This is a genomic window from Pacificibacter marinus, from assembly GCF_018860505.1.
Taxonomy (GTDB): domain Bacteria; phylum Pseudomonadota; class Alphaproteobacteria; order Rhodobacterales; family Rhodobacteraceae; genus Celeribacter; species Celeribacter marinus_B.
Window position 1 is genome coordinate 1 of record NZ_JAHKPU010000007.1, and the last position, 41,916, is coordinate 41,916.

39 protein-coding genes are annotated in these 41,916 nt (G+C 52.7%); 17 read left to right on the forward strand and 22 right to left on the reverse strand.

Annotated features, from left to right (window positions below; genetic code table 11):
- The 3 genes from KO503_RS00880 to argE all read left to right on the forward strand — a co-directional run.
- The coding region (locus KO503_RS00880; protein ID WP_215989712.1) for a DUF1028 domain-containing protein at positions 1-587 on the forward strand (587 nt) is incomplete at its 5' end.
- Between the two features lie 78 nt (positions 588-665).
- The gene (locus tag KO503_RS00885; protein WP_252730887.1) at positions 666-1,574 is read left to right on the forward strand and encodes a LysR family transcriptional regulator; all 909 of its coding nucleotides are present in this window, start codon (positions 666-668) and stop codon (positions 1,572-1,574) included.
- 12 nt (positions 1,575-1,586) lie between these two features.
- Positions 1,587-2,768 carry an acetylornithine deacetylase gene (gene argE / locus KO503_RS00890; protein WP_215989714.1) on the forward strand — a complete coding sequence of 394 codons (1,182 nt, stop codon included), beginning with the start codon at positions 1,587-1,589 and terminating at the stop codon, positions 2,766-2,768.
- Positions 2,769-2,877: 109 nt separating this feature from the next.
- Here argE and KO503_RS00895 read toward each other — a convergent pair whose 3' ends face one another.
- Positions 2,878-4,008: an NAD(P)/FAD-dependent oxidoreductase gene (locus tag KO503_RS00895; protein WP_215989715.1), complete on the reverse strand. Its 1,131-nt coding sequence runs from the start codon at positions 4,006-4,008 to the stop codon at positions 2,878-2,880.
- 77 nt (positions 4,009-4,085) lie between these two features.
- Here KO503_RS00895 and KO503_RS00900 point away from each other — a divergent pair, with 77 nt between their 5' ends.
- Positions 4,086-4,865, forward strand: coding sequence for an integrase core domain-containing protein (locus tag KO503_RS00900; protein WP_215989716.1), 780 nt, complete (start codon positions 4,086-4,088; stop codon positions 4,863-4,865).
- A gap of 228 nt (positions 4,866-5,093) precedes the next feature.
- Here the strand turns inward: KO503_RS00900 and KO503_RS00905 are convergent, their stop codons facing one another.
- The 8 genes from KO503_RS00905 to KO503_RS00940 form a co-directional block, all read right to left on the reverse strand.
- On the reverse strand, positions 5,094-7,607 hold the full coding sequence (locus KO503_RS00905) for a cation:proton antiporter (protein ID WP_215989717.1): 2,514 nt from the start codon (positions 7,605-7,607) through the stop codon (positions 5,094-5,096).
- Between the two features lie 396 nt (positions 7,608-8,003).
- Positions 8,004-9,623, reverse strand: coding sequence for a dihydroxyacetone kinase subunit DhaK (locus KO503_RS00910; protein ID WP_215989718.1), 1,620 nt, complete (start codon positions 9,621-9,623; stop codon positions 8,004-8,006).
- Between the two features lie 9 nt (positions 9,624-9,632).
- Positions 9,633-10,628, reverse strand: a complete 996-nt coding sequence (locus KO503_RS00915) for an ABC transporter ATP-binding protein (RefSeq protein ID WP_215989719.1) — start codon at positions 10,626-10,628, stop codon at positions 9,633-9,635.
- Positions 10,621-11,718, reverse strand: coding sequence for an ABC transporter ATP-binding protein (locus KO503_RS00920; protein ID WP_215989720.1), 1,098 nt, complete (start codon positions 11,716-11,718; stop codon positions 10,621-10,623). The genes KO503_RS00915 and KO503_RS00920 overlap by 8 nt, the downstream gene beginning before the upstream one ends.
- A gap of 2 nt (positions 11,719-11,720) precedes the next feature.
- Positions 11,721-11,909: a hypothetical protein gene (locus KO503_RS00925; RefSeq protein ID WP_215989721.1), complete on the reverse strand. Its 189-nt coding sequence runs from the start codon at positions 11,907-11,909 to the stop codon at positions 11,721-11,723.
- Positions 11,906-12,844 carry a carbohydrate ABC transporter permease gene (locus KO503_RS00930; protein ID WP_215989722.1) on the reverse strand — a complete coding sequence of 313 codons (939 nt, stop codon included), beginning with the start codon at positions 12,842-12,844 and terminating at the stop codon, positions 11,906-11,908. Before KO503_RS00930 ends, KO503_RS00925 begins: the two co-directional genes overlap by 4 nt.
- Positions 12,841-13,788 carry a carbohydrate ABC transporter permease gene (locus KO503_RS00935; protein WP_215989723.1) on the reverse strand — a complete coding sequence of 316 codons (948 nt, stop codon included), beginning with the start codon at positions 13,786-13,788 and terminating at the stop codon, positions 12,841-12,843. Before KO503_RS00935 ends, KO503_RS00930 begins: the two co-directional genes overlap by 4 nt.
- 126 nt (positions 13,789-13,914) lie before the next feature.
- Positions 13,915-15,249 carry an ABC transporter substrate-binding protein gene (locus KO503_RS00940; protein ID WP_215989724.1) on the reverse strand — a complete coding sequence of 445 codons (1,335 nt, stop codon included), beginning with the start codon at positions 15,247-15,249 and terminating at the stop codon, positions 13,915-13,917.
- 231 nt (positions 15,250-15,480) lie between these two features.
- On the opposite strand from KO503_RS00940, the gene KO503_RS00945 reads away from it, so the two are divergent.
- Together KO503_RS00945 and KO503_RS00950 are read left to right on the forward strand one after the other, a co-directional pair.
- Entirely contained in the window at positions 15,481-16,503 is a 1,023-nt protein-coding gene (locus KO503_RS00945) for a LacI family DNA-binding transcriptional regulator (RefSeq protein ID WP_252730888.1), read from the forward strand.
- Positions 16,504-16,590: 87 nt separating this feature from the next.
- Positions 16,591-16,881 carry a hypothetical protein gene (locus KO503_RS00950; RefSeq protein WP_215989726.1) on the forward strand — a complete coding sequence of 97 codons (291 nt, stop codon included), beginning with the start codon at positions 16,591-16,593 and terminating at the stop codon, positions 16,879-16,881.
- Between the two features lie 85 nt (positions 16,882-16,966).
- Here KO503_RS00950 and KO503_RS00955 read toward each other — a convergent pair whose 3' ends face one another.
- Entirely contained in the window at positions 16,967-17,608 is a 642-nt protein-coding gene (locus tag KO503_RS00955) for a L,D-transpeptidase (protein ID WP_215989727.1), read from the reverse strand.
- A 336-nt stretch (positions 17,609-17,944) separates the two neighbouring features.
- On the opposite strand from KO503_RS00955, the gene KO503_RS00960 reads away from it, so the two are divergent.
- A complete protein-coding gene (locus tag KO503_RS00960; protein WP_215989728.1) occupies positions 17,945-18,124 on the forward strand; it encodes a hypothetical protein in 180 nt (59 codons plus the stop codon).
- A gap of 161 nt (positions 18,125-18,285) precedes the next feature.
- Positions 18,286-18,666, forward strand: coding sequence for a hypothetical protein (locus KO503_RS00965; protein WP_215989729.1), 381 nt, complete (start codon positions 18,286-18,288; stop codon positions 18,664-18,666).
- 336 nt (positions 18,667-19,002) lie between these two features.
- Here KO503_RS00965 and KO503_RS00970 read toward each other — a convergent pair whose 3' ends face one another.
- Complete coding sequence (locus tag KO503_RS00970; RefSeq protein ID WP_215989730.1) at positions 19,003-19,680, reverse strand: hypothetical protein; 678 nt, start codon at positions 19,678-19,680, stop codon at positions 19,003-19,005.
- 697 nt (positions 19,681-20,377) lie between these two features.
- Here KO503_RS00970 and KO503_RS00975 point away from each other — a divergent pair.
- From KO503_RS00975 to KO503_RS00990, 4 genes are read left to right on the forward strand one after another with little or no spacing between them, the layout of a single operon-like run.
- Entirely contained in the window at positions 20,378-21,064 is a 687-nt protein-coding gene (locus KO503_RS00975) for a CDP-alcohol phosphatidyltransferase family protein (RefSeq protein ID WP_215989731.1), read from the forward strand.
- Positions 21,061-22,245: an ABC transporter substrate-binding protein gene (locus KO503_RS00980; RefSeq protein WP_215989732.1), complete on the forward strand. Its 1,185-nt coding sequence runs from the start codon at positions 21,061-21,063 to the stop codon at positions 22,243-22,245. Before KO503_RS00975 ends, KO503_RS00980 begins: the two co-directional genes overlap by 4 nt.
- Complete coding sequence (locus KO503_RS00985; protein WP_215989733.1) at positions 22,242-23,948, forward strand: ABC transporter permease; 1,707 nt, start codon at positions 22,242-22,244, stop codon at positions 23,946-23,948. The genes KO503_RS00980 and KO503_RS00985 overlap by 4 nt, the downstream gene beginning before the upstream one ends.
- Positions 23,945-24,595, forward strand: coding sequence for an ATP-binding cassette domain-containing protein (locus tag KO503_RS00990; protein WP_215989734.1), 651 nt, complete (start codon positions 23,945-23,947; stop codon positions 24,593-24,595). Before KO503_RS00985 ends, KO503_RS00990 begins: the two co-directional genes overlap by 4 nt.
- A gap of 186 nt (positions 24,596-24,781) precedes the next feature.
- Here KO503_RS00990 and KO503_RS00995 read toward each other — a convergent pair whose 3' ends face one another.
- The 11 genes from KO503_RS00995 to KO503_RS01045 all read right to left on the reverse strand — a co-directional run bounded on the left by KO503_RS00995 (position 24,782) and on the right by KO503_RS01045 (position 36,990).
- Entirely contained in the window at positions 24,782-25,690 is a 909-nt protein-coding gene (locus KO503_RS00995) for an FAD:protein FMN transferase (protein WP_215989735.1), read from the reverse strand.
- Between the two features lie 4 nt (positions 25,691-25,694).
- Positions 25,695-26,261 (reverse strand): nitrous oxide reductase accessory protein NosL, encoded by a 567-nt coding sequence (locus KO503_RS01000; protein ID WP_215989736.1) that lies wholly within the window; start codon positions 26,259-26,261, stop codon positions 25,695-25,697.
- Positions 26,258-27,082, reverse strand: coding sequence for an ABC transporter permease (locus tag KO503_RS01005; protein WP_215989737.1), 825 nt, complete (start codon positions 27,080-27,082; stop codon positions 26,258-26,260). Before KO503_RS01005 ends, KO503_RS01000 begins: the two co-directional genes overlap by 4 nt.
- Entirely contained in the window at positions 27,079-27,975 is an 897-nt protein-coding gene (locus KO503_RS01010) for an ABC transporter ATP-binding protein (protein ID WP_215989738.1), read from the reverse strand. The genes KO503_RS01005 and KO503_RS01010 overlap by 4 nt, the downstream gene beginning before the upstream one ends.
- On the reverse strand, positions 27,941-29,269 hold the full coding sequence (locus KO503_RS01015) for a nitrous oxide reductase family maturation protein NosD (protein ID WP_215989739.1): 1,329 nt from the start codon (positions 29,267-29,269) through the stop codon (positions 27,941-27,943). Before KO503_RS01015 ends, KO503_RS01010 begins: the two co-directional genes overlap by 35 nt.
- Positions 29,270-29,330: 61 nt before the next feature.
- On the reverse strand, positions 29,331-31,268 hold the full coding sequence (nosZ, locus tag KO503_RS01020) for a TAT-dependent nitrous-oxide reductase (RefSeq protein WP_215989740.1): 1,938 nt from the start codon (positions 31,266-31,268) through the stop codon (positions 29,331-29,333).
- A gap of 11 nt (positions 31,269-31,279) precedes the next feature.
- Positions 31,280-33,481, reverse strand: coding sequence for a NosR/NirI family protein (locus KO503_RS01025; protein WP_215989741.1), 2,202 nt, complete (start codon positions 33,479-33,481; stop codon positions 31,280-31,282).
- A complete protein-coding gene (locus KO503_RS01030; RefSeq protein WP_215989742.1) occupies positions 33,478-33,876 on the reverse strand; it encodes a hypothetical protein in 399 nt (132 codons plus the stop codon). Before KO503_RS01030 ends, KO503_RS01025 begins: the two co-directional genes overlap by 4 nt.
- Before the next feature lie 177 nt (positions 33,877-34,053).
- Positions 34,054-34,446, reverse strand: a complete 393-nt coding sequence (locus KO503_RS01035) for a pseudoazurin (protein WP_252730889.1) — start codon at positions 34,444-34,446, stop codon at positions 34,054-34,056.
- A 243-nt stretch (positions 34,447-34,689) separates the two neighbouring features.
- Entirely contained in the window at positions 34,690-35,901 is a 1,212-nt protein-coding gene (locus tag KO503_RS01040) for an NnrS family protein (protein WP_215989744.1), read from the reverse strand.
- Positions 35,902-36,270: 369 nt separating this feature from the next.
- Positions 36,271-36,990 (reverse strand): Crp/Fnr family transcriptional regulator, encoded by a 720-nt coding sequence (locus tag KO503_RS01045; protein WP_215989745.1) that lies wholly within the window; start codon positions 36,988-36,990, stop codon positions 36,271-36,273.
- 416 nt (positions 36,991-37,406) lie between these two features.
- Here KO503_RS01045 and KO503_RS01050 point away from each other — a divergent pair, with 416 nt between their 5' ends.
- The 5 genes from KO503_RS01050 to KO503_RS01070 all read left to right on the forward strand — a co-directional run.
- A complete protein-coding gene (locus KO503_RS01050; RefSeq protein WP_215989746.1) occupies positions 37,407-38,363 on the forward strand; it encodes a dihydrodipicolinate synthase family protein in 957 nt (318 codons plus the stop codon).
- Positions 38,354-39,310 carry a proline racemase family protein gene (locus KO503_RS01055; protein WP_215989747.1) on the forward strand — a complete coding sequence of 319 codons (957 nt, stop codon included), beginning with the start codon at positions 38,354-38,356 and terminating at the stop codon, positions 39,308-39,310. The genes KO503_RS01050 and KO503_RS01055 overlap by 10 nt, the downstream gene beginning before the upstream one ends.
- A gap of 68 nt (positions 39,311-39,378) precedes the next feature.
- Positions 39,379-40,443 carry a TRAP transporter substrate-binding protein DctP gene (gene dctP, locus KO503_RS01060; RefSeq protein WP_215989748.1) on the forward strand — a complete coding sequence of 355 codons (1,065 nt, stop codon included), beginning with the start codon at positions 39,379-39,381 and terminating at the stop codon, positions 40,441-40,443.
- A 56-nt stretch (positions 40,444-40,499) separates the two neighbouring features.
- Positions 40,500-41,033 carry a TRAP transporter small permease subunit gene (locus KO503_RS01065; protein ID WP_215989749.1) on the forward strand — a complete coding sequence of 178 codons (534 nt, stop codon included), beginning with the start codon at positions 40,500-40,502 and terminating at the stop codon, positions 41,031-41,033.
- A 3-nt stretch (positions 41,034-41,036) separates the two neighbouring features.
- On the forward strand, positions 41,037-41,916 hold an 880-nt coding region (locus KO503_RS01070), incomplete at its 3' end, for a TRAP transporter large permease subunit (protein ID WP_215989750.1).

Sequence of the window (41,916 nt, forward strand, 5' to 3'; positions counted from 1 at the left end):
GTTCCTTTGCGCGCGCAAAGGTTGGTGCCGTTGCAACACAAAACATTACAGATCCGCGATTGGGACCACACGCTCTTGATCTCATGGAACGCGGTGCAAGCCCTTCAGAAGCTCTTTCAATCCTTGAACGTAGCGGGCCACATATGGGCTACCGACAAGTTCTAGCCGTCAATCAATCAGGCCAGAGTGCCATCGTATCGGGCACTCACGTTTTAGGTCTATGGTCTGAGGCCACAGGACGCGACACGGCTGCTGCGGGCAATCTTTTGGCGGATGCAGGTGTGCCGGAAGTCATGGTGCAATCCTTTATCAACAGCACGGGGCACTTAGGCCAACGACTGTTGGAGGCTTTGCGCGCAGGCTTAACGGCTGGTGGCGAAGCTGGTCCAGTCCATTCTGCGGGCTTGCTGTTGGTGGATCAAGAAAGTTGGCCTTTGGCAGAACTGCGTTGTGACTGGACGGAAGACTGCCCCATTACAGCCTTGGAAGCCTCGTGGGCCGTTTTCCAACCTCAGATGGAGACATATGTCACCCGTGCGCTCGACCCGCGTGACGCCCCCTCTTATGGTGTTCCGGGCGACGAGTAACTACAGTTTACGGGCGTAAATCCAAAGCACGCGTACTTCCAAGAAAGGTCCAGTCACATCATGCCGTTACGATTTACTTTGAGACAACTTGAATATTTCATTGCGGTTGGCGAAGCTGGAAGCATCGCTCTGGCTTCTGAAATGGTGAATGTCACAGCCCCCTCAATGTCATCAGCCATTGCGCAGCTTGAGGCAGGGTTTGGCGTTCAACTGTTCACCCGTCGTCATGCGCAAGGATCAGTCCTGACACCTGCAGGCGTGCGTTTCACAGAACAAGCCCGCGAAGTTTTGGCCAATGCTGCGCAGCTCAACGATATGGCGAATATCTACACCGGCAGCGTCCGTGGCCCGCTCAGAGTTGGCTGCCTAAAGACATTCGTTCAAGTCATGGTTCCGCAGTTGCGTCGCGGCTTTGAGGACAAGCATGCCAACGTCGATTTCAACCAAATCGAACTTGATCAAGCACAAATTTTCGATGCCTTAGGCTCTGCCAGAATAGATATCGCATTAACCTACGATCTTTCATTGCACAGTGATATCGACTTTCAACCACTGCAACCCTTGCCACCTTATGTTATGGTTGCAGTCGATCATCCATTGGCCGGTTTCAGCGAATTGACAGCCGCCGACTTGATTGATCATGAAATGGTGCTGCTCGACATGCCGCATAGCTCTGATTACTTTTTGTCGTTTTTTCGCAGTTTAAGCCGCCGCCCCAGCATTGCAGAACGGACGTCCGAGATCACAATTCAGCGGTGTTTGGTCGCGAATGGCTTTGGCTTTGGTATTTCGAATATGCGCACGGTTTCAAAGACCTCTATGGACGGGATGCCCCTTAAATTTATCCCGTTGAAAACCGATGTGCCGCCACTTCAGCTGGGCATCGCACTTCCCAAAGCGAGCCATGTGTCGCGTACGATTCAAGCTTTTATTGATCACTGCCACGAAGCCGCCGACGCCAACAAGCTTCCCGGCCTCGTGATATAACAGGAAAACGAGATGCGCTCCGAGATTTTAAACATTCTGACAAAACTGATTTCATTTCAGACTGTGTCACGCCACTCCAATCTGGCTTTATTGGACTACGTGGAAGGCTTGCTTGGCCCGCTTGGCGTGCGGCTTGAGCGGTTCACCAGCAGCGACGGCACACGCGCAAATCTTTGGGCCAGTCTCGGGCCACAAGGGTCTGGCGGCGTGGTCATGTCTGGGCATTGCGACGTGGTGCCTGTGGCAGGACAAAATTGGAGCAGCGATCCCTACACACTGCGCCGCGAAGACGGCAATCTATATGGGCGCGGCACGGCAGACATGAAAGGCTTTTTGGCCGTGGCAATCCACACGATGATGCAAGCAGCCCAATCCCCCTTAAAGCTGCCTTTACACCTCGCGATTTCATATGACGAAGAGATCGGTTGCCTCGGTGTGCGTGGGATGCTGGACTCTCTTGCCCAGCGGCCAGAACGCCCCGCGCTTTGTATTATCGGCGAACCAACTGGCATGCGCATCGCAACGGGCCATAAAGGTAAGCGCGCATTACACGCCCGTTGCCACGGGCAAGAGGCGCATTCTGCATTGGCACCGGATGCCTTGAATGCCTTACACCTTGGCGCGGCCTTAATTGCACGTATTCAAGATCAACAGGCTAAGCTTGAACAGCATGGTGCCCGAGATATGGCCTACGACATTCCTTATTCCACACTTCATGTTGGCACGATGCAAGGCGGCACAGCACTTAATATTGTGCCCAATTTATGTGAAATCGAATTTGAAATACGTAACATTGCGGCGGATGATCCTGATGCACTTATTGACAGCATCACTGAGGACGCCACTGAAATCGTTGCACCACATAAAAAGCGCTTTCCAAATGCACATATCGAGATCGAAGAAGTCTCCGGCTACCCAGGGCTGGAGACGCCCGTAGAGACCCCCAGCGTTACGTTTCTTAACACTCTAATGGATGTCGAAAGTACTCCTGTTAAAGTCGCATTCGGCACGGAAGGCGGCCTGTTCCAAGAACGTCTTTCAATACCGGCCGTGATTTGCGGACCGGGGCATATGGCCCAAGGGCATAAGCCAGATGAATTTGTCAGCGAAGCACAACTTGCCGAGTGTGATCAATTCCTCTCAGCGCTCACCACGGCCCTGCAAGACGGCAGCGAACCGGCCCTCAAAGCATGAACACACCTCTACAGGCCTAGTCTTCCCTGAAACCGACACAAATTTGGAGGTATTTTAAGGGCTCAGGTCAGAGTGGAATATGCAACTGCGCCCCTAAATTTCTAAATATTTATGTCGCAAACCTTTCAGGTCGGAAACTCTCAAGCATTGTGTGGCGCAGTCCCAATGCCATTTCTTCTGCAAGCAGTTCCCCCATGATCAACCCCAGTGTGGCACCGCTATGCGAGAAAGCCACGAAACATCCTGGCAACTCTTTCAACTGACCAAACACGGGGTCGCCATCACCCGGAATAGGTTTAGGACCAAAATGAACATTGGTTATTTTAAGATCAAGTCGGGGATCAAGAACTTTTTGAGCTTCATCAAGCAGCCCTTGTGTGACCCAATCTGGCACCTCATAACTGCCATCTGCGCGTTGGGTCACTTCGTCTTCAGGCCAACCAGAGTCAAGAAAGAATGCCCCCGTTTGGGTTGGACGCACAGCAACCCGTGGAGTATTTAGCACAGCGCGCAGTGGGTGATCGACGGGCTGGGTTTCGACCAAAACGGCAGTCGGAGTACCATCTGCAATAGAAATACCTCCGGCCGCGGCCATGGCGGGAACAGCAGGCCCTGTGGCCATCAAAATAACATCAGCCTTGTAAGTTTCACCACTTGCTGTACGCGCCCCGACTGCGCGACCTTCGTGCACCAGCGGCGTTGCTTTTCCGGCGTCAGTGATCATGATGCCCCCCGCCGCGCGGAATTCATCGGCCAAAAGTCCGATCAACACTGGCAGTTCCACCCAACCTTCGTTCGGGTTTAATATAGCACCACTGTCCCCGACGGATGCACCATTGACGCCAAGCACTGTGGTCGACACGTCTGCGCCAGACAGCAAGTGGGCTTCATATCCCAGATTGCGCTCATACCGATAAACCTCAGCGATTTCGTTTTTATCACCTTCTGCATCCCAAGTGAGCCCGCCGCCAAAGCATAACCAATCGGCATCCGGATATTTGTCCGACAAAACGCGGTAGCGTTCCATCCCCGCTTGACGCAGCCGATGATACGGCAAGGACCGTTTTCGCGCGGTGTTGAGCCACGCAAGCGAACGCCCCGACGCGCCATTTGCCAAAGGACCGTCATTGATGAGCGTAACACAAACACCCATGCGAGTGAGTTGCACAGCTGTGGACATTCCGAATATTCCACCGCCAATAATGACAGCATTTTCGATAAGAGGGGCTGGACGCGGCATAATATACTGCTGTAGATATGTAGGGCCTCTCGGGACACTTCCTGTAAATTACCCAATTTTGGGTGGAGGAAGTTTTTATGACGAACGAAGAACGTGACATTCAACGCAAGCTGAGAGTGCTCCAGCATGCTGAGAAGATCGGCAATGTACGCAAAGCATGCCGGTATTTTGGGATTGGAAGATCCAGCTTTTATAGATGGCGGGATGCCTATCAAAAGCATGGGGAGGCTGGCTTGAAGAATGCCAAATCAATTCCGAAGAACCCGGCCAATCAAACACCTGCTGAAATCGTCGAAAAGGTTCTGTATCTGCGCCGCAAGTATCACTTGGGTCCTATAAGGATCGTCTGGTATTTGGCACGTTACCACGGCATCAAAATCTCAGATGCTGGGGTCTACCGCATTCTCAAACGTAACGGCCTTAACCGGCTGCCCAGAGGCACTCGAATGCGCAAGCTGCATACCAAGCGATATCACAAGCAGGTTCCAGGTCACCACATCCAAGTAGACGTCAAGTTCTTGACCTTAAAAGGAAAATGCGGCGAAAAGGTCCCGTTTCTCATTCGCGAAGTGCGCACGGATAATGGCCACGAGTTTCAGGCCAAGTTCCATTGGCATGTCGAAGATCTCGGATTCAGGCACGCCTACATCAAACGCGGCACACCGCAATTGAACGGCAAAGTCGAGCGATCCCACCGTTCCGATCAACAGGAGTTCTATCAACTTCTCAGCTACAAAGGTGACGTCGATTTAGAGGCCAAACTCGACGAATGGGAACGGTTCTACAACTTCGCCAGGCCGCACGGTGCCCACAACGGACAAACCCCTTACGAGGCGCTCAGAGACAAGCTACAGTAACCCCACAAGTGCCCCACGGGTCCGTCTAGGTTACACCTGTCTGACGTCAGCACCCGTGGGACACCTTGGTGTAAGTCAATACTTCTTGGGCTTTGAACTTTTTAGATCTGCCAAAAATAGGCCATGTTCAGTCGCTCCGACCAAAAGCACTGATCGAGTTACTGGGAGGCCATGGCGAGCTTGGATCGCCCACGTTCTGGATCGACAAATAAGAGAGAACGTCCGCGTCTAATGTCCCGTTGAGAAGTCTTCCAAAAGTGCATCCGGATCAATGCCGCGTTTTTCAGCGCTGGCGCGCACAGCACTGCGCAGAGCTGGTATTTTATCCAGTAGAATTTGAAACTGTGCCACGTCGAGAACAAGCAACGTCGTTGGAGCAATGGCGCGGACTTCGGAACGGGGCGCGTTTTTCATCAAGATGGCAACTTGTCCAAACATATCAGCCCGCCCCAAACGCGATGTCTGACCTGCAATTTCCAGTTCGACAGCCCCTGATGCGATAAAAAATACGTGCTTCAATGCGCCGTCTTTACGTAGGATAATACTTCCTGCGTTGACATAACGGGTCTTTAAAGCGCGACCAAGTCGTCGTACGGATTTGGCGTCCAGATCTGCGAATGGCGGAAACTGTTTGATGAGTTCGAAGCGCTTTACTGCAAAATCAAGCGGAGGACGGTCTTCCGCTGTGGCCCGCCGCCGCGTCAGGTCATGCATCAAGGTTGTATAAACTTCCGCGCCGATCAACCCGTCTTCGCGCATGGCCTCGTATTCCCGCTCCTCAAACCGCAAAGTCGTACGCTTTATAAAGCGGCGCTCCAATTCTTCGGCATATCCAGGGTATTGCAACCGCAGTCCGTCCAAAGCGGTTTCCACCAGCTCGATCCGCCGCGAAAGCATGTTTGATAAAAGACCAGCAACCCGTCGTCCGTGAATGCGGCGAATACGCCCTTCGATGAATGACCCAAGATCACGCAGAGTAAGTCGTTGTGACAACAAAAGCTCAAAGCGATCTGCCGTCAGACGCACCAAAGGCGCAGATAGTCGCAACTTGCTATGCAGCAACCCCGCCGCTCGGAAGGCACGCCCATAAGCGATCGAACGACGCGCAGCCCGTTGATATCCCGCTCGCCCATCCGAACGCGCGCCTTCAATCAGCCTGTCGGCATCTAGTAGAGTCTTCTCAGCCATGCGCGCTGAAATCGTGCGTTCATGGACTCGATTCAGAATTGTATCACGCTCAAACCCTGCCAAAGCGATCAGCCCCAAAGTGATCCGGTCACGATCAAGTATGTCCTCGCTGTCTTCCGCCGTCTTTACAGCGGTCTCTAGACGGTCGCCAAACACCTTCGCCTCTGAGCGTACGACATCATGAGTGAGGGCGTAGTCCTCAGTCGTGCGCGCCACATCTTCGCGCACGGTTTGCAGTGCAACCGCGACGACCTGCCGTGACATCGCTTCGTCGATCGGGGATAGGCGATCAAGTCCCAGCCAACCGATCACGGACCTCAGAGTCGTCCCCTGTACAAGCAAGGTGAACAGGGTGAAACCGGTGGCAAGAATGCCAACCAGACGTTTGACTTCCACTGGCACCCGCAGGCTTTCGGTTACGGCAAGCGCCAGTGCAAGTGTCACAGCGCCCCGCAAGCCTCCCCAAAGAATGGCAGTCCGGTAAGGCTGTTCAACAGCCGGTGACACCCTGAGCAGGGTCAGGAACGGCAGCAGCCCGAAGAGTATAACCACGCGCGCAGCAAACGCGGCGAGTATCACCACGCCGATGAGGGCAAAGTCTTCGATCCTGACATCTGCCAGCAACCGAGGTATCAGCAGTGCGGCAAGGATAAAGATCAAAGCGCCAGCCCAGTGGGCTAGTAAATCCCAGACCTCGCGTAAATTGATCCATGCGTGAGGTGGCAACCGCCCCGGACCGGTCAAGTTAAGTGTCAGCCCTGCCGCGACAACAGCGATCACGCCAGATGCCCCAATGATTTGTTCAGACCCGATATAGGCAAGGTAGGGCAATGCGACAGAGACAGAGGCCAATGCCAGCTCATGTGCGCTAAACAACGACATGATCCAGATCGCAATGCGCGCAGCAAGCCAGCCCGTCAGCGCACCGCCCATGATCAAGACCGGAAATTGCGCAATGGCATCGCCCAGTTTGGGGTCGGGCGTCCCCAGCATAACAAACCCCATGAACAATCCGAACAGCGCGATAGCGGCGGCATCGTTCAGCAGGCTTTCGCCTTCGATGATCCGTGAAAGTCGCCTTGGCGCCGAGATTGACCGAAAGATCGAAACAACTGCGGAAGGGTCAGTCGTCGAGACGATTGCCCCGATCAACAGACACGCCGCCAAGGGTAGCGTGCTTGCCCAAGAAAGCGCATACCCCACGCTGAAAGTCGCTAAGATGACCGCTAAAATGGCCAGAACCATAATAGGAACCCAATCGTCCAGCATCCGACGCAAGTTCATCCCCAATGTTGCTTGAAACAACAGTGTCGGCAGAAAAACATACAAGAAGACGTTCGACCGAATTGGAAACTTTAAAATCGCCTCCGCGACCGGATTAAGCGCGTCAGTCAGATCCGTGCGTAAAAAGAAAATCGCGCCCGAGCCGATGAGGATGCCCAGAACCGCGAGGATAACGCTATATGGCAAGCGCAACCGAGCAGCGAGCGGCTCCGCCGTGCCGATGACAACAAAAAGCGATGCGATGACCGCAGTGATCAGAACAATATCCATGATTTCAATTAACAGCTTTTAGAGCTTTTGGAAGAGGCAGAGTTACGGTTGGGCGGAAGTTATTTTTAAAAAACAATCATCTGCCCGACCAAAGCCAAGGACCATTTGGTCCCTCCAGCAGACCTTGGGGGGTAAGCGCGGATTACTGACTGTATTGCGATTGGCTGAACCGAGTTCGGCGGGAGTAGGTATTTTCAATATTCAGCCTGAAACTCTCATAATTTTCACTAGGCTGGACCAAAGTGAAGCGAACGACCTGCATGAACGAGCGACAAAGTTCGTAGCTATAATAATGCTACCACCCTTCCAAGGTGCTGTCCTGATCAGGGACATCGGACAACTGCACACTGCCCGCATAACGGGCAGTGTGATCGTTAAATATTATGATGGAACATATCAGCTTGCCAAATGCTCAAACAGCCGTGCAACAGCTTCTGCACCTGGGTCGATATGCCCATCGAGTTGCTCGGCGTTGATGTAACTCGCGCGCCCAGCCTTTGCAGACGTCAGGGTCGCGGTAAATTGCGCTCCTTTGCGTGCAGCAGCTGCCGCGGAAGCTAGCCCTTCAGGCAAGGCGTTCAGCGCAGGCAACAAAGCATCGACCATGGTCCGATCACCAGGGTTAGCACCACCAATCTGACGCATGCGATCAAGCCCCGCGATCAAGGCGTCGCGCATTGCCAAGCCTGACGATGACGCGTCCCCCGCAGCAGCAAAGAAAATCGCAAGCAGTACGCCAGAGGAGCCCCCCATTGTCTGGCTCAACTCCAGCCCAATCGCACGATAAAGCTGTGTTTGATCTGCCAGTGGCAACGTATCCATGGCCCCGATCAATGCACGAGCTGCCCCAGCTAATGTGGAGCCTGTATCACCGTCACCGGATTTCGCATCAAGCAGATTCAGGTCTGCCTCGGCTGCGATCAAGACTTCACAGCATGCAATCAAAAACGCTTTGGTAGGTGCGTGCACAGATGCTGGCGCGCGGATCGGCGTCAAACCGTCGGGCAACGGTAGCACCTTGCACGTTTGTACCGCCCGACATCCGGGCCATGACAAAACGCCAACGGGTTGGGTCAGAAACCCCTCGTCTCCGTCTGCCAGTTCGCAAACGGAAATCGAAAATCCATGCATATCCAAAGCTGTCATCATCACACTTGGGCCGACGACCAATTTGATATGTTGGCCAAAATCAGACTTCAAAAGGCTGTCAGTCAATATCGCCATTTCCAAACAAGACGCGCCACCGAGGTTGTTGATTAAAACGACATGGGGCGTCTTTGGCATGCCAGCACTGAGCTTTTCAGTCATCTTTTTAATCGCGTCGGTTGCCCCCGCAGCAGCAACTTGTTCAACACCTGCTTCACCGTGAATGCCCAAACCCAGCTCGGCCATTCCTGTTGGGATGCGGTCTTCTTTTAGTGACCCCGGAACAGAGCAGGTATCAAGCGACAACCCAATGCTGCGTGTTGTTTTGATGATGCGCTCGGCAGCGATTGTGCAGGCCTCAAGATTGGCCCCGCTCGCCGCCATTGCACCCGCGATTTTATGCACGAACAAGGTTCCTGCAAGGCCACGTGCTTGCGGTAGATCTGGCAGTGCGATGTCATCGTCAACGATCACAACCCGAACCTTATGGCCAAAGGCGCGTGCGCGTTCGGCTGCAAGGCCAAAATTCAAACGGTCACCGGTGTAATTTTTAACGATCAGCAAGCATCCTGCGGGCCCCGTAACAGCCAAGATTGCGGCCAAAACCGCATCGACAGATGGGGATGCAAATACCTCGCCGCAGACTGCAGCCGTAAGCATACCCTCGCCTACAAAACCGGCATGTGCAGGTTCATGGCCAGAACCGCCACCAGACACCAATGCGACCTGTGATTTATCCCAATCCGCGCGCACCACAACACGAATATGCGGGTAACCATCAAGCCGAGTGAGTTTTCCACCTGATGCAGCAATCGTTCCGTCAATCGCTTCAGTGACCATGTCTTGTTTTGCATTGATAAACTGTTTCATGATTTTTTCCTACGATACACGGGCGCCAGAGGCGTCAAAATAGAACGGGTTTTCAGGGCGAATCTGAATAATTTCGCCCTCTTTAAGGGTGGTATGAGCGTCGGTCACAGTAATCAGATCATGCGATTTGAATGACAAATGCAGGCGTGTCTGATCCCCCAGATGTTCGACGCGCCGCACGAAACTATCCTCGCCTTCGCCTTGGAAAATCTGCTCGGGGCGCAGGCCAATATGTGTCGCTTTGTTTGGCGCTCCCCCAAAGACGTCTGATGGCAAAACATTGATGCGCGGCTGACCAAGACGGCTGGCGGCATAAATACTTACCGGATTTTCATAAATCTCACGCGGGCTCCCAAATTGCACCAGCTTGCCTTCGTCAAGCACGCCCACATGGGTCGCCATAGTCATTGCTTCGGTCTGATCATGTGTCACATATAACATCGTGGCCCCTGAATCCGCTTGAATGCTCTTGAGTTCGATCCGCAAATCAGATCGCAATTTTGCATCCAGTGAACTGAGCGGCTCATCCATCAAATATAAAGATGGATCGCGCACTAACGCTCGCCCTATCGACACCCGCTGCATTTCACCACCCGACAAGGCTGTCGCTTTGTTATCAAGTTTATGGCTGATCTGCAGCACCTCAGCGACAGCGTTCACCTTGCGCTCAATCTCGGCTTGCGGAGTTTGCAAGATTGGAGATTTAAGCGGAAACTCAAGATTTTGGCGCACCGTGAAATGCGGATAAAGCGAGTATTGCTGAAACACCATCGCCACGTCACGTTGAGCGGGTGTATAGGATGCCACATCACGGCCACCAATTGTAACGGTCCCTGTATCTGGCCTATCCAGCCCTGACACCATACGCAGCGTTGTGGTTTTTCCCGCACCGGTTGGGCCAAGCAAGACCACAAATGCGCCGTCAGGAATGGTCATCGTTACGTCATCAAGAGCCACCTGATCGCCGTATGACTTTGATATCCCGCTTAATGTCACTTCAGCCATAATTCAGCACTCCTTCGTTGGCTTGGCTGCGCAGCGCGACACCAGTATCAGCGTCGAACAATGTGATCGTACGTGGATCAAATGACAGGCCAGTTTGATCACCGACACGCACTTTGTCCGCGCTTCCGACACGGGCTTTAATATCGCCATTGGCTGTTTCCAGCGTCACGATCTGGGTTGTGCCGAGGTACTCTGTCGCCTTGACCCGTCCTCGATATTTGGCAGTGTCGTCCAGTCGCACATGCTCTGGGCGCACGCCAAGCGACATCGCGCCGTTTGTCCCTTCAATACTTGTCGGAACCGACAACGGAATATCATTCAAGCGCACCTCATTGCCCCCCGATCCGATCATGCCGTTGAAATCGAGAAAGTTCATCGCCGGCGAGCCCAAGAACTGAGCAACGAACTTGGTGGCAGGCCAATCATAGATATCTTGCGGCACACCGAATTGCTCAACAACACCGTGGTTCATGACCACGATTTTGTCGCCCATTTGCATGGCCTCAAGCTGATCGTGGGTCACATACACCGTGGTCGCATTCATACGGTCATGCAGGGCGCGCAGCTCCTCGGACATATGTTCACGGAATTCCGCGTCGAGCGCCCCCAGCGGCTCATCCATGAAAAACGCCTTGGGATCACGTACAATCGCGCGGCCAAGCGCCACACGTTGACGGTCGCCGCCAGACAAGCCCCCCACAGGCGTGTTCAAGATATCGGTGATACCAAGAATTTCAGCAATCTCGCCCACCTTCTTCGTGACTTCGGCCTTGGACAATCCCTGACAGCGCAGCGGATAGCTTATGTTTTTGCCCACATTCATATGCGGGTAAAGCGCAAACATTTGGAACACAAAGGCGATATCGCGCTGTGACGCGGGCTTTTGCCCCACTTCTTCGCCGTCGATATAAATCTCGCCTGATGTAGGCAATTCAAGCCCTGCCATCATCCGCAGCGTTGTGGTCTTGCCGCAGCCCGATGGGCCAAGCAGCATAAAGAATTCGCCGTCTTCAATCGTGAACGTAGAAGATTTCACCGCGTTGAACGACCCAAAATCCTTGCGCACATTTTCAATACGTATTTGTGCCATGATTACTCCGAAAAATGGCTAACGATGATGAACATCACCGTGCCAACAAGGGTGACAATAAAGGAATAGCTGTAAAGCCCGATGGCAAAGGGCTGCATCAACATGAACACCCCCACCGCAATCAGGATGGTCGCTAGCATTTCCCATGGACCACGGCGAAACCGTAGCAGTCCTTTGATGATATTGATCATTTCCGTACCGCTCCGAATGTGATCCCGCGCAACAAGTGTTTGCGTAACAAGATGGTGAAAACCATGACTGGCACGAGGAAGATCGTTGCACCTGCTGCAACAGCAGGCCAATCTTTGCCGCTGACACCGATGATTGTTGGGATGAAAGGCGGGGCCGTTTGTGCCGTGCCAGACGTCAGCAGAACGGCAAAGGCGTATTCGTTCCACGCAAAGATCAAACAAAAAATGGCCGTTGACGCGATGCCCGTGGCAGCTTGTGGCAACACAACTTTATAGAAGGCTTGGAACCGTGTGTAGCCGTCGATCAATGCAGCCTCTTCGTACTCAATCGGGATTTCATCGATGAAGCCCTTGAGCAACCAGACAGACAGCGACAGGTTCACCGCCGTGTATAGTAAGATCATACCAAGGTGCGTGTCATTTAGCCCCAAGTTACGGAACATCAAAAAGATCGGGATCGCCACGGCAATCGGCGGCATCATCCGTGTCGATAGAATAAAGAACAATAGATCGTCCTTAAGCGGCACTTTAAATCGGCTAAAGGCATAAGCGGCCATCGTGCCCAAGATCATACACAAAAGCGTTGATCCAAATCCGATGATAACCGAGTTAAGGAACCGCTCGCCGTAGCGTGAGGGGCCAGAAATGATCGTGCCACGTTCGCGCACAATTTCATCGTACCAAGTATCAGCCGGACCTGCGGCCTCAAGCATTTCTGGGGTGGCTCTAGTGCGTTCGGTGAACAGGTTCACATAACCTTCGACGCTTGGTTCGAACAATACGACGGGTGGATAGGCAATGGAATCCGCAGGGGATTTAAACCCTGTCGCGATGATCCAAAGCAGCGGAACCAACGTAATGCAAGCATAGCTGATCACCAAAAATCCGGCGATCCATTTGGTGCCCTTTGCGGGCTCTGTGACGGAAAAACTCATCTCTCTTTTACCTTGTTCAGGGCCTTGACGTAAATCGAAGCAAGGCCAAAGACGGTCACGAAAAGGATCACTGCGTAAGCGGATGAATATCCGGTGCGCCACTTTTCAAAGGCCTCTCGTTTCAGATCAATCGAGGTCAGGGTTGTCGTGTTCCCCGGCCCTCCGCCTGTGAGTTGGACAACCAGATCGAACATCTTGAAGTTCTCGATGCCACGGAACAACACAGCCAACATCAAAAACGGTAGTGCCATAGGAATGGTCAGCGTCCAGAACTGGCGCCATTTGCTGGCGCGATCACATTCAGCCGCCTCGTAAATGCTATCGGGAATAGACCTAAGGCCCGCCAGACAGATCAGCATCACAAATGGTGTCCACATCCATGTGTCCGCAATCACAATCGCCCAAGGGGCCAAATGCACATCGCCAATCATTGAAAAACTGGCTGGGTCAGCACCAGTGAAAAACGCGACAACATAGTTAAACAGACCAATTTGCGGCTGATACAGAAACGTCCAAAAGTTGCCGACAACCGCAGGTGACAACATCATTGGAAAGACGATGATCGTCGTCCACATGTCATTGCCACGGAATTTTTTGTTGATCAAAAAGGCGAGCGCGAAACCGATCAGGACCTGTAAAGCGATCGTCCAGATCAAAAAATGTGCCGTTGCCTGCATTGTGTTCCAAACGTCAGGATCACTTAGGATGCGTTTATAATTGGACAAACCAACCCAATCCACATCCTTGTTCGGGCGGTTCACACGAAAATTGGTAAAGCTCAACCGAATGGTCCAGATCAACGGAAAGATATTGACTGCAAGCAATAAGAAAATCGTAGGGGCCACGAAAATCCACGCGATTGTTCGGTCTGACAATCCGCGAATGCGTTTGGCCATTCCGACAGGCGTCTTCGCGGCCGCTGTATCCATAGGGGAAAGGGGCATTGTTTATGTGTCCTTGCCGGCGACTTAAGTCGCACACTTCGATAATGGGTGCCCCAGCCAATCCGTGGATCAGCTGGTGCGATTACCTGACACCTCCTCTGGAAAGGTATCCGACTGGGATGGGTGTTAGAGCTTGCCTTCGTCCTCGAACACTTCGGTCCAATCGCGGACCAAACCATCGAGGGCTTCTTTGGCAGTGCCTTCGCCCGCAATGACGTAGTTGTGCATACGCTCTTGAGTGGCGATCAACAGATCGGCATAAGCCGGTTCAGCCCAGAAATCTTTGACGATTGCCATACTATCAAGGAAAGCTTGTGCGTATGGTTGGCTTGCCGCGAAATCATCCGCCTCAACAACCGCACGAAGTGCTGGCGCTCCGCCAAGGTTCCACCATTGCTGTTGCACTTCAGGCTGCGCAAACCACTTGATGTACTCCAAAGCCGCATCCTGCTTATCAGAATAGGAAACAACAGAGATACCTTGTCCGCCAAGCTGTGCAAATTGACCCGCTGGGCCAGCAGGGTTCGGGAAATAACCCGTATTGCCGCCACCCACAGTTTCATCGGCTTCAACTCCTGGCCAGATGAAAGCAAAATTCATCTGCAGTGCAACCTGCCCAGACCGGTAGGCGTCGATATTTTCGCTCATGTACCAATTCGAGGAACCAGGAGGTGTGCCGATGTCATACAGCTCTTTGTAAAGCTCAAGACCAGCAACCGCACCTTCAGAGTTTACAAACCCTTCTAAGTCGTAAGGCTTGTCCGGATTTTCGTACTGGAAACCGTAGTTATACAGCGCGTTCGTGACGCCCATCGTGACGCCTTCGGACCCACGTTCTGTATAGATCGCAGCGCCGTAAACAGTGGTGCCATCGATGTCGCGACCTTGAAAGAATTCGGCAATATCCTTGAGCTCTTCGAGGGATGCGGGCACGTCCAGCTTGCGGCCATAAGTGTCCATAAACTCGGTCTGAAGTTCCGGACGCTCAAACCAATCCTTGCGATATGTCCAGCCGACCACGTCTGCAAATGCTGGCAGCGCATAATAGTTTGGCGTATTCTTTGGCCATTCCGAATACCCCGTCACGGTCGCCGGCAAAAAATCGTCCATTGTAATGCCGTTGGCATCAAAGAAATCGTTCAGCTTGACGTAGTGGCCGTTTTCGGCGCCGCCACCGATCCACTGGCTATCGCCAATCATCAGATCGCAAAGTTGTCCACTAGAATTGAGCTCATTCAACATACGGTCAGCAAAGCTCGTCCATGGCACGAACTCAAAACTCATGGTGTGGCCGGATTGCAGTTCAAAATCTTTGGACAGTTCAATTAACGAATTTGCAGGATCCCAGGCCGCCCAGCACAAAGTCAGGTCTGTGGCATGTGCTTCTACCGCAGCTGTTGTCGCAATCACGGATGCGACAATGGCACCCGTAGCCCCCCTAGTGAATAGGTTCTTTTTCATTGATTTATTCCTCCCGATTTTAGCGGACGCAGCTCCCCGCCACGACTCACGCTATGCTTATATTGCTAAATGATGCACGTGCCTCATGGCAACAATTATTTGACGCACGTGCCTCAATGCGTAACCATATCGAGATGAAATCTAACATTTCTGCTTGTAAATGATGCAGTTGTGGCACAACAAAGGTCTGATAAGATGGCGAAATTCGTAGAAACGACAGTCAGAGAAATAATGCTAAGACCAACAACCAAAGATCTGGCACAAGCTGCGGGCGTCAGTCGCGCAACCGTCGATCGCGTGCTCAACGGACGAGATGGTGTCAGAAAAGACACCGTGGACCGCGTCAATCAAGCCATTAAAGACCTCGGCTTTGTGCGTAACATCCAAGCCGCCAACCTTGCGAAATCGCAGCGCTATAGGTTTGTCTTTGCTTTGCCGCGCTCTGGCGATTTATTTCTCGAAGAAATTATTCGGCACATCGACGAAGCCAGTGAAAATTTTGCTGCCGATCTAATTGTATGTGACGTGGCGCATATCGACGAAAATGATCCACATAGCATTTCTTCATTTCTTGCAACGCTGGACCCCGTTGATACGACTGGTGTCGCGATCATGGCGCCAGAGTCCCCTCAAGTCCGTGATGCTATTTTCAGACTACAAGAACGTGGTATCGCGGCCCTTCCGTTTATTGCGGACCAGTCAAGCATGGCGGAACACTGGGTAGGTACAAATCATAACGCTGCTGGCGCAACCGCTGCCAACCTTATCGGGCGATTTTGCCAGAAAACTCAAGGATCAGTGCTGGTCATTTCCGAAAGTATGCGCTCGCGCGATAGTCTGGAGCGACGCATCGGGTTCGACACCGAACTTAACAAAAATTTCGGTTTTCTACAGGCACTTCCGTCCCTCGAAACCTACGGCGATGAAGACCGCGCCCAAACAATTATTACAAATGCGGTCCAAAACAACGCCAACCTTGTCGGCATTTACATCATGTCTTCAGAGGCCCGCGTGCCGTTACAAATTCTGAATGATCTGGGTCAAACAACCAACCTTATTAAAATAGCCCACGAACGCACCCCCTATACCGAAAACGCCCTAAAAACCTTCAAGATCGACGCCGTTATCGCGCAAGACCCAGGACATCTTGTCAGAAGTGCCATTCGCAAACTGAAAGCTATCAAAGACAAAAGAGTAGCAATTGGGTCGCAGGAACGTATCAGGATTGAGGTACTACTACGCACAAATATTTGAGAATTTTGTGCAAATACGCATCAGTTGATTTTACTTTGGGCCAGAAACACCCTAATTAAGTCGTATAAACATTTAGGATACTGACTGATGAACGCTCGAATTTGGATTGTAGGATGTACGGTTTTGTTGGCTTCAGCCTGCACAGAGATGCAAGGCACAAGCAGCGACCCTTCAGAGCGGTTCTTCAAAGAGCTACCTGAGGGCGTTCTTACTATCGTAGCAGATAATCAAGATCTGACCGCTGTGCGCATAGATCCTGCTGATGGATGTTATATCTATCGTTACGCTGGCCCTGTCGAAACCACATTTCTGCCACTGCGCGCGAAAAGCGGCGGTCCTATTTGCAGCCGTCCAGCAGACGTAGAGGTTACAGGGTGAAGAGGTAAGGCACTCAACGCCTTACCTGAATTTTTGACCTAACTTAAGCGCGTTAGCTATTTGAAACGGTCAATTGTTACGGCTATTACGGCGCATACAAGAACGCCGTAGAGCCAGTGTTAACCTGCTCATAGAGATCGTTTATGTGCGGCATAATCATCCGGACGCAGCCCGAACTTGCTCTGCCGCCAATCGAACGGGGGTTGGGGGATCCATGAATACGCAAGTAGGTGTCCCTGTTTCCAACATACAGATACAAAGCGCGTGATCCAAGTGGATTTGACGGTCCCGCATCCATACCATCTGCATGTGGCGCATAGACTTCCGGCTCTCGTTTAATCATCGCGGGCGTCGGTGTCCAAGTTGGCCATTTTGCCTTGCGTTTAATTGAGTAGGTTCCAGGTTCGTACAAGTTCCCCTTAGCGATGGCGACGCCATACCTCATCGCAGTGCCGTCATCACGGATGTGATACAGATAGCGAGCAACGGCATCGACATGGATGTCACCTGGTGTCAAATTTGGGTTTGCTTCAACGATACGAGGTAGAAACCGCGATCCAACTCCCCATGGGTTGGTTGTACTGGGATCGTACCCCGCAGGTGTCACTTGCGCGTCCCATGCGCTCCATTTCGACCGGTCCGATGTTGCGGCAGCGGCCGATGAAATTGAAAGCGGCGTCGAAAACAACGCGGCGGCAGAAATGATAAAATGGCGTTTGGTTAACATGTATATGCTCCTGATTACCTTCCAACTTATCAGAGTTTTACGAGAATGTAATTACTGCTCGTGCGGCAACAGGTCAAATGTCTGTGTGCCACATTCGGGGCTAGGGGTGTTTGATACTTGCTATAGCGTGAACGGCTTGGGGGAACTCTATGCAAAGCGCAGCGAAAGTCTGTGAGGCGCCCCCCCCAATCATACCCGCATTTCAGCTTTGAGTGAGTGAATAGTCCCTTGTTATCAAATAACAGAGGGCTGAAATTGCATATCTTCAGGGGTTTGGGCTTATTTCAAAGGGCCACATGCTTTGGCTTCATTTAAATAAAACTCAAAGGAACTATCATGATAAGCACCCTTCGCAATACCGCAATCATTCTGTGCGCAATCACTGCGACATCAGCTTCAGCAAAACCGGCAGGCCCATTGGCACTCGGCTTGGGTGCAATCATTGCTGTTGGGGCGGTTCATTCTGGCGCGCCAGAAACATCGCCTGTGCTGCAAGCTCAATCAGGTGCAAAGTAAAGAGCGTTAGATTAGGTTAATAGATCTCGTAAAGTCTGGTGATTTCGGATCGTTAGAAAAGATGCTCAACCTGCTAAGAATACGTCATTTGATCCGCGACATTGCGAAATACAGCGGCCGCATTTCAAACTCCCTACTCAAAAGTTAAAGGAAATATCCCAATGAAGACGTTTTTAAAGACACTCATGATCGCAACCATTGCCAGCAGCGCGTTCACTGCCACAGCCGCACACGCTATTTCTGACGCTGAATTCCAGCAAATGAAAAAGGATTGCATTGCCATTGGGAAAAGAATTGGCGTGCGCGCTGATGGCAGTTATGGATGCGGTTCGGAACCTGCAGGCCGCGTAGCCCCCGAAGGCGCCACGACTGGTGCCGCACAAGCGACCCCCGAAGAGAAGAAGGCCAATGTTACGGGCTTCACGCCTGTCGCAGGTGCCGCTCTCGGAATTACAGCCCAACCTGAAGAAAAGACACCTCAGGCCACAGGGCAGGGCTTCACGCCGGTTGCAGGTGCCGCACTCATCAAGAGTGAAGAATGAAAAGCTGGCGACATAGAAGACGAAACATTGGGACATGGGGTGAAGTTGAAGCAAAAGTCTGATTTTATTAATCAAAATTTTGCTGGCAAGGCTATGTGATAAACCTTCTTTAGTTATCACGTGTTGACCAACCCGATCTCTAGTAGCAGCCGTTCGCAGAATTTCTGCCAATGGCCGCTACGCCCCGCACAATGGCCATCCGGCCACTCAAAATGCTGCACGACGTCCCCAATGGCCGTTTTCGGGAAACTGCACCGCAGCATCAACGATCTTTTCCAAAGGTCACCTTGTACCGTTCACGTCGACCGACACTCAGGCTGGCTCACGGGAATAGCCTTACCCAAAAGGATATAAATCAAGAAAATAGACCATTGCCGGAACGGGAGCCACCGCGATGGCCAAAGTCAGCGCCGTAGGTTTTGTGGCATAAAGCCCGCTGAAACCTGCAATCAAAGCCAGCCCCCCTCCTCCACCGATAAGCGCATTTCCCGGAAGGTTCAAAAGCAGACCTAAGACAACGTATTTATATCGGATCACCGCAGCTGGAACCCATTTCGGCAGCCGTGCCTGCAAAAAATTCTGCCGTTGTTCTCCAGTCAGTGGTGTAATTTCATCGATGAGATCACTCACGCCGGTCAAACGTAGGTCCATCGCAACCTGCTTGAACACAGCGCAATCAACCCGACGCCCCACAAAATAGGCCAACGACAGACCGAATAACGTTCCGCTATAGACGAACGGTGCAAGAGCCCCGCCCTCGAGCATCATCAGAGAAATTCCGATTTCAGCCCCCGGGACAAAGGGAACGGCCATCAGTAAAACATAGACCAGCAAAAGAGCGCCAAGCACCCCAATGCGCACTCCGGCGGCGTTTTCCAAGTCGTCGATCTTCATCATCAACCAGCCAACAGCCAGATGGGTCAGCCAGATCAATAAGGCAAAGATGGCAATACGCAGGACTATTCGGAAAATTGGACGCCCATCGCGCCGTTGTGCACGGTCAATCTTGCCCAAGGGACGCCCCTTTGCAACGATCCAGCGTATGAGCATACCGCACTGCGGATACAGAGCATAACGACCTTTGAAAGATAGCGGGATGTTGTATTTGCATTTAAAAACTCCTGCCCAACAGATTGGACCTCAAATCGCATATGTGCCAGACATTTGTGTGCGACATCGCGTGAAGGTGAACAGCACAGAAGTTTTCACAAAGCTGCGTTTACAAAAAACTGTAACAATGTGACAGCTCACACGCCCTAACGAGACTGACATTAACGGCATAATGGCAAAAGGCATAAAAGCTGCGTTTCAGTCTGTGCCATATAGGGTTTTACCCACACGATTTTGACCTGTCACACCGGTTCCCGATTGTGAAATCCAAGCCGAATGGACATTTTGGGGTCAAGAAGTGACCTTGGCGCCTTTAGAACAGGTGAAGCATCCCCTCTATCAACACACACACAAATGAGGCGGATATGATGACAAATTCGTCAACTCGCGCATCATCGGTATCTTTGACACCTGTATTTATGCAAAACAGCACATTTATGCGAGACTGTCCAAAACCTATACACTTCTGCGCCCAATGAAACGGATCATAAAATGGCAAAACTCGAAAACAGTTTTCTGACCCGATTGGAAACGGTGGCCCTATTCGTGGTTTTGATCGGAACCGTGGCAATGCAGCCCGCATTCATTAGGGAAAACGAACATGTTTGATGCAAGAATTCAGCCGCTGCAAAAACGTTTGCTTGACCGGCCAGCCACTTGGCTTGTCACACGGGGCATAGGCGCAGACCAGATCACCATTGCCGGTTTTGCCATCGGCCTTCTAGCCGTGCCAGCAATTGCCTTTGGCATCTATTGGGCGGGTTTGCTTTTTCTTATCGTAAACCGTCTCGCGGATGGGCTTGACGGGGCAGTCGCACGGATCTCTGGCCCAACAGATCGAGGGGCCTTTCTTGATATCGCATTGGACTTTGTATTTTACGCCGTATTCCCGTTGGGGTTTGCCATTGCAAACCCTGCGAACGCTTTGCCTGCTGCCGTTTTGATCGCTGCCTTTGTTGGCACGGGATCGTCGTTTTTGGCATTTGCGGCTATCGCGGCCAAGCGCGGCGACACCGCCGACGCTTTCCCAACCAAAGGCATCTATTATCTTGGCGGCTTGACTGAAGGCTTCGAGACGATCGCTCTTTTTATCCTGATGCTGCTTTGGCCCTCGCTGTTTCCATTGCTCGCCTATCTTTTCTCGGCGGCCTGTGCGCTCACCACCCTCTTGCGCTGGTCACATGGTTGGACCGCCTTCGCATCAATCGACATGAAGGAACAAAAACCGCAAGATAGCAACGATACACAACCGCAGTCTCAATCAGCTTCAACACAGGACGTCTCATGAAACATCTTCTCATCGCCGCGCTCGCATTTTCGTTTGGCACACCTGCACTGGCCGATTGGCAGCAAACGCTTGATGAGGCGCGTGGCCAGACCGTGTATTGGAATGCTTGGGGCGGCGATGAGCGCACCAATGCGTTTATCGCTTGGGTCAGTGATCAAACTAAAGCGCAATATGGCGTGACAATAGAACAAGTGAAGCTGTCAAACACAGCCGAAGCCGTAACGCGCGTGATTTCTGAAAAGGCCGCGGGCCGCGATCAGGATGGTACGATCGATATGATATGGATCAACGGGCCGAATTTTCTTGCGATGAAGGAACAGGGGTTGCTGCATGGCCCCTTCGTCACAGGCTTGCCAAATGCGCAGTATCTTGACCTAAGCCCGACGTCGGCAGCCTCAATCGATTTTACCGTGCCCGTTGAAGGTATGGAAAGCCCGTGGCGATTGGCCAAGTTCGTTTTTACCTATGACAGTGCCCGCGTTTCTGCCGTGCCGCGCACCATGGCTGATTTCGTCAGCTGGGCCGCAGATCACCCCGGCGGTTTCACTCATCCGGTCCCATCGAACTTTATGGGGGCGACCTTTCTAAAACAGGCGTTGATCGAGCTGGCACCCGATGCGTCGGTGTTGCAAACTCCAGTTAATGATGCCGCCTACAGCGTGACGACAGCGCCGCTTTGGGACTGGTATGAGGCGCTCCGCCCCAATATGTGGCGAGACGGCAAAACATTCCCTGAAAACGAGTCTATCCAGCAACAAATGTTAAACGATGGCGTGGTGGATATTTCTATGTCACTTGATCCCGCCTCAACCGCTGCGGCAATCGCCCAAGGGCTTTTGCCAGAAACCGCCCGTGTTTTCGTGCCCGAAGACGGCAGCATCGGCAACATCAGCTTCGTCGCTATCCCCTATAACGCGGCGCATGCGGCAGGTGCCGAAGTCGTTGCAAACTTCCTCATCGCACCTGAGACCCAAGCGCATATGCAAAACATTGATGTATTGGGATCGTTCTCAGTTTTGGACCCATCCAAACTTGATGCCCCTGCCCTCGCGACATTTGCGGCACTCCCAGCCTCTGATGCGCTTCCCACACTTGAAAGTCTGGGGGCGACGCTTTTGGAACCTCATGCCAGTTGGATGACCCGACTGACAGAAGACTGGGCACGGCGCTATACGAAATGAACACTGACGGCCGTTATCTACGCTTAACCGTCCTGAGCATTGTTGGTTTCGGCCTAATGTTACCGATTGTTCTCGGGTTTTGGCAAACAGGGCGCGCAGCCTTTGGCCTGTTTCCCGCTTTGGGGCGGGATACGCTATCGCTTGCGCCATGGCGCGAATTGGTAACGCTTCCGGGCTTTGGCACCAGCTTAAAACTAACGCTCGTGACGGGCATTGGCGCCACTGTATTTTCGCTCTTGCTGGCCACCGGATTTTGCGCGGCGGTTCATTCGCGGATCACACCAGGGGCCGGAGCCCGCATGCTCACACCGTTCCTTGCCATCCCGCATGCGGCCCTGGCCGTTGGATTGGCCTTTGTTCTTGCCCCGTCTGGCTGGATCGCCAGAGGGCTTGCCCCCTTTGTCGGATGGGATCGTCCCCCTGATTTAGCGACAGTAAACGATACATGGGGTCTGGCCCTGATCGTTGGTTTGATGATCAAAGAAGTCCCGTTTTTGCTTCTTGTGATCCTCTCGGCGTTGACCCAAATCCCTGTCGCCAAACATGTGTCGGCCGGACGCTCACTTGGCTATGGACGCGGCGTTGTCTGGATTAAAATTATAATGCCGCAGGTTTGGCCAATGATACGGCTTCCCGTCTGGGTGGTTCTTGCCTATGCGCTCTCGGTCGTTGACGTTGCAATGATCTTAGGTCCGTCCAACCCGCCTACGCTTGCCGTCGCCATCACACGCTGGTTCAATGCCGCCGATCCGGGTCAGATTATGCCAGCCTCAGCGGGCGCAATCTTGCAGGTCTTAATCATAGCACTCGGCATCGCAGTGTTTGTGTTGGGTGAATGCCTTATGCGCCGCGTTGGACGTTGGTGGTTACGCCGTGGCGGACGCGGACTTTCGACGGAACCGGGTTTGCAATTGGCCAGCGTTATAACTGTGGTTTTGATGGCAATTGGGATGCTGGCCATGCTCTCACTCCTGATCTGGTCACTGGCGTGGCGTTGGCCCTTTCCGCAATTTCTGCCGGAAAGTTGGTCTTTGCGATCATGGGTCAACAGCTCAAACGGATGGCAACGCGCATTAAGCAATACAGTTTTTCTTGCGATAACGACAACGGTGCTGTCGGTTGCTCTGGCGATTGCATGGCTCGAAGGCGAGGACCGTGCGCGACGGGGACGTGCGGCATGGGCAGAAGCCTTAATATATCTTCCACTTGTGATCCCACAGGTCGGGTTTCTCTACGGACTTAACATCGCATTTTTGAAAATTGGCATATCGGGCGATATGACTGCCGTGATCTGGGCACAGGCACTCTTTGTCTTTCCTTATGTGATGATTGCATTGTCAGATCCTTGGCGCGCCCTTAACCGCCGCACCTTGGACAGCGCAGCCTCCCTTGGAGCTGGACCATTAAAACGGCTGGTGAAGATTAAATTACCCATATTGTTGCGTCCGATCCTCACCGCGACCGCCATAGGCGTGGCGGTTTCCGTAGCTCAATATTTACCAACCCTCTTTATGGGTGCGGGCCGCATCGCGACACTCACCACAGAAGCTGTCACCCTGTCGTCTGGCTCTGACCGGCGCGTCACTGGGGTCTATGCTGCATTGCAAACAATGCTCCCATTGGTGGCCTATTTAGCCGCATTTTTGATACCCGCTTTCCTACACCGCAACCGCCGCGACCTGAACGGAACCATACAAACATGAGTCTTGATCTAACCTCCCTTACGTTGCGAAGCCCAAGCGGGGAACTGCTATTCGCGCCTCTAACGCTCAGCGTGCCACTGGGCGATGTCGTAACTGTGATGGGGCCGTCCGGCGTCGGAAAATCGACACTCTTAGATGCGATTGGCGGTCATCTGACACATGGTTTCGGGTGTTCAGGTTCGATTAAACTCAACGGGCGGGAAATAAGCACGATACCAGCAGAAACCCGTCAGGTCGGCGTGATGTTTCAAGACGCCCACTTGTTTCCGCATCTCAGTGTCGGAGACAACCTCGCATTCGGATTGCCTTCACATATCAAAGGGCGCGCAATGCGGCGCAGCACGGTTGAGGCAGCTCTAAAGCAAGCGGGCCTAGCCGGTCGTTACGATGATGATTCAGCAGCGCTATCGGGGGGGCAGCGCGCACGCGCAGCACTTATGCGCACCTTATTGGCCGAACCTGAAGCGGTTTTGCTCGATGAGCCATTTTCCAAACTTGATTCAAGCCTACGTGACGAAATACGGCATTTTACATTCTCGCACATTGCAGCACGCGGCATACCTGCGCTCATGGTCACACATGACGAAGCGGATGCTCATGTTACAAGAGGACGTTGCATTGCTTTAAAAAAGCCTGAGAGTGATTGATCAGGGACTGTTGGGTGAAATGGTCTGGCAAATTTGAACAGCCTACTAAGGTGTATCCAAAACAAATGAATGGATATGAGAATGACGAAGCGATGGGTTTTTCCCGATTTAAAGTCACACGCTCCCGTCTTGGAAGAACCGAAGATATAACCATGTCAGCGCTTCGGTTTTTATGCCCCAAAACCGTTAGGAAGCCACAGCAGACTCAAGTTTAACATTTCGAAATTTTGCCAAAAAATTAACAATACCAGAATGCGTCTCGAAAATACATGCAGTGGTGGAAAGTGCATCCGCCAGCGCGGCCGACGGCGCGGAAACTGTTATTTCTTGCCACATGGGTTGCACAGGTTGACCGTTACGCGGATCAATAATGTGCCCCATCAGATTCGCATCATCAAAGGTCGTTCCAAGCGGTGCAGAGGTCGCAAGCGCCCGTGTATCAAGAGGCACCTCCCCTCCAGATGCCAACTTAACTGGCCATGCACCTCCGTTTGGATGGCCGCCGATTGCACGAAATTCGCCAGTATCGACCAAAATATCAGTCAGCCCCTCTGCGGTCAGCAGATCGGAAATACGATCGGCAATATACCCTTGCGCGATCCCGTTAAGCGTCACAGACATTCCATTGTCCATGGCGATTTTTTCAGGCCCAAAGATGATGCGGTCCCAACCCGTCAAGCCCAGCGCTCTGCCAAGAGCCTGTTCGCTTGGCCGTCTCCCAAAGGCCGAGGCCTCGGCATAAGCCGACCAGAGAGGTTGAATGGTTGGGTCGAACCGACCACCGCTGGCCGCATGAACCGAGCCAGCCACAGACAGACATTCCAAGAGTTCGAACGGTGGCTGTTGTAACGCGCTTGCTCTGTTCAATTCGGACAAAGCGCTTTCGGCCCGATACAGGCTAAAGATATCTTCAAGACGCGAAATCTCTGCGGCCACACCTGCGCTGATCGCTTTTGCGTCAGGATGATCCAAACGCAAGGTCGCGCGTGCGCCAAGGGCGGTGCCTTGCCACGTATACATAGGCGTGGCATTGCCCATACTCGGCAAGCAGGCAGCAGCGGCACTAATAGCAAGAAAACGGCGGCGGGTTGTCATGGTCTTATTCTCCTGATGAATGCGAAAGGGCGCGCAGGCGTTGTTCAAAATCTGTATCATCGACGTCACCGTCCAATGTCACGGGGGCCAATACGGCCTCATCAGGTATGGCGTCCAACGACATGACCTGACCGCCATTTAAGGCTGCAAATTCATCTGCTTTTGCCACATCCCCGAACGGCACAATCTCGGGGGCTCCCATCCCGCCAATCACGCGACTGCCGACAACGTAATGTGCTTTGTCCGCCTCAATCCAATTGGCAATTCCGGGCTGAGACCACGAAGCGCCTGGCGCGCCCATGTCATTGACCCAGATCGCCAGAATGTCATGGGTTTGCTCAGGCAGACGCAGGTATGCAACCACATCGCGCACTTGGCTGAAAAACAAAGGCGTCTGTGGCAAGCCACTCAAATGGGCCTGTGCTTTCGGGCCTTCGTGCTCAAACAGGTTCATCTGGCAAAAATGCCCGACGGCTTCGGCGGTCAGCGGAACGGGAGAGGTATCTTGCTCCACCTCCTGCTTGCAGGCCACCAATATCACCAACGCCATAATGTTGAGTAGACGGATCATGGTTGAACCTTTCTGAACGCCAAAGTGGCAAGGCCGAGGGCGACCAAGGGCCAGCACAGAACAGACACCAGCGATTGCCAAAGCGCGATTGACGCCGCAGCAGCGCCAATACCTGTTGCAGCAGCCGTCGCCTGCGATGCTGTGAGATTAAACAAGCGAAAAGCGTCAGCAGGATTGGCAAGCAAGGCAGCAGGGAAAAATTGCGTGGTGAATATACCGCCATCATCCGCGACAACGGCCGCTAAAAGTGCCAAATCATACAACACCACCAGCCCCAGCCAAAGCCCGATGGCCAGACCCGCTGCCCCCGATGCCCGTCGCGCAAGAGACGACAGTGCATAGCCGATGCCCAAAAATGTCGCCCCCAAAAGGGCCGATGTCCACGTCAGGCGCCACAGCGCACCGACCCCAGCAGCGGCGGCTGGATCACCAACAACAGCAATGAGAGCCGCGGCACCGTAGCCTGCCACAAGGGCAACAACCAAAATGCCCGTATGCGCCACCAGCTTGCCTGCCAAAATCTCCCAACGCGCCACAGGGTAGGTGAGCAACAAAGGCAACGTGCCCCGCTCGACTTCACCAGCGACCGCATCGAACGACATCAGCAGAGCCACCAAAGGCACCAAATAGACCGATAGCGAGGTCAGTGAGGCCACTGTGATCGACAAACGATCTGCCCCAAGCCCGCCACTGGGTGCGGACCCAACGGCCGATAGAACCAGAGAAAAGACCACCATCAGCACAACTGCAATCAGCACCCAAAGGTTGCGTCGCGCGATATGCGCCTCGGTTATAGCGGTGGCAACAATGCGCGCGATCATTGACCGTCCCTCCGGCTGAAATGGCTATAGATATCCTCAAGGCTGGGCGGGATGACGTCTATGTCAGTCACCTTGTTTTTAAGGCCGGAAATTTGCGCAAGAGTGCCAAGTTTGTCTTCTTGCGAGCAGGTCAGATGCAAAGCGCCCCCCACGCGGATGGCATTGGGCAGAGCTGCGAGAATATCTGCATCATAGCCTTTGCGCGCGGTGACGTGCATCGCCACAGGCAAAGCCGCTTCGCGTCGCAAGTCCGGCAGCGACCCTGTTGCCACCATCTGCCCGCCGGACAGGATTAACAGCCGGTCCGTACGCGCCTCGACCTCGGTCAGGGCATGACTGGACAGCAAGATCGCAGCGCCTTCTGCAGCAAGCCTGTCAAGAAGCGCGTAGAAATCGCGGCGCGAGACAGGATCCAAGCCGCTGGTCGGCTCATCCAGCACTAAAAGGTCAGGGTGCCCGATCAGAGTTTGAGCCAGCCCAACGCGCTGTCGCATACCTTTGGAATAAGTGCCGATCCGACGCTTGGCGGCGTGGCCCAGTCCGACTTTTTCCAGCAGCGCCATGGCCTCTGATGTGTTCTCACCACGCAAGCGCAGATAATAGGTGATCTGTTCCAACCCTGTCAGAGCGGAATGAAACGTGGCATTTTCTGGCAAATAGGCGACCTTGGCGCGGGCAGCAGCCCCACCCGGCGCGGCACCGCAGACCGAAATTTCGCCGCTGTCTGCCGCAATCAGGCCCAAAATCACCTTCATGAGAGTGGATTTGCCCGCGCCATTATGGCCCAGCAATGCAACCCGTTCACCTGCGGCCACATGCAAAGACACATCTGACAGGGCTTTGACCCCGCCAAATGATTTAGTGAGATGAGAGATCGTTAACGTCGAAGTCATCTATTTCGCTTTCATTCCGCCGCGTGGCCACTTCGGCCTCCATAACGAGATATTTTAAAGGAATTTCAATATTTGGAGCCGTCATAAGCGGACTGGAATCCACAACGCCACCGGGCAACGTGGCGGGAAAATTGGATTGTGCCCACCGGATGAGCTGTACGACAGGCGCGCCCGTTAGCAACGAAGCAGCAGGTTGGGACCAAAGGATATGATCCATCATGTCATTGGGGCGAAAGGCGCTGTCGGCAATGCCGTCCCCGCCCAGATCAAAGCTGGCGAGATCGGACCAATAGTTGCCCCTGCCTTCAAAGCTCCATTCGATATCGCGGGTGCCAACGTATTTCACCTGCGTCCGGTTCCCGATAAAGGCGTTCCCCGTCAGCACATTACGTTCTGAACCGGCGGTGAAGTGGATGCCAATATTGCACCCCTCAAAGCGGTTGCCATAAATCAGGTTTTTGTGCGCGTTATAGATAAACGTACAGCGATCCGCACCGCCGCGCACCAGATTACCAGACACATCAGCGTTGTTCGCAAAGTTAAGCATAACGCCGTGACTGTGGTCAGACAGGCTTAGGTTGTCTCGAATGATGATCTTATTCGAGAACATGATGGCATATCCAAGGTGGTTGCCAATCGACACGTTGCCCGACACCTCAGAGTCATTCGTGTACATATAATGCACAGCAAAACGCAGATCGCGAAACAAGTTGTTGCGGTAAGTCCCCTTTCGCGACGCATTCGAAAATATGCCATCACGGCCCCACCGAACCGAATTTCCCTCGACCACCGTTCCAGGAGAATTCCAGACATAAATACCATTGCCACGATCATTCATCCGCGGATTGCGTGTGCCCTCGATGGTGTTGTTGCGGACCTGCGCATCGCGCCCCCCGTGCACATCGATGCCGTGAAGGTTGCCTAGAACGCGGTTGTTTTCAACAATCGCGCGGTCGGCTTTGAGGATCTTGATGCCTGCGTCAGTCTCTTGGCTGTTCTGGCCTGATCCGATCACGGTCAGATTGCTGATCGTCACATCAGAAGCCTCAATGCTGACCACTGTGCCTTGGCCCATGCCATCAATGATCGCATCATGCCCACCTGTCAGGGTGAGAGGTCTATCGATAACAATCGCGCCGCTGTGCAGACCGGATTGTAGCAGAAGAACATCGCCGGGGTTGGCGGCGGCGATGGCTGTTGCAAGCGTGCCCTGCCCCGCTGCCACACGCAACTCTTCCGCCCAAAGAGGCAGAACAGTCAGCAGCGACAGCATAAAGATCAGGGCACGCATCATGGCTTAACTCGCCTTTGGCAGTTTTACAAACATCAGCTCGCCTTTGGCAAAATCACAAACATCAGCTCGCCTTTGGCTCAACAAACATCCGTCCGCGCATTTCCATATGCAGCGCGTGACAGAACCACTGGCAGTAGTACCAATAGACGCCCGGCTGGGCCGCGATGAATGTGACCGAAGACGTGGCTTGTGGGCCCACCTCCATCGCGACACCGTGGTTGCCCAAGGTGAAACCGTGGGTCAAATCGTCGATGTCATCAAGGTTGGTCACATAGATCGTCACCTCATCCCCCTGTTGGACAGTAAAGGATTCAAGCGCAAAGGTCGGCGCGTTGCTGGACATATAGACCCGCACTTTGTTGCCGTCGCGAATGACTTCTTCTTGCCAGTCGTCCAGATCAACACCGTCAATCTCAGCCTGCGCACGCGCGTCAGCCCACATCGGATCGTTACGATCCCAAACAGATTTAGGGTTCAATTTGCTTGGGTCCACCATGATCGCATCATGCGGCTCGGCGAATGTCGGACCATCATGAATCAAAGTCAGCTTGTCGCCATCAATCGCAAACAACTGTTCGTTTTCCGGCTTAAGAGGACCAACATTGAGGAACCGGTCTTTCGAGAACTTGTTCATGGTCAGATAGTATTTACCGGATGCCTCCAATGTCTCGCCCATCACAGTCGAGTTGTGACCGGGTTGGTAATGCACATCAGCCTTGGTTCTGATCGGGTTCACGTCTTCGCCGTTGTACAGCTTGATCGCGTCTTCGATGTTCCACTTGACCACTTGGCTGTCCAAGAACAGCGTGGTGTAGGCATCGCCCATCCCGTCGAAACAGGTGTGAAGCGGCCCAAGACCCAATTCAGGTTCCGCGACAACAACACTGCGCGGGTCGGCCCCCTCGTTAAAGACGGCATCCAGTTTGCGCACGTCAATCACTGACACTGTTGGCGACAACTTTCCCGCGATACACAGGTGAATTTTGTCGGGCGCCATATTACAGCCGTGCGGGTTGTTCGGGATCGGGATGTAACGGGTGTATTTGTTGTCAGTCCCTTTGCGGCCATCAAGCACTTTAACGCCGTTCAATTCGATAAAGTCACCCGCAGCGATGCCAGCCTCAATCTCTTTGATGTTGAAGACAACCACGTGATCCATGTCGGCTTCGGTCATGTCACTCAGGTTCATGCCCATTTCCGAGTTATACGAGGTCGAAAACGCGTATTTCCCGTCATAGTCACAATCGGTATTGTCAAGATTACCAGTGACCATCACCTGCCACGCCACTGTCATTTCGTCTGCGTTTACAGCGGTGTAGAAGTTCACGTACTTCTCAGGCTCGTCCAAAATTTTGCCATCATTGACCATTGGCGTTTCATCTTCGCCGTTACAAAAGATGTAATCAGTGCGAGGCCATTTTTGCGGACGCAAACCATGAATCGCCTTGGCGTTCGGGATTTCGATGATCTTGTCACATTTCATCACATCACAACGCACACGCGCCACACGGGTGTTGGCTTTGTCGTTCATAAACAAATAGCGACCGTCATATTTGCCTTCGGTGAAAGACATGTGCGGGTGGTGCAAATCGCCGTTTGGCGGAAATTCGTAACCGTTGGCGGCAAGATATTCCTTGGTTTTCGGCAGCAAGCCTTCGGTCAAGATTTTCTTGGATTCGTTGGTGATACCCCACCCCGTGGCAGAGCATGTGTTAAACACTGGCACGCGCATTAATTCACGCATGGACGGGATGCCCAAAATACGCATTTCGCCACATTGGCCAGAGGACCAGAAGCCGTAAAATTCATCCAACTGGCCAGGGGCCACTTCGGCACCGGCTGCTGCACGCGCGCTGGTGGGTGAGGCAACCGTTGCGGCAGCAACCGTACCGCCTGCCAACATGGCGCGACCACCCCAAGTCCCCGCAAGAGCGACGCCGCCTGCCGTTGCTCCGAGCAGGTTTCTGCGGGATAGTGTTAATTTTTTATCCTCAGACATATCGTACCCTTTCATTTTGTAGGTATTTTGAGTGTTTGGTTGGGGTGTCCGACGAACCGTTCAAGGTCCGGTCCAGCACCGTCTTTTGCCCGTCGCTTCATCTTTTTGATAACGACAGGACAGATAGTTTCTGACTGATAAAGCACCTGACAATGCAGACAGTTGATGCATTCGTTCGGGTTAATCTCACCCGTCGGGTGAATGGCTTGCACGGGGCATTGGTGCGCACAGGTTTGGCACGGGGTCCCACATTCCTTGTACCGCTTAAGCCAATCAAACATCCGCAAGCGCGCAGGGATCGCCAATGCGGCCCCAAGCGGACACAGGTAACGGCAAAAGAAACGTTCGACGAAAAGGCCGGCAATCAAAAGCGCTGCGACATAGGCGACAAAGGGCCAAGCGCGCACAAAGTTCAGGATGATCGCTGTCTTGAACGGCTCGACCTCGGCCAACCGCTCTGCCTGTTCTATGCTGGTCAGTGACACACCGAACAGCCCGAGGAAAATCATGTATTTCAGGGGCCATAACCGTTCGTGCAGCCCCCATGGCAAAGTCCATTGTGGGATATGCAATTTGCGCGCAACTTGGTTCAGTAATTCTTGCAACGCACCGAACGGGCACAACCAACCGCAATAGGCTCCGCGCCCCCAAAACAGCAATGCTGCTGCGACCGAAAACCACAAGATAAACGTCAGCGGATCAAGCAAGAACGCCTGCCAGCTAAAGCCGGAAACCAGCGAGCCAAACAATGCCATCAAGTTGACGACAGACAGTTGCGCGTTAGAGATCCAGCCCAAATAAACCAGCGTGACCGATAAAAAACCAATGCGGAACCAATAAAACCCTCGTGCATTGCGCACCGCCAAATTTTGGAAAAAGAACACCCCCGTGAGGATGATCAGCATGATGCCAAGCACGATGATTTCGACTTTTTTGCCCAGCCAGATCTTTTTCCACAAGGCCTGCTGCGCATCAAGTTCGGATTGCGAAGTCACAGCAGCAACACTGGTTGGAACTTCTGCCACGGGGGGCGATGCAACAGTTCGGATGTATTTAGAGGGCAACTGGTAACCCAAATCGAAGGTGGTAAATACCTTTTCAATCGCGCCGACTTCACGCTGCACCAACAGTTGGATACGAAACGGTTTTGTCGGATCAAAGCCACTGTCTGCGGGGATTTTGAACAGGTCGGCTTCGGCAAAAACGGGTGCGCCATCGGCCGCGATAGCATTGATCCGCTTGTGCATGCGGTCCCGAAACCGGACAGACACGTCATTTTGGATCAAAAATATCCGATCAAAAATACCGCCACGCACATAGCCTGACCCTTTAAAGGAATAAAGGCCACGCCCCACAATCGCGACAGCATGATCGCCTTCGTCTAACCAAGCCTCGATGTTTTCTGCAACAGCCTCGCCTAAAATGGCGCGGCCAATGGCGGGGTGCGACACAAGGGCCGCCTGCATTTCGATAAACGTTGTCTCCGGGGCCTCAGTCAGCGCACGTTTGCCTGCACGCTCATCCTCCATCGCCGCAAAGGCCGCGTTGATTTGACCAACATCCAGCGAGAGGCGGCGCAGGGTGCCATCTCCCTCCAGCGTCATCCAGTCAGTTGAGGCTTCTGCATCTGGATTGATTTCAAATTGCGGACCGGTGTTTGTTTCCTCGACCGCCAAACCGCCCAACCCCAACTGACGCGCCACTTTCAGGCCTGCGCGCACGATATTGTCGTCAATCACCATGACCGTGACTGTCGCACCGGATATAATATCAAGCTGGTGTGCCGTGCCGCCAGATTCCGCCTCTTCCACAAGGTCAAGACCACGATAATTGGCGACCAGCGCCTTTACCTTTGTCTCTGGAATACCGATCAAGACGATGGGTTCTGAATGCTTGACCAGCTGCACGCCAATAACTTTGGCGTCGTCATCAATCGCGACCAGTGTATGAATAGGTTTACCAGAATACCCAGTGGTCGACACGAAGTCAGAGGTGATATACGCCCAGCCGATCCTCTCGGAGCCATGAAGGACTTCGACCACGGGAATATCATCACGGATGGCGCCGAAAGCATCTGCGCCCTCAACGAATTGCGAGATATCTATGTCTGGTAAATACTTGGACAGGACAGTCTCGGCGGCAACGGGAGCTCCCCATAGGAGTATCATTGCGCAAACTGACATAATTCTGAGGAAGACGTGGAAGATCTTCATGCGTTGGCGTCCTTAAGAGAAGGTCGCCCGTCGCTGCGCGATGTATCGCCAATATTTGCCTGCGCGACCTCAATGAGGTTTTGCATATGCTTTTGCAAAAATTGTTGTGTAAAATGCGTAGCCGGAGGGCCGCGCGGCGCAGGGCGTGTATTGCGTTTATTTGGAACTGGGCTTTGCACCATCGATAGGTCCGCATCGATCATCATCAGAACGATGAATGTCGCAGCGCCAAAAGTGACCGGGGTTTGAAATACCGCAGAATGACAGCAAACCAAACACTTAGGGCAATCTTGGCTTGGCGCTACGGGAATTCCGTCGGCATCGATGCGAACGGTTTTCAGCACACCATCGGCACAGATCTCAACCCAAGATCCAGCACTCTGTGCTTTCGCCATAGCAGATGGGCCATACAAGGTAAGGCACATTGCCATAAAAAGGCTTAGCAAAATGGAAGGTACATTCTTCATGCTGTCTCGACTAAGCTAAGTCTGAACTAAAAACGTTGACCTAGCGCAAACTTTAGTGAGCAGATTGAACGCAAATCATTAAATTTTACGCCCAACCGATAAAAATTAGAGGCTGCTCAGCGCGTCATCAATGCCTTGTTTGGCTTTCTTAGGCATACGGCCTTCAAGAAAGCCGTCCTGTGGTACCGCGCTATCGCCAACTGCGACAACCATCACCATACCCATGCCGAAATGTGGGTTGCATTTAATACCGTAGAAGCCTTCTTCGGTGAAGGTCACAGTTACTTCTTCATTGATCGCACCTTTAAAGGTGTCTGCGCCCTCGGGAATCATACCTTTAATGGATTCAGCATTGTGCCCTTTATCGGTTGCAACAAATTTCACAGTATCGCCGATCGCGACACGCAGTGACGGGGGTTCAAAAACCATTGCCCCGCGATCACTTCTGTTCATCATGTGGACTTCAAAGTCCTCGGCAGTGGCGGCACCAGCAAGCATGATACTAGCAGCTGTCGCGCCCAAAATTGTCCGAAACATCCCATTCCCTTTCGAATAGATAGTTTATGCGTAACTAAATAGCCGCAAGGGTTTGGTTTTCTTTGCGCTTGCGCAAATTTCTAACACTTTGCCTGCGCATTGGCGGTCATAAATTTATAAAAAAGAAACCTTAGGTGGCGTCCTAAGGTTTCTCTTTTGGATTGATTCAAAATCATCCCTTGCGGCCTATTTTTTTGGGGGAGCCTATTTTGGGGTGGGACCTAATTTAGGCGTCATAAGCAGCCGCCCGTAGATCACAGCAAAGCCCCCGAACCCGATAATCCAAAACAGCGCGCTTGCTTCCAAAAGTGGCATCCGCAAAGTGGAAAATACATCGGCAGCAAGGCGCAAAAAAGTCGACGCAATGATCGCGACATATAAGGCTGTCGTCCCTAGACCCACCTGCAGCCTGCGCCCCGAGTGCCCTAAAGACGCCCGTGTCATAACGCCAAGCGTCATCAGCCCAATCGCCCCCGCCGTCCAGATATGTAAGGCGGCAGCTTGGCTCATGAACGCGGGGTGTAAAATGCTCATACCATTGACGAATGCGCCGAGAGGCAAGAATGCATAAGCCGCGTGCAGCACCCAAACAAGTGGATCATGCAAGGTTCTATGCCCTTTCCAGCGCACCAGTCGCAGACTGTGAAGCACGCCAAGTCCGATCAATGCCGCCCCCACGCCACTGTTTTGTGACGCAACAGTCCATATCGCCAAGGTCACAATGGATGCGACAAGCGTCGCTTTGTCAAAACGCTGCATCGGTGGTGTCGGCATGACTGTGTCGCCGTGCTTCACGAGCCAGTTTCGCGTAAACGATGGCGTAATTTTTCCACCGATCAACATCACCAAAACAAGAACTGCACTGAGCCCGATGCGGACCCCATACCCTTGGCTGGCAGAACCGTACTGGGCCGCCTCAAAGTGGAACACCAAGTTTGCCACGATCAGGATCGCAACAATGACCACAACGGGCAAATTACCCCACTTTTTGCCCGCGATGATCTCGCGTAACGTCAATGCCCACATCGCAAAAAGAAACGCACTGTCAACGATTGCGACAACTGTTTCTGGCAGGAGCACCGATAGCGCAACAACCAGACGACCAAGTATCCAAAGCGAGCTTAACCACGCCAACGGCCAACCAACGACAGGCAACCGACCTGTCCAGTTTGGAACGGCTGTCAATAAGAAGCCCGCAATGACTGCGCTGAGATATCCGAACAAGAATTCATGCACATGCCACGTCACCGGATCAAACCGAGTAGGCAGTGTGATGCCGCCGGCGAGCATGCCAATCCAGAGGATCATTGCACAAGTGGCCCAAAGACCCGCTAAAAGAAAAAAGGGACGAAACCCAAAGCTAAAAAGCGCGGGGCCTGTCCAGCGTCGCATTTGTTCGGCGGTTGTTTGGGGCATTTTGGGGCTCCGTTCGTTGTCATCAATAATTCAATCATCTGACAGTCTGTGGCTTTCTGTGGTGCCCGCCTGCGTATACGAAAAATCGCGCGATGCGTTTGCGCTAGCACAATGTTTTGCGCTAACCCGCCGCGAACCTGAAAAAAGGGATCAATCAGATACTGAGGTATTCAATGCAACACGCGTGGCGGACTAACCCTGATCTTGCACTCGAAGATTTAATGTCAAAATGCACCGAAGCGGTCCCTGTTTTCTTATGACATGAAATGCGTTGCGTCGGGGGCTTCATTGGCCCGTTCACTGTCAGTGATGCCTGTGCGGAATGCGGGCTGAATGTTGATGCGCTTTATGCCGAGATGACAGCGTGCATCACACCCTTGCAGTCGACAACACAACCAGCTGGTGGGGATCACACACTGTAATCTTCTTGTGTCTGCTTTTGATGACGCCGGATTTTTCCCACGCGCTTAGCATACGGCTCACCGTATGAAGTGTGGTGCCCGTCATTTCTGATAAATCTTGACGTGTAATCTGAAAGTCGATCTCGATTCCGTCGCTTACTTTATGGCCCGTCTGATTGATGAGTCGCAGCAAAGCGCAGGCAATCCGCTGCTCGACATGCAGGGTCGCCATTTCCACAATGCGGTTATTCATCTCGCCAATGCGCTTGCCAACTGCTTTGTAGGTCTCCGTCGCAAAGCCATCATAACGTGCAGAAAAATCATCCCATATACTTGTTGGCCAAGACAGAACGAGTGTCTCTGTCGCAGTAATAGCTGTGGCGGGATATGTCTCTCGTCCCAGCGCCTTAGCAATTCCGAACAATTGCCCCGCTGAGATATGCAGCGCAATCACTTGGTCACCATCCGGCGTAATTCGCACCGCCCGCACATAACCATCTAACAACAAATAAAAGCGATCGGCGGCATTACCTTCTTCAAAAACCGACACACCAGCATCAAAACGGTGCGTCGTTGCTTTCGCCAGTATATTACGGATCGCTAAGCCATCCAATTTTGAAAATGGAGGCAAGTCAGCCAAAAGGCTTTCATCCAGTCGAACGTGGCGTGAGGAAGGTGATGCTTGCATTATATTTCCTAAATTACATACCAGCGATGTGAAAGCTAGGGCCATTTGGCGCTAAAATTTGGGGCAGCCCCTGCGGCAGGTACTCCCTCGCATTAAGAATAATTGCGATCAAGTGCGCGAGTTTTGAACCTTTGAGGTTCATCGTACCATTGACCAGGATGGATATAGCTAAGCTGGGCAGATGGACGATGTGTTAATTTTGAGCAGATCAGTGGCGATAGCAGAAAATACGATCTGCAATGTAAATTTTTCTAGTTTTTGGATACAGAATCCAATATACGGAACTTAAAGCAGCTTTCTCGAACGCCTCGGGGTTAAGGAACTGCCTCCGAGAACACAGCTAAGTGGTTATTAAACTGCGAACGTCGATAGGCCGAAGGTCCATATGGGCCACTGCGCAATTAAGGAAAACGACTATGTCCAATATTTTTTCAGGCACAATGCCAGCACTCATGACTCCATGCAAAGCTGACCGCACACCTGATTTCGAAGCCCTTGTGCGCAAGGGCAAAGAAATGATTGCCGCAGGAATGTCCGCTGTTGTCTATTGTGGCTCGATGGGTGATTGGCCCTTGCTGACAGATGAACAGCGTATGGAAGGCGTTGAAAAGCTTGTGAAAGCTGGCGTTCCAGTTGTTGTCGGCACAGGCGCGATCAACACAAAATCCGCAACGGCGCTTGCGGCGCACGCGCAAAAGGTTGGCGCTGCGGGTCTCATGGTGATCCCGCGCGTTTTGTCCCGTGGCTCATCTGCTATCGCACAAAAGAACCACTTCAAATCCATATTGTCTGCCGCGCCTGATGTGGATGCGGTCATTTACAACAGCCCAGTCTACGGCTTCGCGACCCGCGCTGATTTGTTCTTTGCCCTACGTGCCGAGCATTCAAACTTGGTTGGGTTCAAAGAATTTGGCGGCAAAGATGACTTGCGCTACGCCGCTGAACACATCACATCGCAAGATGATCAAGTCACATTGATGGTCGGCGTTGACACCGAAGTGTACCACGGTTTCGTCAATTGTGGCGCCACAGGATCAATCACAGGTATCGGAACGGCCCTGCCAAAAGAAGCACTGTTGCTGGCGTCTTTGTCACAAAAAGCGGCCACTGGCCACGCCGAAGCCCGCAAACGCGCTTTGGAATTGGAAGAAGCCATTGGCGTTCTCTCCAGCTTTGATGAAGGCACCGATTTGGTTCTGTACTACAAACACCTGCTCGTTTTGAATGGCGAAGAAGAATACCGCCTACACTTCAACGAAACAGATGTTTTGACCGATGCGCAACGCAACTATTGCGAACAACAATACACTTTGTTCCGCACATGGTTTGCAGATTGGTCTAAACTTGGCGGAGTCATTGCTGAATGCATGTAATCGACAGTCACACGGGCGGTGAACCCACTCGTGTGATCCTTGACGGTGGGCCTGATCTTGGGGCGGGGCCACTGTCCAAGCGCGCACAGATCTTAGCGACGCAGCACAAACAGTTTTACCATTCGGTGATCTTGGAACCTCGTGGTCAAACAGCCATGGTCGGTGCGCTTTTGGTCGAACCGGTCGACCCAAGCTGCGTCACAGGCGTCATCTATTTCGACTCCGAAGCGGTGCTTGGCATGTGCGGCCATGGCACGATTGGCTTGGCAGTCACACTGGCCCATCTTGGCCGCATTGATATTGGCACCCACAAAATAGAAACCCCAGTTGGGGTGATCGAAATCTACCTCACCGATATGAACACGGCGACCATCACCAATGTCGAAAGCCGTCGCACACACCACGGTGCTAAGGTCAAGGTCGATGGGTTAGGCACGATCACAGGTGATGTGGCCTACGGCGGCAACTGGTTCTACATCATTGATCCAAGTCCAATTGCAATCGAGGTTGAAAACATTCGTGCGCTCACCGATGCGGCAATTGCCATTCGCGCGGCGACGATTGCCCAAGGTATTGGCGGCGATGCAGAGGAACCTGTTGACCATATCGTGTTCCAAGAACCATCCCCCGAAGATGGCATTCACAGCCGCAACTTTGTGCTGTGCCCCGATGATGCCTACGACAGATCTCCCTGCGGCACGGCCAGCTCGGCACGTTTGGCCTGTTTGGCGGCTGATGGCGCACTGGAGCCTGAGCACGACATTATCCAAAAAAGCGTAATCGGCAGCCCGTATAGAATTTCTTACCAAAAGGGATTGAACGGCGGTGTTATCCCAAAAATCACGGGACAAGCCTTTGTCATGGCCGAAAGCACTTTGTTGTTTCACACAAACGATCCGTTCAAAAACGGCATCACATCTACGTCTAAAAACCAGAGTTCGACTTAATCGAACCTAAAAAAACGGCAAGCTCAAAAAAGAGCATGCCACACACCACCAACAGTCCAGAGGATACTATGAAAATATTCAACACGCTCGCCGCAACGGCTCTCGTTGCGACCTCTTTTAGTGCGGCTCACGCAGCTGAAGTCGACTGGAAAATGACTGCCGGCGTCGGCGAAGGGTCGTTTATCTATCAAACATTCATGGAACAGTTTGTTAAAAACGTATCCTCCCTTACAGCAGGCCGCGTTGACATCCAATCGTTCGGCGCTGGCGTTTTGGCCCCTGCATTCAAAGCATATGAAGTCGTGCAGGATGGCGTGATCGAGGTTGGCCACTCCACACCATCCTATTTGGTGAACCAAGATGCGACCAATGCAATCTTTGCCAGCTTCCCAGGCGGCATGTCAGCAGAAGCGACATTGCACTGGCTTTATGAAGGTGGCGGCGAAGAGATGTTGCAGGACTTCCGTCGTGAAGACATGGGACTGCACAGCCTTGTCGTTGGTGTCGGCACCTCAGAAATCATGGCACATTCGAACGTTAAGATCGAAACAGTCGAAGACCTTAAAGGTTTGAAGTATCGCACATCCGGTGCCTTTGCTGCCGTTTTGCAAGAAGAATTCGGGGCCGTTCCAACCGTGGTTCCGGGGACTGAAATCTATTCGCTCTTGCAACGCAAAGGTGTGGATGCCGTTGAGTGGTCCACCCCCGGCGCCAACATCACCGAAGGTTTTCACGAAGTCGCTCCCTACATGATTATGCCCGGCGTTCATCAGCCGTCCTTTATGTGGGAAGTCTTCGTCAAAGAAGAAACATGGAACGCGCTTCCTGCTGACCTGCAAGAGTTGATCACAGCGGCTGCCAAATTGACCACATACGCGGGCTTCACACGCTTTGGGGATGCCGACATCAAAGCCATGGCTGACTTTCGCAAGACCAAAGTCGAGCTGATCACAATGCTGCCTGAAGAGTCCGAAAAAATCCGCCAAGCTGGTCGCAATTGGGCGCAAAAGAAAGCCACCGAGCAATCTGATGCTGGCAACCCACGGATGCAAGACGTGCTCGACAGCTACCTTACATACCAAACAAACTGGGCTGAAAACTCGAGCTATTTGGTTCGCGATTCCGCTGAATAACTCACACTATCTCAGATGGTCGGCCACTGTGTCGGCCATCTTTTTTGGAGGCCGTAATGATAATCCTACGCAACATCTGTGAGCAGTTTTCAACAGTTTTGGGTTTTTTCGGCCGTATGGCCATCTTTTGCCTAATCGCGTCTATGCTGTACGAAGTCGTGGCACGCTATGCCTTTGGGGCCCCGACACTTTGGGCCTTTGATATTTCTTATATGCTGAACGGGTCTATTTTCTTGCTGGGTGCGGCGTATTCCTTGCAAGAAGATGCGCATGTTCGCATTGATTTCTTGTCCCAAAAATTCCCCCGCCGCGTCCAACAAATCTTGAATGGATTGGTTTATCTGCTCGTGATGGCACCGATCGGTTTTGCTTTCACAAACGTGGCAGCAACGAAAGCGCTCAAGGCGTTCAAGAGCGGCGAATTGGAAAGCGTCAGCCCATGGGCACCCCATGTTTGGCCATTTTACACCGTCATTACACTGGGTCTTTTGGCGTTCTCACTGCAATTCATCGTTGAGGCATTCAACTATTTGTCTGGCGCGAAAACCCCCGGCGAAACCAACACCGAACTACAAGATTTGGAGACCTAATCCATGATACCCCTACTTATGTTTGCGGCGTTGTTCGTGCTGGTTTTCGTCGGCGTGCCTGTCGCGTTTTCCTTGATGATCATCGCGATTGCCTTTGGCTACACGGTCTTTGGTGATTTGATTATCTTGCAACTCTACGGCCCACTGCTGAACACCGCTTCAAATTTTGTCCTCGCAGCGATCCCGCTATTCATCTTCATGGGCGCGGTATTGGAACGCTCAGGCATAGCCAAACGTCTGTTCCATGCGTTGCAACTTTGGCTCGGCGGGTTGCCCGGTGGCTTGGCTCTGTCCACCATTGCGATGTGCGCTATTTTCGCGGCGGCCTCGGGTGTGGTTGGTGCTGTTGAAATCGTCGTCGGCATGATGGCCATCCCGCCAATGATGAAAGCTGGTTATAAAAACGACCTGATCGCGGGCACGATTTGTGCTGGCGGGTCGCTGGGCACCATCATTCCGCCCTCTGTCATCGTTGTTGTGTATGCCTCCATCGCACAGCTCTCAACCGGTCAACTTTTTGCAGCGTCGATCTTGCCCGGGCTGCTTATGGTTGTGTTCTTTGTTGGCTATATCTTGGTGCGCAGCGTTATGCGTCCCAACGATGCGCCACCTTTGCCTTTGGCAGAACGCTCGACGCCAGTCACTGAAAAGCTGAAAATCTCTATGACCGCGATGTTGCCTCCACTCGCGTTGATCGTGATGGTGCTTGGCTCATTGCTGGCGGGGATTGCCTCCGCAACCGAAGCTGCGGCTGTTGGGGCTGCGGGCACAGTTTTGTTGACCTTGATGTTCCGTGAATTGAACCTAAAGTTGATCATGGACTCACTTGGTGTAACCTTACGCATCACATCGATGATCATGCTGATCATCGATGTGATGCGTA

Bases quoted from the DNA above. Each gene is read 5' to 3' on its own strand.
- argE (WP_215989714.1), top strand. From the start codon at position 1,587: ATGCGCTCCGAGATTTTAAACATTCTGACAAAACTGATTTCATTTCAG.
- KO503_RS00895 (WP_215989715.1), bottom strand. From the start codon at position 4,008: ATGCCGCGTCCAGCCCCTCTTATCGAAAATGCTGTCATTATTGGCGGT.
- KO503_RS00900 (WP_215989716.1), top strand. From the start codon at position 4,086: ATGACGAACGAAGAACGTGACATTCAACGCAAGCTGAGAGTGCTCCAG.
- KO503_RS00905 (WP_215989717.1), bottom strand. From the start codon at position 7,607: ATGGATATTGTTCTGATCACTGCGGTCATCGCATCGCTTTTTGTTGTC.
- KO503_RS00910 (WP_215989718.1), bottom strand. From the start codon at position 9,623: ATGAAACAGTTTATCAATGCAAAACAAGACATGGTCACTGAAGCGATT.
- KO503_RS00915 (WP_215989719.1), bottom strand. From the start codon at position 10,628: ATGGCTGAAGTGACATTAAGCGGGATATCAAAGTCATACGGCGATCAG.
- KO503_RS00920 (WP_215989720.1), bottom strand. From the start codon at position 11,718: ATGGCACAAATACGTATTGAAAATGTGCGCAAGGATTTTGGGTCGTTC.
- KO503_RS00925 (WP_215989721.1), bottom strand. From the start codon at position 11,909: ATGATCAATATCATCAAAGGACTGCTACGGTTTCGCCGTGGTCCATGG.
- KO503_RS00930 (WP_215989722.1), bottom strand. From the start codon at position 12,844: ATGAGTTTTTCCGTCACAGAGCCCGCAAAGGGCACCAAATGGATCGCC.
- KO503_RS00935 (WP_215989723.1), bottom strand. From the start codon at position 13,788: ATGCCCCTTTCCCCTATGGATACAGCGGCCGCGAAGACGCCTGTCGGA.
- KO503_RS00940 (WP_215989724.1), bottom strand. From the start codon at position 15,249: ATGAAAAAGAACCTATTCACTAGGGGGGCTACGGGTGCCATTGTCGCA.
- KO503_RS00945 (WP_252730888.1), top strand. From the start codon at position 15,481: ATGCTAAGACCAACAACCAAAGATCTGGCACAAGCTGCGGGCGTCAGT.
- KO503_RS00950 (WP_215989726.1), top strand. From the start codon at position 16,591: ATGAACGCTCGAATTTGGATTGTAGGATGTACGGTTTTGTTGGCTTCA.
- KO503_RS00955 (WP_215989727.1), bottom strand. From the start codon at position 17,608: ATGTTAACCAAACGCCATTTTATCATTTCTGCCGCCGCGTTGTTTTCG.
- KO503_RS00960 (WP_215989728.1), top strand. From the start codon at position 17,945: ATGATAAGCACCCTTCGCAATACCGCAATCATTCTGTGCGCAATCACT.
- KO503_RS00965 (WP_215989729.1), top strand. From the start codon at position 18,286: ATGAAGACGTTTTTAAAGACACTCATGATCGCAACCATTGCCAGCAGC.
- KO503_RS00975 (WP_215989731.1), top strand. From the start codon at position 20,378: ATGTTTGATGCAAGAATTCAGCCGCTGCAAAAACGTTTGCTTGACCGG.
- KO503_RS00980 (WP_215989732.1), top strand. From the start codon at position 21,061: ATGAAACATCTTCTCATCGCCGCGCTCGCATTTTCGTTTGGCACACCT.
- KO503_RS00985 (WP_215989733.1), top strand. From the start codon at position 22,242: ATGAACACTGACGGCCGTTATCTACGCTTAACCGTCCTGAGCATTGTT.
- KO503_RS00990 (WP_215989734.1), top strand. From the start codon at position 23,945: ATGAGTCTTGATCTAACCTCCCTTACGTTGCGAAGCCCAAGCGGGGAA.
- KO503_RS00995 (WP_215989735.1), bottom strand. From the start codon at position 25,690: ATGACAACCCGCCGCCGTTTTCTTGCTATTAGTGCCGCTGCTGCCTGC.
- KO503_RS01000 (WP_215989736.1), bottom strand. From the start codon at position 26,261: ATGATCCGTCTACTCAACATTATGGCGTTGGTGATATTGGTGGCCTGC.
- KO503_RS01005 (WP_215989737.1), bottom strand. From the start codon at position 27,082: ATGATCGCGCGCATTGTTGCCACCGCTATAACCGAGGCGCATATCGCG.
- KO503_RS01010 (WP_215989738.1), bottom strand. From the start codon at position 27,975: ATGACTTCGACGTTAACGATCTCTCATCTCACTAAATCATTTGGCGGG.
- KO503_RS01015 (WP_215989739.1), bottom strand. From the start codon at position 29,269: ATGATGCGTGCCCTGATCTTTATGCTGTCGCTGCTGACTGTTCTGCCT.
- nosZ (WP_215989740.1), bottom strand. From the start codon at position 31,268: ATGTCTGAGGATAAAAAATTAACACTATCCCGCAGAAACCTGCTCGGA.
- KO503_RS01025 (WP_215989741.1), bottom strand. From the start codon at position 33,481: ATGAAGATCTTCCACGTCTTCCTCAGAATTATGTCAGTTTGCGCAATG.
- KO503_RS01030 (WP_215989742.1), bottom strand. From the start codon at position 33,876: ATGGCGAAAGCACAGAGTGCTGGATCTTGGGTTGAGATCTGTGCCGAT.
- KO503_RS01035 (WP_252730889.1), bottom strand. From the start codon at position 34,446: ATGCTTGCTGGTGCCGCCACTGCCGAGGACTTTGAAGTCCACATGATG.
- KO503_RS01040 (WP_215989744.1), bottom strand. From the start codon at position 35,901: ATGCCCCAAACAACCGCCGAACAAATGCGACGCTGGACAGGCCCCGCG.
- KO503_RS01045 (WP_215989745.1), bottom strand. From the start codon at position 36,990: ATGCAAGCATCACCTTCCTCACGCCACGTTCGACTGGATGAAAGCCTT.
- KO503_RS01050 (WP_215989746.1), top strand. From the start codon at position 37,407: ATGTCCAATATTTTTTCAGGCACAATGCCAGCACTCATGACTCCATGC.
- KO503_RS01055 (WP_215989747.1), top strand. From the start codon at position 38,354: ATGCATGTAATCGACAGTCACACGGGCGGTGAACCCACTCGTGTGATC.
- dctP (WP_215989748.1), top strand. From the start codon at position 39,379: ATGAAAATATTCAACACGCTCGCCGCAACGGCTCTCGTTGCGACCTCT.
- KO503_RS01065 (WP_215989749.1), top strand. From the start codon at position 40,500: ATGATAATCCTACGCAACATCTGTGAGCAGTTTTCAACAGTTTTGGGT.